A 57,671-nucleotide genomic window follows, 5' to 3' on the forward strand; every position below is an offset into this window, starting at 1 on the left:
AGAAAGGTTTGTCCCCGATAATTACGCATAAATTGCTATATAAGCACCACGGTTAAGCGATACTTTTTTCATTTACTTTTTCATATTCTTTATGAACTCCACAAGGTCATAAACGGGAGTTCCCGACGATTGGTATGCGTAGAATGCAAGTATAAGCGAAGCGTCTACCGCATTCACGTCGCCGTCAAGGTTGACGTCAGCCGCTACAGTCTGCCTGCTGTCGGTAAATGTGGAAAGACCCTTGTCCGAGGACAGCGAAGCATATTCCGCAAGCACCTGTGATGCGTCAACCGAATTGATCTCGCCGTCGTTATTGACGTCGCCCAGAGTATATGGCGGATCCGCTATAACAGTGATAATGCTCTTTGCAAGTCCCTTGGTGAAGATATGCTCCGTCATTGCCGTTCCCTTTGCGTCATACTCAAAGTTGCTGAACAAAGGCTGTATCACTCCGTACTTTGAGGGACCCACCTCTACAGTGAAGCTGTCACCTGCCTTGCAGTCATCGGGAAGCACAAAGGTGAGTATCCACATCTGACCGTCCCTGCCTGCGTTCTCGCTTCCTGCGGTGTCGAGAACTATGAAGTCGCCTGTGTCGCCGGCTGCCTGCGCTGTGGTAAGCTTCTCAACAGCCGAACCGCTGACAGCCTCCTTCAGTTTCAGGCGCTTGTCAAAATAGACATACACCACTGTATCACAGTACAGACCGTCGGCTCCCTCCACAGAGAGAACTACATTCTGCTGTGAGCCGTTAGCCTTGCTGAGATACACCTGACTGCTGTTCATTCGGAACACGGGCTTTCCCTGTACCGCTGGCATTGTAGTTGTGGTAGTTGTTGTTGTTGTTGTTGTCGTTGTTGTAGTGGTGGTTGTTGTGGTCTTCTTTGTTGTGGTAGTGACCTTTTTTGTGGTGGTAGTGGTCTTTTTCGCAGCAGTAGTCGTCGTTGCAGCCGCCTTAGTTGTAGTGGTTGTCACTGCCGGCTCTTCCGATACAGCCTTGAAGCTATATCCGTACTTCGCGGCATATGCCGCAGCCGTCGAACCGTCTGCGCCTGCGATGACGCCCTTGTACTCGCCTGTCTTTCCGTCGGACTTCAGACTGTTGCATATGGTAGTGCTGCTGTCGGCTATGACGCAGCTCTTGTTTTCGATGTAAATGTATGTAAGAGCGCTGCATTTCTCAAAAGCGGAGCTCTCTATGTCAGTGACGCTGGCGGGAACGCTGATCTTTTCCGCCTTCGAGTCCGCAAAGGCTCTGCTGCCGACCTTTGTAACGGGCATAGCCGATATCCTGGGCGGAATGCTGACCTCTCCCTCCGCAGCAGCTGCGTTGCCAACCTCTACATGGTCGCTGTACTTATAATATGTGATATCGCCTGCGATAACCAGTGAATAATCCGCTCTACCGGCATTGCCGCCGAAAGAAGCAGCGGGCAGGGCTGATCCTGCCAGAACTGCTGATATCGCCGCAGAAACAAGACTTTTTAACTTCATATTAGCTCCTTTGAATCATGATCTGTCATTGTAATCGTAAAACATCTCGTCCATGAGCCTGTCGTATTCCTCATGGTCGCCGAAAGCCGCCTTTATAAGGGCTCCTGCATTCCTGAAGGCCAGCCTGAAATACAGCCAGTCCCCCATATCATCATACTTACGCGTGGAATTAATCAAATAATTCCTACGCAGACAGCCGTAAAGCTTCCCCTGCTTCCTGCCGTATGCTCTCAGCGCCTTGGCAGTGGCTATATCCTCCGCTGCCTTTTTCTCCACAAATCCTCCTATGGCGTCAAAGCTGCGCTTCTCCGCCCAGAATATGCCGCAGTAAAGTCCCGTGAGCCTGAAGCTCACACGGCACAGTATATCATTGAGCCACAGCGGAAAAGAGTACCTCTCAAAGCGCAGGGGCGCTCCGCCGCCGATATATCTGCCGCTGTTGAGTTTCCCCAGCACCTCGCGGATCGTGTTCGCTGTCATGCGGTTGTCGCAGTCAATAGTCATTATGACCTTTCCCCGCGCCGCAGCTATGCCCGCATTGCGCACCGTGGCTATACACCGGCTCTCGTTGGTGACTACACGGGCTCCGTTTGCCTCTGCGAGCTCCGCAGTCCTGTCGGTACACCTGTTGCAGACCACTATGATCTCAACTCCGCATTTCACACGGGCTGCCGCCTGTTTCACGGACTCTATACAGCGTACCACATACTTTTCCTCGTTATGAGCAGGTACTATGACCGAAACCTTTATATCCCCCGTCACAGCTCTCGCTCCTTCCCTTTCCTTCTTCAAGTCCTTTAAATTATATCACTTTTCAGCCCACTGGTCAATAGAATCCCGTTCTTTATACTATTATATAAGAAAAATTTGATTTTTTCGCGAAAAACGCTTGACTTTTCCGTTTGGGTATGTTATAATTTTAGTACCTCGTTGGGGGTTTATTTTTTTGTCCCCGTGCGAGGGAGGCAAACAACCTACCTTCGGTAACGAAGGAAGTACTAATTCAGGAGGTGCCGATATGAGAGTAAAGGTTACTTTAGCTTGCACAGAGTGCAAACAGCGCAACTATGTTTCCAAGAAAAACAAGAAGAATGACCCTGACAGAATTGAAATGATGAAGCATTGCAAGTTCTGCAGAAAGCATACTCTTCACAAGGAAACAAAGTAATCGGAAGGGGTATTTTTATGGCTAAGAATAACTCTTCAAAGAAGGAGAAGTCCGAGAAGAAACAGGGCAATAAGATTGTCAAGTGGTTCAAGGATCTCAGAATCGAATTCAAGAAAGTGGTTTGGCCGACCAAAAAGACTGTTATCAACAACACTTCAGTTGTTCTGGGCGTTATAATCGCTTCAGCAGCTCTTGTTGGTCTCTTCGATCAGGGCTGTCTCGCCCTTATGCGTCTCATCTATAACGCAGGCTGATTTTAGGAGGATCATTATGTCAGAAGCAGCAAAGTGGTATGTTATCCACACATATTCGGGCTATGAGAATAAGGTGGCCCAGAATATTGAAAAGGTTGTAGAAAACCGTAAGCTTCATGAACTTATCCAAGAGGTAAGGGTTCCTACCGAAAAAGCCGAGGAGATCACAGACGGCAAAACCAAGGAAGTAGAACGCAAGACCTATCCGGGCTACGTTCTCGTCAAGATGGTCATGAACGATGATTCATGGTACGTCGTTAGAAATACCAGAGGCTGTACAGGCTTCGTCGGCCCCGCTTCAGAGCCTACTCCCCTTTCGGAAGAGGAAGTAAAGAAGCTCTTCGGCGTTGAGGTAACTACCGTTTCGGTAAACTTCAAGGTGGGCGACAGCGTCCGTATCTCAGGTACTGCTATGGACGGATTTATAGGTGTCGTTCAGAACATCAATCTCGACGACCGCTCAGTAGACCTTCTCGTCTCAATGTTCGGTCGTGAAACCCCCACTACGCTCCCTATCAACCAGGTAGTTAAGGTGGAGGATTAGTTCAGGTCAAAAGAAACCCCGAGGTTTGGGTTTCCGTGGGAGAGGTAAAATAATTCTTGCCTCGCCATTTACCACATTTATGGAGGTGCGAATACATGGCACAGAAAGTAGTTGGCTACATTAAGCTTCAGATCGCAGCAGGAAAGGCTACTCCTGCCCCCCCTGTTGGTCCTGCACTGGGTCAGCACGGCGTTAACATCATGGCATTCACAAAGGAATTCAACGAGAGAACAAAGAACGACATCGGTATGATCATCCCTGTTGTTATCACTGTTTACGCAGATCGTTCATTCTCGTTCATCACTAAGACTCCCCCCGCTGCAGTCCTCATCAAGAAGGCTTGCAACATCAACAGCGGTTCAGGAGTTCCCAATAAGACTAAGGTCGCTAACATCACTAAGGAACAGGTTCAGAAGATTGCTGAGACAAAGATGCCTGACCTCAATGCAGGTTCTCTCGAAGCAGCTATGAGCATGATCGCAGGTACAGCTCGTTCAATGGGCGTTGTAGTTGTTGACTAATCAATTTTTTGAATGATGAAGTGGGGAGCTATTCCCCGTTCGGAGTTCTATTGGTGGGAGGAAAATTCCGCTAATCGGGCAAGCTATAAGCTTCCCGGTATTACCACTTAAATAGGAGGAAATATAATGAAACACGGCAAAAAATATGTTGACAGCGCAAAGGCTGTTGATTATGCAAAGCAGTATGATTCCACAGAGGCTCTTGACCTCGTGTGCAAGAATGCAAAGGCTAAGTTCGATGAGACTATCGAAGCTCACATCCGTCTCGGCGTTGACTCAAGACACGCTGACCAGCAGGTAAGAGGCGCTGTTGTACTTCCCAACGGTACAGGTAAGACTGTTCGTGTATGCGTATTCTGCAAGGAAGACAAGTATGAGGCAGCTCAGGCTGCAGGCGCTGAGTACGTTGGCGGTCAGGATCTCGTTGACAAGATCATGAAGGAAAACTGGATGGACTTCGACGTTGTTGTTGCTTCACCCGACATGATGGGTCTCGTTGGTCGTCTCGGTAAGGTCCTCGGTCCCCGTGGACTTATGCCTAACCCCAAGGCAGGTACAGTAACTCCCGATGTTGCTAAGGCTGTTACAGAGGCTAAGGCCGGTAAGATCGAGTATCGTCTCGACAAGACCAACATCATCCACTGCCCTATCGGCAAGGCTTCATTCGGCGCTGCAAAGCTGGAGGAGAACTTCAATACTCTTATGGAAGCAGTTGTTAAGGCTAAGCCTGCTGCTGCCAAGGGTACTTACCTCAAGAGCTGCACAGTTACTTCAACAATGGGCCCCGGCGTTCCCGTTGCTACTGCTAAGTACGGTGTCTGATCACTGAATAGTAAAACGAAAGGCTTCACATAATGTGAAGCCTTTTTTATTATTGTGGTTTGAACAGTGCGCCCGTGCCGTTCTGGGCGATCTTCTTGAAGGCCTCCTTCATTACGGCCTGCTGCTCGGGACGCAGCTTAGATATGGCTTTTATAATGGCAGGATAGGAGCTGAGCTTTGTTAGCTCCTTCAGGGTCTCCTTGTCGGGAGCCTTCAGTATCTCAAACAGGGAATCCGTGAATATCTCACGCTCGGTGTCGCTGAAGTCCGACAGCATACCCGATATGGCCTTGTTTATAACATCGCCCGACCGCTTCAGCCTGTCGGCAATGAGGAAACGGTTGCGGCGTATCTCCCAGTAATAGGCGTAATGCTGCTTTATGCCGTTGACGGAGGTCTTTACTATCCGCGGGTCTGAGCCGCTTCCCAGAAGCATACCGACAATAGAGGCCTCGGGTACGAAGCTCCTTATCCTCGGCAGCATATCCTGGTATATCTCCGAGGTCAGCACCTCGTCCCTGAAGCCGGGGCCGTCGTAGGAATAGATATTGGTTATCCTTCGCCTTATGCCCTCGTCGCAGTACAGCGAGCTGTATATTGCGGAGTTTCCGCCCTTGGAGTGTCCGCCCAGACGAATGGGATAGTCCCCGTCGGAAAAGGCGGCATTCACATACTCTATGGCACGCTGCTGACCTGCGGTCTGCTGCATATAGCTGAGGTTGAAGTCCTCCTTCCAGCCCACAACAGAGCCGTCGGTGCCGCGGAAGGCCGCAAAGCCGCTTCCGTCGCAGAGACGGTAGGTCAGCGCCGAGAATTGCAGATCCTCGGTGTGCTCTGTGTCGCTGACGTAGCCCCGGAGAGTCGTTCCCCTGTATCGCCGTGATTCCGCCAGTCTTCTGAAAAGCAGGTTATCCTGCTCGAATGTCAGTATCCTCCGCTTTGTATCGACCTGTTCGGGATCATATCTGCGGTAGGCGTCGGCAAAGGAGATCTCCTCATCGAATTTATCCGAAACGACTCCGTCAAGGATAACGTAGCAGAACTGTGATAGGATCATTCCGTCAATTTCATTGAACGGATCGGCTGAAAACGGCACATCGCCGCGCCAGTCAAGATAGTCAAGAATATTAGCCAGAGTAATTACCTCCTGTCTGAAAAACAAAGCGACGCCGAAGCGCCGCTTTATTATTTCATGCCATATAATTATGCATTAGGGTTGAGTGTAGAGATCTTGTGGAGGAGGTACTCCTGGATGCGGAGAGCATCGTTAGAAGTAAGACCTGTTACAGATGTATCTACATCACCGTTGAGCTTACCCTGCTCAGTAAGGTGCTTAGCGTCAGAACCGTTAAGACCGTACTTGTTGGGGTTAGCAAGGCTCTGCATGATGAGGATAGCGTCAGCCAGCTCAACAACACCGTCACAGTTTGTATCGCCCCAAACAACGTTTGTAGGAGGAGCAGTTGTGGTTGTGGTTGTTGTTGTAGGAGGTGTAGTTGTAGTTGTGGTTGTTGTACCACCGGAAGGTGTCTTTCCGAAATCAGGAGCCTCATCATCGAAGAATGACATAGCCCATGCGAAAGGAGCGTTCCAGTTGATTGTAACCTCGTTTACAGACCAAGCCTCGATGGAGTCAACGAAGCACTTCTGTGAAGCAACTGTACCACGCTTGTATCCGAGACCACCAACATAGGGATCCTGGAGGCCTGCGCCGCAACCACCTGACATAACTCCTGAAGGAGCCATCGGGAAGTCGTGGTCAAGCTCGTAAGACCAGTATCTGTGGTGAGGATTGTTGGAGTGGTATGTACCGTAGCCGGTAACGAATGAGAAGCCGAGACCGTTACGTCCGAAGATGTAGTCAAGAGCAGCAACCATACCGTTAGCGTACTTCATATCGTGATCAGATACATCGTAAGCATAAGCCATAACGATAGCATTGTTGATTACGAATGAGTTTGAACCCCACTCATAACCCTCAACAACTTCATCACCGATATTGATAGCATCTGTGAACTTGGTTCCCTTATAAGGAATGCCCATACCGTTTGAAGAGCCGTTCTCGAAGTCGATATATGTATCAGCAGCAGTCTTGATGTTCTCCTTGATAGTAGCCTTATCAGCGTCAGATGTCTTGTCGCTGAGGAGGAGGGTCAGAGTACCCAGACCTGCTGTACAGCCCCAGTTGAATGAGCTGAATGAACCGTTGTTCTCACCGCCGCCGAGGCTGCAGGTAAGATCGAATGCCTTATCGTGACCGTCGCCCTCGTGGATGTTCTTGTAATCCTTGAGGAAGCTGTAGTACTCATCATCACCTGTTGTTGAGAAGAGCTCACAAGCTGCCCAGTAAGCATCGTCGTCTACATATGTATCACCGTAGCCGCCGCCGCCGATAGCCTGATCGAGAGGAGCGAACTGAGGATCTGTCTTCCAAGCCTCAGGACCAAGATCCTTGCCGTACCACTTGGACTTCTTAGCCATTACAGCCTTCCATGAGTTTTCAGCGTTCTTGAGGCACTTATCAGCGAATGAATCGTCGATGCCCTTCCACAGACGTGCAGCCTGTGCAGCACAAGCGATCATGTTGAATGTAGCAGCATACGTCGGAGGCTTAACTATACGAGTTGTGCCCCACTCCTTCTGATAGTTTGAAGGATCGGTAGCAAGACCTGTCCACTTGTGGTCGTGCATCTTGTGGTATACAAGACCTTCGCAGTCAGACCATGATGAATCCTTGGAAGAAACGATCATATTGAACATCCACTCGAGCTCAACTCTTGACTCGTCAAGTACGTCAGGCGAACCTGTACCGTCAAACTTAACGCTTCCTACGCTGTAGTTCTGAGGAATTGACATTGTCTTATCATCAGCCCACTTAGCGTCTGTGCCCTGAGCCTTTGATCTCTCATACATATTCTGGAGAGTCCATACAGAGATACCGCCGTTAACAACGTACTTACCGTGGTCACCGGCATCGTACCAACCGCCTACGCAGTCGATCTGATAGTCCTTGTCTCCGTCGAATTCCTGGCCGTATGCTCTTACCCACTTAGACTGAACATAAGCCATATCTGTAGGTGCGTGACCTCCTGTATGAGCAAGACCCTTCTTGCCCTTAGGATCCTTGGGATTGTAAGAAGTGATGTACTTCTCCTCGATAGACATACCTGAACGGTTCTGATAGTAATAGTTCATAGCGTCCTTGAGGATGCCGTTGTATGTATCACCCTTACCGATCTTGAACTCGTGGCTGATGTACTTCTTGTATGTCTCGTTAGTCTTCTTGTTGAGGAATGTATTTGAAGTATCGTCTACTTCGATAGTATATGTGCCGGGTTCGTTAACTTCAGAGAAATCAAGAATCTGGCAGTAGTCGCCTGCGTCCTTATCATAGCCTACAGGCTTACCTGTACCTGTGAATACAGCTGTACCGTTCTTCTTAACTGTGAAGCTTACAGCGCTCTTCTCTGTGCTTGTAGCATAAGTAGCCTTCTTGTCAGCGCCAACGAAGTAACCAACCTGGTTGATTCTTACGTCACTTCTGGGAGTGATAACGCCCAGCTCGTTTGTGGGATCCCAGAGACAAGGTGTGCTTGAAGAGTCCTTATATGTGTCTCCGCAGGTCTCACAGTCAAGCTTCATGTTATCGAACTTGAGAGTTGTACCCTCCTTGAAGCAGTCATTAGGCTGGTATGAACCAGCACCACCGTAGTGGAATGCCCACTCAGCAACTTCCAGAGTCTTTGTAGCTGTGAAAGAGCTGTCGAACTTGTTAGCACCAGCGCTGATCTTAACGTTGCTCCAGCCCTGATCCCAAGCGTCTGCATTATTCTGCCATACGCCGTTTACACCGTCGAGAGGTGCGATATGAGTATGGAGCTCACCAGCGTTTGAAGCATCAACTTCCCAGTGGATAGTGTACTTATGACCTGACTCGATGTGGAGACTTCTGTGTCTGAACTGGCAGTCCCATCTGGAGTCACCGCCGCGCTCTTTTCCGCCGGGGTTAACGATAGTACAGTTATATGTACCATCTGAAATGTCGAACTTCTGCTCTGCGGGGTTTGTTACACAAATATGCCAAGGAAGACCGATACCGTCATCGAAGTCGTTCTGTCCAAGGCAGTTACCTGCTGCTGCGCTCATAGGAACGAGTGCTGCAACACTTGAAGCAACCATTGAAGCTGCCATCAGGCTGCTTGTGACTGCTTTTGCAATTTTCTTATGCATTTTGAATACCCTCCCTGAATGTTTAAAATATAAATTTATAACGCAATGCCAGTGCAAACATTGCGGTTATACCTTGTTTTACGGCGAAAAGTCAGGTGTCCGAACAGAACTTGCACTATTCCTGACTCATCAATCATATTATATTATATCGCGAAAAAAAAGTAAATAGTTTTCTGGAAATTCGTTCATTTTCCTAATGGCGATAAAACATAATTGTGCAGATTGACAAAAAGCTAAAAAAAATAAGAGGAAACGAATTTCCTCTTATTTCTTATTTGTGAATTGATTATTACTTTTTAGGAAGTGTGCTTATTTTGTTAAGAAGGAACTCCTGAATAGTGAGCGCATCATTGGAAGTAATGCCCTTTACATCGGGGTCTACGTCGCCGTTGATACGTCCCTGCTCGGTGATGTGCTTCTCATATGTACCGTTTACACCGTACTTGTTGGGGTTAGCCAGAGACTGCATTATGAGAACAGCATCTGCCAGCTCGACCTTGCCGTCGAGATTAGTGTCTCCCCAAACGATATCGTCAACCGGTCCAGAAGTTGTAGTGGTAACTGTTGTTGTGTCGCTTGTGGTTGTGGTTGTAGTTGTTGTAGTAGTTGTTGAAGTTGTAGTCGTGGTAGTACTCCCTGTCTCCTTGCCGGGAACAGTGTAGGGCTCGGGCTCTGTGCCGTCGGGCTCAGTACCCCATACCAGCTTGCCGTCAACATACATTGTGATATTCTTGTTGAGTGAATCAGCCTTCTTCAGGTCTGTAGCCTTGGCAATACCGCCCTTGTAAGACCAGTCGTTTGAAGCATCCCATGTAACGCCCTTGCTGTCAGGGATCGATATTCTGAACTGTACCTCGTCACGGTGTTCGCTCTGGCCTGTAGGCTGGATAGCTCTGCCGTCCTCGAACTTTATAAGTGCATAGTAGGTGTTGCCTGTAGGATCGCCGTCATACTTGTAGGGGCCTGTTACATCTGCATAGCCCTGCTCACCCTTGCTGTACTGCTGCGACTTGCCCTCGACAGTGATATCGTCGATGGTGAGTCCGCCTTCAATAAGCTCGGAAACATCGAAATAATAACGGTACTCGATATCCTTGGCTACTCTTGCAGGCCATGCTGTGTGGTTCATAGCCCATGCCTTGATCTCAGTGTAGCTTGATGTGCTGCCATTGGCAACCGCTGCGATCTGCCACTCGTCCCATGTAGGAGTCTCTGTGGGCGGGAAATCAGCAAGAGGAGTGCCGCCATACTCGTCGATCATAGCACAGAGACAAGCCGTATAGCCTGCATTATAGTCTATAGCTACCTCTGTGTACTGGAAGTCTGCTACCTTATAGTTGCCGTAACTGCCCTTGCTGTCAGGACCGCCGATAAGAGCGCCGTAGAGAGTATGAGCATACTCTGTCTGCCAGCCCTCGTTGCCGCCTGATTCCTGACCCAGCTCGTTCCAGTGGTCATCGTGGATACCGGAAGCAGTTCTGTGGTGGATAGCCTGAGGCCACTTGCTGCCCATACCGAGCACATAGCTGATCTTTTCCTCATTATCGCCGAAGCAGTAGTTCATCTGCTTGTCAGCCCACTGGTTATACTTTGTCGCTGTAGCAGTATCGTCCTTCAGAACTGTATCACAGGCGATCTTAGCCAGCATAGCTGTTGTTGTTGCGTGACGGAGACAGCCCCAGTTTGTAAGCCATGACAGACCGCTGGGCGTGATGCTGCCCTCAAACTTCTTGCTGTCCTCATTCATCCAGTATTTGAAGTGACGTGAAATGTGGTTGACCCACTCTTCCTTGCCTGTTATCTGAGCATAGAGCAGAGCTGCGCCCTGAGTTGTATCGTCCCAGCACATACCCCATGTGTACTTGCGGTCTGTGGACTGGTTCTCTAGGGGAAAATCCGGAATATAGTCCTTTTCGATCTTGTCGAGATAGCTCTGATCACCTGTTGCCTTATAAAGCCAGCAGGCAGCATACATACAGTCATCGAGCCATGAGGATGTGTTGTACATTCCTGTCATGCCGCCGATATCCTTGTTTGCTCTTATCTTATCAGCACCCTCAAAGAGATCCTTCGCGTGCTCAAGATACTGAGCTGCCTTAGTGGGATCGCTGTCCTTGAATACCAGATAGCCTTCTGCCAGTGCAGCAGCAGACATACCTGCTACGGAAGCGTTGGAAATAACATCATAGGGGCGCTCCCAGTCGCCGTTGTTGAGGTGGTGCTTGCGGAGGTAGACCTCAGCGCTGCACCAGATGTTATGGTCTGTAGAGCCGCCTGTAAAGTCTCCGATGGTACCTACCATCTTACCGCCGCCCTTGTCGCAAGCCATAACGTAATCAAGACCCCACTGGAGGTTGTTGCGGTAATCTTCTCCCAGACCTGCCTTGTCGACAGCGTCCTTGTACTCAAGATAACCCCACGCCATAAGTGAAGCAGAATATGCGTTTGTAAGAGTGAACTTGAAGTGATCTCCTGCGTCGAACCAGCCGCCGGGAACCACATCGGTCTCCTTACCGCTCTCGTCCACCATGGAATCTGCACGCCATGTAACATTGTTCCAGTCAGGCAGCTTTCCTGACTGCTGTACTTCATAGAAGAACATCGACTTCTGGAGAGCCTCAGCGTAGTTATAGCTTGAAGCTGCATTTGCTGTGGAAACAGTGTCCTGAACACCTGCCTTGGGAGCGTATGTAAGTGCGCCCAGTGACATGGCAAGAGCAGAAACTGCTGCCGTTACCTTTTTCATTATCATTTTTAATACCCCTCTCGTATTAAATATTTTTCAGATACAGCCCTATGCCGTACCTATACATCTTAACTATACAATAAAACCTATGATTTGTCAAGCCAAAAACAACAATTTTCACAAAAGGGTTCAAAATCGGTACCGCCTGTTTGCCATGCAGCAAAACGTCGTCCATGCATTTCGACTCCCGCTCCTCAATTGCCTTGCGGCAGGGTACAGCAGGCAAGTATTGACTTTTAACGGGCAAGAGTATATAATAATAATGTATATGCTCCCGCAGAATGCACAGAATAGTGCGGGAGGCGTTTCGATGACAGATGAAAGCAAAAAGGGCGGAAACACCGCCGAAGAACTGCTGGAGGAGGCCGAACTCGCCCGTGAAAACGGACAGTCGGTGACGAAAAACTCAAGACACCTTATCCACTGCCTGTCAGTGATAGGACAGATCGAGGGGCATTACGTCCTCTCCGAGCAGAACAAGACCACCAAATACGAGCACATAATTCCCGCACTTGTGGCTGTAGAGCAGGACAGGAGCGTGGAGGGACTGCTCATTATACTCAACACCGTAGGCGGCGACGTGGAGGCGGGACTTGCCCTTGCAGAAATAATCGCGGGCATGAAGACTCCCACCGTATCGCTGGTAGTGGGCGGCGGACACTCCATAGGCGTCCCCCTTGCCGTCAGCGCAAAGCGTTCCTTCATAGTGCCTACGGCTTCAATGACTATCCACCCCGTCCGCATGAACGGTACAGTGCTGGGAGTCCCCCAGACTCTCTCCTACTTTGACAGGATGCAGGACAGGATAATCAGCTTCGTCACACGGAACAGCCGCATCTCCGAGGAGGAGCTCCGCAGGCTCACCATGAATACGGGGGAGCTGGTACTGGACGTGGGCAGCGTTGTGGAAGGCAAAAAGGCTGTGGAGCTGGGGCTCATAGACAGTCTCGGCAGCCTGGGCGACGCACTGGACAGTCTTTATGATATGATAGAAAATACAGAGAAAAGATATGCGGACTGACCGCAGCTGTGCCCTTTCGGCGGCACAGTACATAACACGGAACAAAATGGAGGCAGAAATGGCAGAAGCAAAGAAAAACACCAAAGGAGCTCCACGGAAAAAGACCGAAGCTCCCAAACGCGAACCCGTCAAAAACAGCTCAAAGACGGCGGCTCCGCAGAACGAGAACAATCAACTCTGGTCGATAATACTGTTCGCACTGGGTATACTCACCGCTCTCATGGTGCTCATAAAGGGCACAAAGGGCTGGCTGGGACTGCATAACCTCATACTTGGAGTATTCGGCATAGCAGCTTTCCTTATACCCGTTATCCTCATATATACCGCGGTAAAGCTGGGCACCGAGCAGACCAGGAAGGACATCAGCGGCAGGACATTCTGGTGTGTGGCCATGATATTCCTTGCCAGCGCCGCCTTCCAGATCTTCGCGGTGGGACGTATCCCCGGCGGCACTATGGGCGGACATTTCAAGATACTCTACGACGAGGGCGCCAGACTGAAGAGCGGCGGCGTGGCCAGTATGCTCATAGCAGGGCCTCTCCTGAAATTCTTCGGCAAGACAGGCGCAAAGCTCATATCCCTCGTGTTCTTCTTCGTGTTCGGTATGCTGCTTTCGGGACGCGGACTTGTGGACTTCCTGAAGCTCCTGGCCACTCCCTTTGTATTCATCGGCAGATGCGTGAACGGCCTCCAGAATATGCTCATAGGCGGCGAATTCGTTGACGCCTTCGAGGACGACGACCTTGACGACGACAAGGAGAAAAAGGACTTCGACGCCGACCTTGAAGCCATAAGCATGACCAATCCCAGAAAGTCCTCCCGCAAGCCCTCTGAAAAGGCCGAGCAGGAGAAAAAGGCGGTGGAGGCTCTCCCCGACGGCTTCTTCCTCGATATCCCACTGCCTACGGATCATCTTATCGTACACGACAGCAGCGAGCCTTCTCCCGAGGAAAAGGCTATAGATATAGAGATAAACGAGCCCGCTCCCGAGCCTGCGAAGCAGTCCGTAAAGCAGCTCCCCGAGGAGCCCGTGACACCTGCGCCCGCAGACGAAAGGCTGGAACAGCTCATAAGCAAGGCCGCCGACGGCAAGCCCGATACTCCCGAGGAGGAGCTCCCCGAGGAGGAGGCAGAGCCCGAGGAGGCAAAGCCCGTATACATACTCCCCCCTATCGACATACTCACACGCCCCGAGGTGCGCTCAAACCGTGCCGAGGCAGTTGAGGAAATGCGCGAAAAGGCGGAGGTCATCAAGAACACACTCTCCAGCTTCGGCGTGGAGGTAAGGATAAAGGACATATTCCGCGGCCCCTCCATCACCCGCTACGAGATACAGCCGGGCCCCGGCATAAAGGTATCCAGAATAAAGAATCTGGAGGACGATATAGCCCTCAGCCTTGCGGCCCAGGGCGTCCGTATCGAGGCTCCCGTTCCCGGCAAGGCGGCCGTGGGAATCGAGATCCCCAACACCACCAAGGATATGGTAACTCTCCGCGAGATGATAGCCTCTCCCGAATTCAGGGACTCCTCGAGCAAGCTGACATTCGCGGTGGGCAAGGACATCACGGGAAATATTATCCTCGGAGATATCGCAAAAATGCCCCATGTCATCATAGCAGGAACTACGGGCTCGGGCAAATCCGTCTGCACCCGTTCCATAATCATGAGCATACTCTATAACGCAACTCCCGATGAGGTCAGGCTCATACTGATAGACCCGAAGATAGTTGAATTCAAGATATTCGACGGTATCCCCCACCTGCTGATACCCATTGTCACCGACTGCAAACGTGCCGCAGGAGCTCTAAGCTGGGCGGTCACCGAGATGATGAGGCGCTACAATCTGTTCGCAGAGGCAGGCGCAAACGACCTGCGCTCCTACAACGAGCTGGCAGAGGTGGACGGCGACCTTGCAAAGATACCACAGGTAGTCATATTCATCGACGAGCTGGCTGATATGATGCTGGTGGCAGGCAAAGAGGTGGAGGACTTCATCTGCCGTCTGGCTCAGATGGGACGTGCCGCAGGTATGCACCTTGTAGTAGCTACCCAGCGTCCTACCACCGACGTCATCACAGGTCTTATCAAGGCCAATATCCCCAGCCGTATCGCTCTTTCCGTAAAATCCCAGATAGACTCCCGAACCATAATAGATATGGGCGGTGCGGACAAGCTCCTGGGCAACGGCGATATGCTGTATATGCCCATAGGCGCAGGAAAGCCCGTCCGCGTACAGGGCTGCTTCTCCTCAAATGAGGATATAGCCGAGACTGTACGCTACATAAGAGCTCAGAAGGAAGTCAACTACGACAAGGGAGTTCTCGACGCAATGGAGAACTATATCCCCCAGTCACAGGGAGGCTCGGGCGGCTCGGACGGCGGCTCCTCCTCGGGAGGCGGCAGCGACGAGGATATCGTGGAGTCCGCTATCAAGGTGGCCGTGGAGGCAGGACAGCTTTCCACATCAATGCTCCAGAGAAAGCTGAAGCTTGGCTACGCAAGGGCGGCAAGGATAATGGACGAGCTGGAGGAGCGCGGAGTCATCGGCCCCAGCGAGGGCGCAAAGCCCCGAAAGGTACTCATGTCGAAGATGCAGTACGACGAGTGGCGTCTCCGCAGAATGGACGAATAAATCAGAATTTGCAATTGCATGAAAACAGTCCCTTTGGAATCCCTTTCATGGGGTCGGCAAAGTCAATGCGATAATTATGATCTACAGGAGGTGATACCATGTACGAAGGCTTTCTGCCTACAACAAAAAAGGAAATGGACGAGCTGGGCATAGAACAGTTCGACTATATCTACATAACAGGCGACGCCTACGTCGATCACCCCAGCTTCGGTGCGGCTATAGTCACACGTCTTATCGAGAGCATGGGCTTCACCATCGGTATCATCTCACAGCCCGACTGGCATACCGACAGGGACTTCCGCCGCTTCGGCGCACCTAAGTACGCCTTTCTCGTCACAGCGGGAAATATCGACTCAATGGTGGCACACTATACAGCCGCAAAGCGCAAGCGCTCCGATGACGCATACACAGCAGGCGGAGTCGCAGGCAAACGTCCCGACCGCGCGGTAATAGTTTATTGTCAGAAGCTCCGCGAATACTTCGGGGATATCCCCATAGCCATCGGCGGTCTGGAGGCTTCCCTCCGCCGTTTTGCCCACTACGACTACTGGGACGACGCAGTGCGCCCCTCTGTCCTGGTTGACAGCGGCGCCGACCTGCTGATGTACGGCATGGGCGAGCACCAGATACAGGAGTTCTGCACACGTCTGGCCAACGGAGAGAATATCCGCGATATCCACGACATACGCGGCACCTGCTACCTGACGGAGCCCGTGAACACTCCTCTGGGAGCCGCACAGTGTCCCTCCTTCGAGCAGGTAAGGGACAGCAAGCCCGAATACGCAAAGGCCGTGAAGATACAGTACGACTGGCAGGACGAGGTCTACGGCAAGACCATAATACAGCGCCACGGAAAGCATATGCTGGTGCAGCTCCCCCCTGCCTACAGCCTCACCACAGAGGAGCTGGATCACATCTACTCTCTGCCCTATATGCGTGCCATACACCCCTCATACGAGGCTCTGGGCGGAGTCCCCGGCATCGAGGAGGTACGCTTTTCCATAACCCACAACCGCGGCTGCTTCGGCTACTGCAACTTCTGCTCCATTGCCCTGCATCAGGGCAGACGTATCACCGTCAGAAGCGTTGAGTCGGTGCTGAAGGAGGCCGAAAGGATAACAAAAATGCCCGATTTCAAGGGCTACATACACGACGTAGGCGGTCCCACCGCGGACTTCCGCCGCCCCTCCTGCGACAAGCAGCTGTCAAAGGGACTGTGCATGGGCAAGAAGTGCCTTGCTCCCACCCCCTGTCCCGCATTGAAGGTAGACCACACCGAATATCTGTCCATGCTGAGGAAGATACGGAAGGTAAAGGGCGTGAAGAAGGTCTTTATCCGCTCGGGCATACGCTACGACTACCTCATCGAGGACAAGGACGACGAGTTCATGAAGGAGCTCATAATGCACCATGTCAGCGGTCAGCTAAAGGTCGCTCCCGAGCACTGCTCGGCAGTTGTCCTCGACAAGATGGGCAAGCCCCATATCGAAGCCTACAAGCGCTTCCAGAAGCGCTTCTACGAAATAACGAAGAGTATGGGCAAGGAGCAGTACCTTGTGCCCTATCTCATGTCCTCACACCCGGGAAGCACACTGAACGAGGCCATAGACCTTGCCATCTTCCTGAAAGAGAACAGGATACGTCCCGAACAGGTACAGGACTTCTATCCAACCCCGGGTACCATATCAACGGCTATGTTCTACACGGAGCTCGACCCGTATACCATGGAAAAGGTGTACGTTCCCAAGACTCCGAAGGAAAAGGCCATGCAGCGCGCTCTGCTGCAATACTTCCGCCCCCAGAACAGGGAGATAGTCCTGGAAGCCCTGAAGGCCGCTGGACGGCGCGACCTCATAGGCTCGTCGCCAAAATGCCTCATCGAGGGCGATAACCGCGGAAAGAACAATACTCCCCGAAAAGGCGGTGACAAGTCGTGGCAAAATACTTCAAAGACACGGAAAGCTTCGTCAAGGCCGCAGGAGAGAAATACAGGCTCGACGCACAGCAGAGGCGGTACCTCAGGGAACTGGCAGAAAAACGGCAGAAAGAACAGCAGCGTCGGAAAAAGAAAGCACTGAGAGCACTTGGCCTGCTCGTTGCAGCGGCGGCTCTGCTGGTATTCATCGGCTGGCGGCATTTCCGCAAGCCCGTCCACACCTTTCCCGTTGAGGACAGGCTGGTGATACACTTCATAGACGTGGGGCAGGGCGACTGCACCTTCATCGCTGCCAACGGAGTTACCATGCTGACGGACTGCGGCGAGGACGAGGTCTCTGCCGATGTGATAAGCTATCTCAGGGAACTGGGCGTGGGCAGACTGGACTATATAGTGGCCACTCATCCGCATTCAGACCACATGGGCGGTATGCACCGCATAATAGATACCTTCGACGTGGGAGAGGTGCTTATCCCTCATATCCCCGATGAACAGCTGCCTGCCACGGTGTTCTACGAGCGCTTCCTTGACAGCTGCGAAAGGGAGAAGGTCCCCGTCACCGAGGTACATACAGGCATGACCATAGATATAGGCAGCGCACAGGCGGAGATAATAGCTCCCGACGGAAGCTTCCATGAGGATATCAACAACTGCTCGGTAAGCTTCATTCTCACCCACGGCAGCAATACCTTCCTGTTCACGGGAGACTCCGAAGCAGAGGCCGAGGCTGCCATGATACAGGGCGGCAGACTCGGAAAGATGACGCTTTACAAGGCAGGCCACCACGGCAGCGCCTACTCCTCCACGGAGAAGCTGCTGGATATCATACGTCCCGACGCGGCAGTCATATCCTGCGGCAAAGAGAACCCCTACGGTCACCCCGCCGACAGCACTCTCAGACGCATAGGCAGGTTCACAGACCATATCTACCGCACTGACATCAACGGAAGCATCGTCGTTTCCTCCGACGGCAGCAAACTGACCATAACAGCGGAAAGAGGCGCATGATATGAACGTCATAGACAGATTTGAGGGAGAGTATGCTGTTATCGAGACCGAAAACGGCATGACCGCCGTTGAAAGGAGCCGCATCCCCGCTGACGCCCGCGAGGGCGACGTACTCAGGTATGAGAACGGTTCCTTCGTCACGGACAGGGAGACATCTGCCGAAAGGCGCAGAGCCATGGGCAGGAAGCTCCGCAGGCTCACCCATAAGGATAAAAGAGGTAAACAATGACCGATACTATTATAATAGGAGGCGGAGCCGCAGGCTGCTTCGCCGCCGTACACGCGGCACGCTTCGGCAAGACCGTGCTGCTGTTTGAAAAGAACGAAAAGCTGGGCAGAAAACTGCGCATAACGGGCAAGGGACGCTGCAACGTCACAAACAACAGCCCCTCCGACGAGCATATGAAGAATATCCCCGTCAATCCCCGTTTCATGTACAGCTCCTTTGCAGGCTTCGACGCGGAATGTACCATGAGCTTCTTCGAGGAGCTGGGAGTGCCCCTCAAGACCGAGCGCGGCAACAGGGTCTTCCCTGTCAGCGACAACGCCAACGATATCGCCGACGCTCTCGGCCGTGAGATGAAGAAGCTGGGAGTTACCGTGATAAATAAGCGCGTCACGAAGATACTCACCGAAAACGGCGCTGTCTGCGGCGTAAGGGCAGGCGGCGAGGAATACCGCTCCGCCTCGGTGCTCATAGCCTGCGGCGGAAAGTCCTACCCTGCAACGGGCTCCACAGGCGACGGGTACACCCTTGCGGAGGCTCTGGGACATACCGTCACGGAGCTGAAGCCAAGCCTTGTGCCCCTGACCTCTCCCGACAGATACTGCGCGGAGATGATGGGACTGTCCCTGCGTAACGTTACACTGAAGCTCATGGACAGGGAAAAGTGTATATACAGCGAAATGGGCGAGATGCTCTTCACTCATTTCGGCGTGTCGGGACCTCTTGTGCTCAGCGCAAGCTCCCATATAAGGGATATGGCTCCCGACAGATACAGGCTCCTCATCGACCTGAAGCCCGCACTGTCGGCAGAGCAGCTCGACGCAAGGATACAGCGTGATTTCGCCGAAAATCTCAACAGGGACTTTCAGAACGGCATACGCAGGCTGCTGCCTGCAAAGCTGATACCCGTAGCGGTAAGACTTTCGGGCATAGCTCCCGAGCAGAAGATAAACGGCATAACCAAGGAGCAGAGGCACCGCTTCGGAGAGCTAATCAAGGCCTTCCCCGTAAGAATATCGGGCTTCCGCCCCATTGACGAGGCCATAATCACCAGCGGCGGTATCTCCACAAAGGAGATAGACCCCAAAACTATGGAGTCTAAGCTGATAAAGGGCCTGTATTTCGCAGGGGAGGTCATAGACGTTGACGCCTACACGGGAGGCTTCAACTTGCAGATCGCATTTTCCACGGCATATACAGCCGCATTAAATATGTAAAAGGGGTAAATGATATGGGATGTTTGGGAAATCTCCTCTGGTTCATATTCGGAGGATTTTTATGCGGCCTCAGCTGGCTGGTCATAGGCCTGCTGTGGTGTATCACAATTGTAGGGATACCTGTGGGAGTACAGTGCTTCAAAATGGCAGGACTGTCCTTCTTCCCCTTCGGCAAGGAGGTAAGGTACGGAGGCGGCCCCGTAAGACTGCTGCTCAATATACTATGGCTCATATTCGGAGGCGTCGAGCTGGCGCTTGAATTTGCCGCCATAGGTTTAGTGCTCTGCGCAACTGTCATCGGCATACCCTTCGGCCTGCAGTGCTTCAAGCTGGCAAAGCTGGCTCTCATGCCCTTCGGTGCAGAGGTAAAGTGACACAGGGAGGAAGACATGATAAAGCTGATATATATTTATGCGATACCCTTCTTTCTCACAGCGTCAGCCATAGTCCATATGAGAAACGAGGACAAAAGAGTAAAGGGCTGCGGTATAGCGCAGCTGATACTGTCGCTGCCGCCCTTTTTACTGACGCTTGCTTCCATCACAGCTGCCATCACCGACAGACTGACCTCCTACGACAATGAGACTGCACGGAAGATCATAGACTTCGGCAACGGAGCAGCCATAATAATATTCACAATAGGAATAGGCTATTACACATTGCTTGCAGTTGCACAGCTGATACTTCTGCTGATCTCATCCCGCCGTCAAAGCGCCAAAGGGAAATTGTTCCTGATCGGTTTTTTCCTGTGCGCCGCAGCGCCCTTCGTGATATACAGCCTCTACCCTCTCTTCGACTGACAAGCCTATGAAAAAAGATCTTTCACGGATATTCTTCCGTTATGTATTTGAATTTGCCGCCGCAGGCTTTGCAGGCTGGCTGTATGAGGTGGCAACGGTGTGGGTTATGTACCGCTATTTCGAGAACCGCGGTATGCTGCACCTGCCCATTGTCCCCATATACTCGGTGGGAGCCTTCATACTTCTGGCTCTCCTGCGCAAAAAGCGGCATCCTGTGTTCATATTCTTCTTCGCCATGGCTGTGACCACGGTGTTTGAGCTGGGGGCTTCCTATCTGCTGGAATTCATCTTCCATGAGCAGTTCTGGACCTACGAGAACTGGTACTTCTCCATACTTGACAGGTCAAGCCTCATATCCAGCGCCATATTCGGCATACTTGCGGTGGGGTACTTCTATCTTCTCCACCCTCTTTCGGGAAAGCTCAGCGAAAAGCTTCCCAAATGGTTCTGCGCAGCCGCAGGCACCGCTGTATCCGCGGTGATACTGGGAGATATGGTCATCTCCTTCGCGGAGCATCTTAAAAAGTAATATCTCGGGCAGCAGCCCGTTAAAAAAGGAGCTATCTCTATGAAAACTATCAATATCGCTATCGACGGCCCTGCAGGCGCAGGCAAGAGCACTATCGCAAAAATGGTGTCAAAGGAGCTGGGATATATCTACGTTGATACAGGCGCCCTCTACCGTACTATCGCCCTGTTCATCACAGAGAACGATATTGCCGATGAGGACATCGAAGCCTCGCTTGAAAAGGCTGACGTATCACTGAAATTCATCGACGGCGCACAGCGCGTATTCCTCGGCGACAGGGACGTTTCCGACATGATAAGGACTCCCGAGATATCCATGGTCGCTTCAAGAACATCGGCTATACCTGCGGTTAGAGCCTATCTCTTTGAGACTCAGAAGAAAATAGCAAGAGAGAACAACGTCATCATGGACGGCAGGGATATCGGTACGGTAGTCCTCCCCGACGCAGATGTGAAGATCTTCCTCACTGCTTCCGCCGAGGAGCGTGCGAACCGCCGCTACAAGGAGCTTCTCGAGAAGCCCGACTGTCCCACATATCAGGAGATACTGGACGACATCATCAAGCGTGACTATCAGGATATGCACCGAGAGACCGCTCCCCTGAAGCAGGCCGAGGACGCTGTCCTTGTGGATACAACGGAGCTGAACTTAGAGGAGTCCGCCGCTGCTATCGTTAAGGTCATAAAGGATAAGATCGGCTGATGGATATAGCTTACAGAAAAGCTGTACGGGAGGATATACCTGCCATTGAGGAGCTTTTCGCGGAAATGCTGAAAAGCGTGAACGGCTGTGAGAACGTCGGGGGCTACAAAGACGGATATCTCGACAAGTTCTTTTCCGAAAGCGGCGACGTGATATACGTGTCTGAGGCAGAGGGCAGGGTTATCGGCTACATCTCCGTGGAGTTCCATGACGGCTTTATCTATCTCGACGACCTGTCCGTAGCTGAAAAATCCCGCGGAAGCGGCATCGGCACAAGGCTCATAGAGCTTGCAGAAAGGTACGGCACAGATAAGTCCGTACGATCAGCTGTGCTCCATGTGGAAAAGTCCAATAAGAAAGCCCACAGGCTTTATACAAAGCTCGGCTATACTGTTTCAGCCGACGAGGGCAGCCGCTATAGAATGGAAAAACAAATTCAGAGGTGAGACATATATGTATTACATAGTAAAATTTCTTGTGCGGGTGTACTTCCGCATAATGTACAAGCTGCGCTATGAGGGCAGGGAAAATATCCCGAAGGATACCACCGTAATATACGCCTGCAACCACCGCTCCAACGCGGACCCGCCACTTCTCGGATCGGGAGCCCGCGGAAAATTCGCCTTCATGGCCAAGGAGGAGCTCTTCGAGAAGAAGCTCTTTGCGTGGCTCATACGCTCTCTGGGAGCCTTCCCCGTTGCCCGCGGAAAGGGCGATATGGGAGTTATCGACACCGCCGTCGAGAGACTCAGCAACGGCAGGAGCCTCATGATATTCCCCGAGGGTACACGCTCCAAGGACGGAAAGGTAGGCAAAAAGGGCCATACGGGAGCCGCTCTCATATCGGCGCGTTCGGGAAAGCTCATTATCCCCGTGGGCATATGCTACGGCGATAAGCTGAAGTTCCGCACTCCCCTTACCGTGAAATACGGCGCCCCCATTGATCCTACGGAGTACTGCGAGATATGCGACGCCCCCAATCCCCGTCAGCTGGTAAAGCTGAAGAACCGCTACATGGCAGACATAAAGCTGCTGGTGGAGGGAGAGCCCGAAAAAACCGAGGCTGCTCCCGCGGAGGAAAACAGCAATGAGTAAGGTAACAGTGGCAAAATCCGCAGGCTTCTGCTTCGGCGTGGACAGAGCCGTGAAAATGGTCTACGGCGAGCTGGAAAAGAATTCAAATGTGGCTACTCTGGGTCCTATCATACACAATCAGGACGTCGTCAACGACATGAAGGCCAGGGGCGCAAGGATAATAGATACTGTTGACGAGCTCCGCCCCGATGAGACCGTGGTGATACGCTCTCACGGCGTGGGGCGCGATATATACAGGCAGATCGAGGCCAGAGGCAACAGGATGCTTGACGCCACCTGCCCCTTTGTGTCCCGTATACATAAGATCGTGGCCGAAAAGACCGCAGAAGGCTATTTTATCCTCATCGCAGGCGACCGCGACCACCCCGAGGTACAGGGTATAGTTGGTCATTGTGACGAAAATTGCCTTGTTTTTAAGGACAACTTTGAGCTAAAAGCCTTTTTTGAAAAAAATTATAAAAATTTGCGAAAAAAGCTTGCAATTGTGGCGCAAACGACGTATAATATAGTAGTATGGGGTGAGTGTTTAAACGTGATCCCGAAGGACGATCCCGATATCGTTATATATGATACCATATGCAACGCTACCGACACGCGTCAGTCTGACGCAGCCGAGCTCGCAAGGAACTCGGATATCATGCTCGTCGTCGGAGGCAGACACAGCTCGAACACCGTCAAGCTCTATGAGGTGTGCAGCCGTTTCTGTAAAACGTATCATATTGAGAATTCGGACGAGCTTCGGTCTTTAAAGCTCCCGAATGCCAATAACATCGGCATTACTGCCGGGGCATCGACCCCCGCCTATATAATCAAGGAGGTACAAACCAAAATGGCAGAAAATGAAATTCTTGCAGCTAATCAGGATGAGGAGATCGATTTCGCTCAGGCAATCGACGAGTCATTCAAAAAAATACATACAGGAGAGAAAGTTAAGGGCATCGTTATCAGCGTAAGCAATGCTGAGATCACCGTAGACCTCGGTACAAAGCACACCGGCTATGTAAAGCTTGAGGATCTTACAGACGATCCTACAAAGAAGCCCGAAGACATCGTTTCAGTAGGCGATGAGATCGATCTCATCGTTATCAAGGTAAACGACGCAGAGGGTACAGCTGCTCTCTCAAAGAGAAAGGTGGACGAGCAGGCCGGCTACGAGAAGATCGTAAAGGCTCAGCAGGAAGGCACAGTTCTCGAGGGCGTTGTTCAGAGCGTTGTTAACAAGGGCGTTACTCTCACAGTTATGGGCGTAAGAGTATTTATCCCCGCTTCACTTACAGGTCTCCCCAGAGGCGCAGAGCTCGACCAGCTCCTCAAGAAGAAGGTAGAGTTCATTGTTATCGAGGTTTCCGAGGGCGGCAGAAAGAGAGCAGTTGGTTCCATCAAGGCTGTTCAGAACGCTAAGAAGGAAGAAGCCAAGGCAAGATTCTGGGAGACAGCTGAGGTAGGCAAGACCTACACAGGCAAGGTTAAGTCTCTCACAAGCTTCGGTGCATTCGTTGATCTCGGCGGCATCGACGGCATGGTACATATCTCAGAGCTCTCATGGAAGAGGATCAAGCACCCCAGCGAGGTCGTTAATGTAGGCGATACTCTCGAGGTTTACATCAAGGATCTCGATCAGGAAGCTAACAGGATCTCTCTCGGCTTCAAGAAGGCTGAGGACAATCCCTGGGAGATCTTCATGTCAAACTACAAGGTAGGCGACGTAGTTAAGGCTACTATCGTTTCTATCACAAGCTTCGGCGCTTTCGCACAGATCATCGACGGCGTTGACGGTCTTATCCACATCTCACAGATCGCTGACCAGAAGGTAGAGAATGTCAAGGACGTTCTTTCCGTAGGCGACGAGGTTGACGTTAAGATCATCGACATCGATCCCGAGTCCAAGAGGATCAGCATTTCAATGCGTGCTCTTCTCGACGACGCTGATGAGGAAGAGGCTCCTGCTGAGGAGGAAGCTCCCGCAGAGGACGCTGAATAATCAGTATAACAAAGGGCTGTACAGTTGTACAGCCCTTATTTTTATGTGAACCGTAAAGGCTGCTCATCTCTGAGCAGCCTTTTTCATCATAGCGTATCTACCTTATGCAGCAGGTACTCCTGTATGCGAAGGGCATCGTTGGAGGTAAGTCCCACTACGGACCTGTCAACGTCGCCGTTGTTCTTGCCCTCCTCCGTCAGGCACTTCTCATATGTTCCGCCGATACCGTACTTGTTGGGATTTGCCAGCGCCTGCATTATCAGCAGAGCGTCGGCAAGCTCCACCTTGCCGTCACAGTTGGTATCTCCTGCCATGCCTGTAGGAACAGGTGCAGTAGTTGTTGTGGTAGTAGTTGTGACAGTTGATGTTGTGGTGGTAATCGGGATAACATGAGGATACTCCTTGACAAAAGCCGTATAGTTCATGCAGGCTCCGCTCATACCATTTGTGCCGAGAGTAACTGTTTGTCCGCAGTATACCACCTTGGCATAAAGCTCAAAGGGCCTCTCTGCCTCGCTGTCGTTTATGGTTATTACATCATACTGTCTGGCGAAGTCGTTGAGCCATGAGGGAGGATTCGTAACTCTCTGATCCAGGGCAACAAATACTATTATATCTGCTCCTGCTGTCAGAACAGCAAGATCGGAGTCGGTATTCTTTGAGTTGCAGGCTGTGATAATGTGCTCGCTGTCCATGATATCCCCGGGAACGGAAGCGATAACGTGCTCACGGTCTCCGAAAGCCTTGTCGCCTATACTGAAGCTTTCAGCTATGGACCATTGTGCGCCGTAGCTTGCGTCCTTTACTTCAAGACGGCTTATGAGCCTGCTCTTCAGGTATTCCTCGATCACGGGAGGCTGATCGCCGCCCTCGGTGACTGTTCCTGCATTGTAGGCCTTGCTCTGCATACGTCCCGCATAGGCCGTAATGTCGGACTTGGCCGCGTCTGCTGAGGTCACGCTGTAGCTGCCGTATATCTTCGAGCTGTCTGTATCGAAGTTGTCATAGCTGTCTCCGCCGCCCTTGAGATTGTTGATATAGGCCTTGTCGTTTCTGGAGTTCACTATCTGATAGGCCAGTCCGCTGCCCATATTGCAGCTCACGAACTTGTCGCCGAAGGACTTGATAGTTCCAGAATATGCGTCGCTGCCCATATTCACAGCGTCAAGAGGCAGATTTGTGTTCTCGTAGTAGTTGTTCTCGGAGAAAACCTTTGAATTGTAGGAAGCTCCGATACCGTACTGCTTGTTATTGTAGAAGTAGTTATTGTAGCTGTGAACGTGAGCGTTTCTTGCACGGGGATTTCTAGACTCCGTATTGTTGAACCAGTTGTGGTGATAGGTTATCCAGTCCTGCTCGTGGCTTGCAGCACCGCCCACCAGCGAGGTCTTGTGGCAGTCCTTGTATATGTTGTAGGACACGGTGACATTTTCCGCCCACTTCAGATCGGTGGAGCCGTCGCCGTCTGCCTTGTCGTCGTCTACGATGCCGTTGCCTGCGTAGGCGTTGTAGCCCTTCTCTATGGTGTTATTGTGTATCCATATGCATGAGGACTTTGAGGAGCTGCCGCCCGAAACGGATATACCGTCATCGGGATACTGTCCCAGCCAGAGGTTCCTTACCTCGCAGCTTGTGCTGTGCTTCATGTCAAAGCCCCATTTATTGAGGTTTGCGTCTGTGCCTATGCCCTCTACGGTGACATTTTTGCCGCCCTTCATGTAGAGCATATTTGAGCCGTCATTCTGCTGGCCGTCGTTGGCCTTTGCACCGCCGGGAACGTCGATGGTGCCGATGAGCCTGAAGTCCACATTGGAGGGCTCGGAGGCGAAGATATTGAACAGACCCGTCTTGCCGCCGTAGGATATGGTGTCCTTGTTGTCATTGGTGACGTATATGACTGTAACGCCCGATTTCAGCGTACCGTCGTTATTATAGGCGCCTACTCCCTCGGAGCTGTTCCAGTGAGCATAGCCGCTGCGGTCAAAGGCCATAGTCTTGATCTTGCAGGAGGCTGAACCGTTGGAGCCCGTAAGGCTGATATTGTATTCTGTATTGCCCTTGAGTCCGGGGATATCCACTCTTGTGCCGCGTATGAGCTGCCCGTCAACAGCAGTATACTCGGAGCTGCCCGACTGTGCATAGCTTACTTTGACATTGTTTCCCAGCTTTGAACTGTCGAACTCCACGAAGGCCTCCTCGAACCAGCCGCCGCAGGTCTTGATCGCTCCCTCGATATTGCCGGAGGGCTGCTCATAGGGCTGCTCGCCGCTGAGGAAGGTGGGAGTCCAGTTGTTCATATAGCTTGTGATACTGATGTTTGCGGCGTCGCTGTCGGAAACAGTATGTCCCTTTCTCTGGGAGAGATCTACTCTCTGTCCGTTGGAGAGCTTGGTGCCGTTCTCCTTGAAGCCGTCAACGCTCTCGGGCTGAACGCCGCTCATGGAAGTCCAGCCTGCCGCTGTTATCATATTGCTGTTCTGGAGGGTGGTATTCACGAAAAGCACCTTTGCGGTCTGTCCCCATGGTCTGCCCAGATAGCCTGCGGATACAGTGAGCTCGGGATTTGCAGTTACCTTGCAGTCCTTGAAGAGATAGCCCGTGTAGGGACTTCCCTGCTCTCTTGCGGCGGTGATATATCCGCCTACAGAGCCGCTGCTGTAGCCCTTCCAGCGAAGCTCGCAGCTGTCAAAAACTGCATTGCTGCCGCCAAAGATGTAGTCTGTCTGTCCCTCTATGAGGCAGTTCTTGTAATACTGGGGCGAGCCGCCTGTGTATAAGGTATCCTGACTTGACAGGAACTTACAGTTCAGGAACTCCGCATAGCCTGTATCCACGGAGAGAGCTGCCGCACGCTCCGTAGCTGCCTTGGACTTTGCGTCTGTCCAGTTGTTTCTCACCTGAGTGATCTTGGTAACGGAGGTATCGCCTACCAGCTCAACACCGTCATTGAGCTCCTCCTGAGTGATGTAGCGGTTGAAGGAATTCTCGAAAACTATATTCCTTGCCTTGAAGTTGGTAGCCTTCGGCCAGAGCTGCACTGTTGCGCCCCAGCGGTGATTGGCCACGTTCTTGCCGCTCTTTGCATTCGCCAGATTTGCGTCATAGTAGCCCTTGGAATTGGCGCTGTAATACTTATAGCCGATACCGTAGTACCATGTGAGAACTGCGTCGCCGTTTTCGGGCTCGTCGTTCACAAAGGTGATGTACGGAGTCTGAACTATTACCTGCTGGCGGTAGGTTCCGGGAGCGATATGAATAGTCACACGGCTCTGTTCTGATGAGGGATTGAGGCTTGCAGCCCTGTCAACAGCCTCCTGGACCGTTGAGAAGTTGTTGCTCCTGCCCGCATAGCCTACATACAGATCCGTGCCGGCCGCAGCCGCTCTCATGGGCGGTACCGTCACCAGTGCCGATAAGAATACCGCAAGAGCCGATACAAGAGCCACCAGCTGCATGATCTGCTTTTTTGTTCTGCTAACCATTGCTTTTACTCCTTTTCGTAACGATGCAGTCCGCTGCCTAAGGCGGAGCTGCCTGAATATGGCGGTGCAGTTCCGGGGTATCACACAGGGAAAGAGAAACCGCAGAATATGCACCTATACACCATAATTATATCATGTTTCTCTGTAAATGTAAATAAAAACCTGCGATTCGCAGTCAGATTTATGTATTTATACAACGACAGTTTCTTCCCTTTGGCTATTTTTCAGAAGTATGGCGATAATTTAATCTGCGGCTTAAAACAGACTGTTGGAGCACCTGTCGCTTTGGTTATTGACAATGTTCCACAAAATGGTATAATTATAATGGAATATTATTTCCGTAATAACAACAAATGGAGGAAGATTCATGAAATTCGACAGCACAGAAGAATGGAAAAGCAAGATCAAACGCGTTATAATCTCTCAGGAGGAGATACGTGAGCAGCTGAAAAAGGCAGGAGCTATGATAAACTCCATCTACGACGGCAAGCCTGTACTGCTGGTGAGCATACTGAAGGGCTCCTTCATATTCATGGCGGACCTCTGCCGCGAGGTGACGGTCCCCTGCGAGATAGCCTTCATGGCCGCAAAAAGCTACTTCGAGGGCACACAGTCCTCGGGACACGTTGAGATCACCATGGATCTGAAACACGATATCAGCGGCTATCATGTAGTTATAGTCGAGGATATCATAGATACCGGACGTACTCTCAATGAGATCATCAAGATACTGAAGGTAAGAGATCCTCTCTCCCTCCATGTCATCACTCTTCTGGACAAGCCCGACCGCCGTGTGGTGGAGTTGAAGGCGGACTATTCCCTCTTCACCATTCCCGATTACTTCGTTATAGGCTATGGTCTGGACTACGGCGAATTCTACAGAAATCTCCCGTATATAGCAGAATTTGAGGAATGAGGTGAGGACAGTGTTTGAGAAGATATTCAAGCTCAGGGAGCGCAACACCAATGTTAAGACCGAGATCGCAGCAGGTATCACCACCTTCATGACTATGGCCTATATCCTTGCCGTAAACCCCAACGTGCTGTCAACTACGGGCATGGACAGCACAGCCGTGCTTCTGGCGACCTGTCTGGCTTCATTCATAGGCACCATGTGCATGGCCTTTATGGCTAATCTGCCCTTTGCCCTGTCCGCAGGCATGGGACTCAACGCATACATGGCATACACAGTCTGCGGGAACCTTGGCTACCCATGGCAGGTTGCTCTCCTTGCGGTATTCATCGAGGGTATAATCTTCATAATACTCTCCCTCACAAAGGTCAGGGAGGCCATATTCGACGCGATCCCCCTTTCGCTGAAACGGGCGGTATCAGTGGGAATAGGCCTGTTCATTGCATTTATCGGTCTCCAGAACGCAGGTCTGGCCGTTGACTCCGCTACCCTCGTTACTCTCGTCAACTTCCGCGAGGACTTCAGCACAACAGGCATATGCGCTCTGCTCGCCCTTGTGGGACTTCTCGTCATGGCCATACTCTACATCAAAAAGGTGAAGGGCTCTATACTCATAGGTATATTCGCCACCTGGGGACTTGGCATAATCTGCGAGCTCACAGGTATATACGTCCCCGATCCCGAGGCGGAATTCTTTACTCTTATCCCCTCCTTCCGCATGACAGACTTCTCAAAGCTGGGCGAGACCTTCGGTCAGTGCTTCAATGTGGATTTTGACGCTGTGGGAGTATTCAACTTCATCGTTATTATATTCTCATTCCTCTTTGTTGACCTTTTCGACACTCTGGGAACTCTTATCGGCGTAAGCACAAAGGCAGGCCTGCTGGACAAGGAAGGCAAGCTCCCCGCAATAAGGCCCGCTCTCATGGCTGACGCCGTAGCTACCACGGCAGGCGCCGTCCTCGGCACATCTACCACCACCACATTCGTTGAGTCCTCCGCAGGTGCTGCGGCAGGCGGCAGAACAGGTCTTACTGCTCTGACAACGGCGGTGCTCTTCCTTTTCTCAATGCTGCTGGCGCCCATATTCATTGCTATACCCGCATTTGCAACAGCTCCCGCCCTGATACTTGTGGGCTTCCTCATGTTCAGCACGGTGTCCGAGATAAAGGTGGACGAAAAGAACTACACCTCGGCTGTCCCCGCATATCTCTGCGTGATAGCAATGCCCCTTTTCTACAGCATATCCGAGGGTATCGCCATCGGCGTTATCTCCTACGTTGTTATAAACCTCGTATGCGGCAAGCGCAAGGAGATCAATCCTATCATGTACATTCTTGCGGTACTTTTCGTGCTGAAATACATATTCCTGTAAATCAAAATTAGCAGCGTGACGCTGCACCCTTGCCACGTTGTCGCTGGTAAACTCGCTTACAGCGCATATCCGTCGCAAATTATCACATTGTAGGGGCGGATATCATCCGCCCGCCTATAAAGACAAAAGGCCGCACGGGACGATGCAGGCATCGCCCCTACAGGTATATTCACGTTGCGGACGGCCATTGGCCGTCCCTGCAAATATATATGCTTTAAAATAAAAAAAGGACAGCTTTTGCTGTCCTTTTGCTTTTAATGATTCTTTCCGCCCTTGAATTCCTTGGCTACTATGAGTATCTCCTCTTTTTCGACACATTCCCTGCCCTCAAAGCCGAGCCTTATTATATAGGGCATGAAGTCTATCAGCCGCAGAAATCCGTCCAGACCAAAGCTGCTGTCATAATAATGGAGTATGGTGCTAAGCGCCGTTCCGTGAGTTCCCACCATTATATTCTCGTCCCTGTGAGCGTCAAGGATATCATTCACGGCAGCAATATTTCTGTCCATTACGGACTTCAGACACTCGCCGTCGCTTTCGGAAAAGCTCAGGTCTGCCCAGCGTTTGCGGAACATCTCCATGTTATTGCTGCTCTTGCCGTTCAGGCGCTCCCGCAGCCTTATATCGGTATCAATTGTAAGACCGTGCTCCGCGGCAGCCTGCTTTATGGTGTCATAGCTGCGCTTATATGGACTGGATATTGCATAGTCAAGGTGTATTTCCTTCATTGCCTCCACAACCTTTGCGGTATCTCTCTGTCCCTCCGCGGTAAGGGGGCGGAGCTCCGCATTAAGGCAGGTATAATCGGGCTGTGCATGGCGCACAAAGTAGATATTTGTCATCACAGTCTCTCCTTAAAATCGCTGTATCCGAAGCTTCGCAGCGTCTCGAAGCTGCCGTCACTTTTCAGAAGCAGTATGGCAGGCAGGGGCATACCGTTGAAGGTGTTGTTCTTCACCATGGAGTATATGGCCATATCGCCGAACACCAGCCTGTCACCGATATGCAGCAGCTCGTCGAAGGAATACTCTCCTATCATGTCCCCTGCAAGGCAGGTCTGGGAGCCCAGACGGTAGCTGAACTTCTTCTCCCCCTTTTCGCCCGAACCAACAAGAGGCGGACGGTAGGGCATTTCCAGCACATCGGGCATATGGCAGGCTGCCGAGGTGTCAAGGATAGCCATGGGCATATCGTTCTCCGTAAGGTCGAGGACCTCCGTCACCAGCCAGCCCGCATTGAGGGCTACAGCCTCGCCGGGCTCCAGAAAGACTTCCAGCCCGTACTTCTCCTGCATACGGCGTATGCAGCGTTCCAGCCGCGGTATATCGTAGTCCTCACGGGTTATGTGATGACCGCCGCCGAAGTTTATCCACTCCATGCGGGGCAGTATATCCCCGAACTTCTCCTCTATGGCATCAAGAGTTTTCTCCAGATCGTCGGAGTTCTGCTCGCAGAGGGTGTGGAAGTGCAGTCCCGTTACGCCGTCAAGATCGTCGGCGCGGAAGTTTTTCCGCGTAATGCCGAGCCTGGACTTCGGCGAGCAGGGGTCGTATATCTCATGCCCCTCCTGAGTGGAGCACTGGGGGTTTATGCGCAGACCTATCTTCTTCCCTGCCGCCAGAACGCGGCTGCGATACCTGTCCAGCTGAGAGAAGGAATTGAATATGATATGTCCGCAGTATGATATTATCTCGTCTATCTCGCTCTCGCGGTAAGCCGCCGAGAAAACATGGTTTTCCTCGCCCATCTCCTCATATCCCAGTCTTGCCTCAAAGAGACCGCTGCAGGCCGTACCTGCAAGGTACTGCCCTATCATGGGATATAGATGATAGCATGAGAAAGCCTTCTGTGCAAGGAGTATCTTCGCGCCCGTCCTTTCGGAAACGCCGCGGAGTATCTCCAGATTACGGATAAGCGCCGGCTCGTCCACTATGTAGCAGGGAGTCGGCACTTTTTTTACATCAAACATTTTGCTTATTTAAGGAAGTCGTCCATTGTGATCTGAACTCTGGGTGAACCGTCTGCATCGGGATCGATCATCTCCACCTTTTTCATCTTTATAGGTGTGTCGGGAGATGAAACAGCTCCGTCGCCGCCCATTGAACGGGGTACCTTCAGGAAGTCATCAACTATCTCCATACCCTGGGTAACGGTACCGAATGCGGCATACTGTCCGTCAAGGAATGAGCAGTCTGTATAGCAGATGAAGAACTGGCTGGAAGCGCTGTCGGGATCCATGCTTCTTGCCATTGATACAACGCCTCTCTGGTGAGAGAGATTGTTCTCAACGCCGTTCTGTGAAAACTCGCCCTTGATGGTCTCATCGCTGCCGCCCATGCCTGTGCCGAGAGGGTCGCCGCCCTGTGCCATGAAGTCGTCAACTACACGGTGGAAGGTAAGGCCGTCATAGAAGCCCTCCTTTACCAGCTTTTCAAAGTTCTCGCAGGTTAAGGGAGCTTCCTTGGTGTTAAGGGTGATAACGATAGTGTTTCCGGCAGCCTTTTCGGCAGGTTTGCTCTCCTTGCTGCCGCCCTCATTGCCTGCGTTCTTGCCGCAGCCTGTGAGTACCAGCATAGTTGTTGCAGCAGCTACTGCCACTATCTTCTTTAAACTCTTGAAAAAATCCATTTTTCTTTCCTCCTGTTTTCTATTCTTCGCCGACATATGCCAGCTTTTTTACTATTGTAAGCCTTGAAAGTGAAAAACCGATGACAGCGCCGAAAAAATTCAGTATAAAATCGTCGATGTCGCAGGCGCCGCGCATTGTTATGAACTGTATGATCTCCACGCTTATTATCACCGCAGCCGCAGTCAGGGCAAAGGAGCCGAACCTGCGCTGCTTCTTCCATATTGCGGGAAAAAACACGCCTATGGGCAGAAATGCGATGATGTTCCCGAAGATATTCTCTGCGGAGATATCGCCGTAGATGTCGTCATTGCTGCGGAGATAGCCTGCGAACTCCGCCACCGTGCGGAAGGGCACGAAGTTGGTGTTCTCACGGAAGTATTCACCGTAGGAGCATACGCCCCACAGGCTTTCTCTCATAAGGAACAGCATAAAGGCTGCCGAAATGACGTAAAACGCAAAAAGCGTAAAGACTATGACCCTTTTTATGCTCAAATCAGTCGACCAGCACCGGATCGAAGTCCTCCTCCCAGGGAAGTCCCCACTTGTTGAGAGCCTCCATAAAGGGATCGGGATCGAATTCCTCGATATTGTAAACGCCTGCCTTCTTCCAGGTGTCTGTCATTATCATCATAGCGCCTATCATAGCGGGAACGCCTGTGGTATAGGAGATGGCCTGGGAGCCCACTTCCCTGTAGCACTCCTGGTGATCGCAGATGTTGTAGAGGTAGTAGTTCTTGTCCTTGCCGTCCTTCTTGCCGCGGAAGATACAGCCGATATTGGTCTTGCCAACTGTTCTCGGACCAAGTGAAGCAGGATCCGGAAGTACAGCCTTCAGGAACTGGAGAGGTACTATCTCCTTGCCCTCATACATGATAGGCTCGATAGAGGTCATGCCCACGTTCTCAAGGCACTTGAGATGTGTGAGATAGCTCTGGCCGAAGGTCATGAAGAAGCGGATACGCTTGATGCCCTTGATATTGAGTGCAAGGGACTCCAGCTCCTCGTGGTGGAGGAGGTACATATCCTTTTCGCCCACGCCCTTGAAGTTGTAAACGCGCTTGATCTCCATGGGCTCTGTCTCAACCCACTTGCCGTCCTCGATGTAGCTGCCCTTGGCGGAAACCTCGCGGATATTGATCTCGGGGTTGAAGTTTGTAGCGAAGGGATAGCCGTGATCGCCGCCGTTGCAGTCGAGAATGTCGATGTAGTTTATCTCGTCGAACTCATGCTTCATGGCGTAAGCGGAGAATACTCCCGTAACACCGGGGTCGAAGCCGCTTCCGAGAAGGGCTGTGATACCTGCCTGCTCGAACCTCTCGCGGTATGCCCACTGCCACTTGTACTCGAATTTAGCGGTATCAAGGGGCTCATAGTTGGCTGTGTCAACGTAATGAGTCTTTGTAGCCAGACAAGCGTCCATGATTGTGAGATCCTGATAAGGCAGCGCCAGATTCAGCACCACATCGGGCTTGTAGCTGTTGATGAGAGCCACCAGCTCGTCAACGTTATCGGCATTCACCTGTGCGGTCTCGATAACTGTCTTTGTGGTGGGCTGGAGCTTTTCCTTCAGCGCGTCGCACTTGGACTTGGTACGGCTGGCTATCATTATGCCCTCAAATACCTCGCTGTTCTGGCAGCACTTGTGGATAGCAACGGAAGCAACTCCTCCGCAGCCGATTATCATACATTTTCCCATTTTTTATTCCTCCGTATCTTTAATATATTATTGTCCTTTTTTATATGACAGATAGAATCCCATCATTATCAATGCGCTTGAAGCAATAAAGCACACAATGGTTATGACCTTGTGTATGGTCTCCCTGGGGAACCATATTCTCCCGGGCTTGTCAGGGTCTATAAAGAGCGTGACCTGCTGTCCCTCGCTCAGTTTTATAAACCAGGAGCTGAAATTGCTTTTTACTCTGTAGTCCACACCTTCATACCTGTATGTGAAGACGGGATAATAAGTGCGCCCTGAGTCAGAGTCGTTATTGGGTATCAGCTCTGCAACCGTCGCCTCTACCTCTTCGCTGCACTTCAGTCTCTTGATTATCATACCGAAAAGGTAAAGCACTCCTATTACAACAAATGCACCCATTATGATAACAGCAAACATCAGATTCACAGCTTTTCGCCCCCTTGTCAGTTAAGCTATATATCCAAAGACTCATTCAGTTTTATGATAAAGTTCTGCATCGCCCCGTGCCCTGCCGCTTATCTCAGCATAAGCTTCATGGGAGTGAAGGGAGAAACGCTCTTTTCAAAGCCAAGCTTCCTGTACAGCGGATAGCCGTCCTTGGTGGCTTTAAGCTCGATGTAGTCAAGCTCCATGGTCTTTGCGTCCGCGATAAGGAGCTCCATGAGAGCTGTGGCGATACCCTGTCTGCGCTTGCTCGCCTCGGTATAGACGTTGAGCACCGTTCCCACCCTGCCGTTGGGAAAGCTTGGATTAGGCGGGAGCTCCCTTACCGCAAGGAAGGCCGAGCCCACTATCCTGCCTTCGTCCTCTGCAATATAGGCAAAGAAGTCAATGTTCAGGTGCTCCGCATAATAGCGCGGCAGACCTGCCTTTATGCGTTCCTCCTCCGCCTCTGTCATATCGGGGAAGTCCTCGCGGAGATATCTGAGACGTATTTCCGCAAGTCCCGAATCGTTACGCGCTCTGAATATATTCATAGTTATCACCCGAGATCCATTATACTATATCAATCCCTTGCGTTTATATGCTATAAAAGACGATATAGGAATAAGCAGTCCTAAAATCAGAAATATCGAACCGCCAAAAAAGATAGCTTTCGGCGATGAAGAACTTTTTTCCTCAAAAACAGGTATATACACATGTTCAGGATCAGCAGGGTCTACATATGTCTCAATAAGGTCGCCGATATTATAATGCCTGGTAGAATAACGCATTCCGTTTTTATGATATTCACGTCCCTGAAACTCATATTTCAAAACGGGTCTGTAATAAGTATTTTCATGACTGTATCCATCCGAATCTTCTTCCTTTATTTTTTCGGTTTTTATCTCCTCAACAATGGAATTGACGCGCTGAGTACACTGCTGTTTTTTGATATTCAGCTCGTCGATACGCCTGAACCCGCTTTTGATTATAAAAATGCCTATGAGGATAATGGGCAGCGAGATAGCAATAGCAACCGACATCAAACACCCCATGGCCTTTTTCCGATCGGGAGCCGACAGCTGCATTAACTGTTCAATTTCGTCCCTTTCATCAAGGTCCGCATTTCTGTAATTACTTTTTCCGAACTCTTTGTGATAGTTAAATCTCATATCATTCAACCTCTGTAATCGTCGTTGGGATCGGTGTACTCCTCCTGAGAGCCGCCGTCGTATACAGGCTCATTCTTCTTCATGCTCTTCAGTATCAAAACCGTCACTGCTATCACTATAATCAGTATCACCGCCGCAGGCACCAGAATCATCAGCAGCATGACCTTTGACATACCGCTCTGCGCCTTTCTGAAAGCTGTGGCGGAGTTGTAGGCAGGATCCCACATATTCCCCGGGAAGCTGGCCGAGATCATTATCTCCACCTTGTCTCCCTGATCATACTTCTTGCGGATAGAGCCGATATCCGACGTCACACGGTATTTCTTCCCTTTGTATTCATACTCGTATACGGGAGTATACACGGTATTGCCGTCTTCGTCCTGACGGGTCAGGTTCTCGGCTATCTCTGCTTTTACAGTGATGTCGTGCGAACTGTTATCAATGACGGACATGGACTTGTCCGCAATATTGTTGAACAGAACGAATGGTATTATAGCCAATGCTGTTCCAATTATTATCAGCACACTTATCACAGAGCATATTACTATTACAGTTTTTCTGCTGCTTTTATTGTTCATTTTCATTCCCCCCTGTAAAATCGTACTGCGCAGGAAATCCCTTTATCCTGCCGCAGCAGCTGCTTCACTTATGAAAGCGCCAGCAGCATTTCCCTTATGATCTTGCAGGCTACCGCTGTGGAAACGCCGCTCTGGTCGTATACGGGACTGAGCTCGTTCACGTCGCAGCCCACTATATCCAGCTTGCTGCACACCAGAGTCACAGCCTTTCTCAGCTCGTCAAATGTGACTCCCCCTGCCTCCGGAGTTCCCGTTCCGGGGAATACGGAGGGATCAAGGACGTCAAGATCAAGGGTGAAGTATACCTTCTTTCCCCTGAGCTTTTCCACGGTCTCCTCAAGGCCCTCAAAGCTGAATTTATGCATTTCCGTATGCTCGTCGGCGAAGCGGAACTCCTCGCGGTCGCCGCTTCTGATACCGAACTGGAATATATGTCCGTCGCCCACAAGCCCGTGGCAGCGTCTCAGTACGCAGGCATGGGACAGCTGCTGACCGAGATAGTCGTCCCTGAGATCGGCGTGAGCGTCGAAGTGTACGATGTACAGCTCCTCATACTTATCCTTTACAGCCATGACAGAGCCGAGGGTCACAAGATGCTCGCCGCCTATCATGAAGGGCAGCTTGCCGTCGGACAGTATCTGAGCGGCGCGGCCCGAGATATCGGCTATGGCTCCCCGGGTGTTTCCGAAGGGCAGCTCAAGGTCGCCGCTGTCGAAATAGCCGTAGTCCGTCATATCCTTGTTCTGATAGGGACTGTAGGTCTCTATGCCGAAGCTCTCGTTCCTGATAGCAGAGGGTGCGAACCTGGTACCCGGACGGAAGCTGGTGGTGCCGTCAAAGCCTGCTCCGAAGAGGACTATCTTCGCGTCCTCATACTCGCTGTCACAGGCGATGAAGGTCTGTATATTCTTATTCAACATCTCTGAGAAGCTCCTCTACATAACACGGCAGGGCAAAAGCTCCCGTATGGAGCCTCGGGTTGTAGTAGCGGGTCTTTATGCCCAGCATACTCCATTTTGTGCCGTTGTAATCGTTGGTGGGGTGGTATTTCTTTGACGCAAAGCCGAAAAGCCAGTGTCCCGACGGATAGGTGGGGATATGCGCCTGATAGACCTTGCTTATGGGGAAGCTCTCAACTATGCGCTTGTGGGAGCGCTGCATTGCAGCGGCGTCCTCGTCATAGAAGGGGCTTTCGTGCTGATTTACCATGATGCCGTCGTCCCGGAGCGCCTTGAAGCAGCTTCCGTAGAACTCCTTGGTGAAGAGTCCCTCGCCGGGGCCGAAGGGGTCGGTGGAATCTACGATGATAACGTCGTACTGATCCTCGCAGCGGCGTATGAACTTGACGCCGTCCTCGTAGTACACATGGACTCTCGGATCGTCGAAGCGGCAGGCAGTAGTGGGCAGGAACTTCCTGCAAACCTCCACCACCAGCTCGTCTATCTCCACAAGGTCTATGCTCTCCACAGAGGGATAGCGTGTGAGCTCGCGGACGACTCCGCCGTCTCCTGCGCCGATAACAAGTATGTTCTTCGGGTTGGGATGTACGGCCATAGGCACATGGGTTATCATCTCGTGATATATGAACTCGTCCTTTTCCGTCAGCATCATATAGCCGTCAAGGGTGAGGAAGCGTCCGAATTCCTTTGAGTCGAACACGTCTATGCGCTGGAATTCGCTGTTTCCGCTGTAGAGCTGATGATCGACCTTTATTGAAAACTTTACATTGGGAGTATGTCTCTCCGTGAACCATAATTCCATAATAGATCTCCTTTCAGGCCTTCAGCCTTCAGAAAACTGATAATTACTTCCTGCCGGCAGGAGGGCCGCCTGCGGGAGGACCTGCTGCGCCGTTCTTCTTCATGACCAGTTTAAGATATACGGGTGTCGCTATGAGTATGATGATATAAGCCACGATAAGGCTTATGATAAGCGATTTCACAAACATTACGCCAAAGGGCGGAAGATCTGCGTGACCGTTGCTCATCTTCATTGCCATCTTCCTTGCGAGAGCTATCATAGCAAGTGTGATAACAGGCGTGTAGATAAGGTCGGAGATAAGTGCGGAAATAAGATTTGCAGGGAGGCTGCGCTCCTTGAGGCCCATGGCCTTTACCGCTCCTGTCTCCAGCTTTCTCATGGGTATCACAAAGCCTATGATAAGGCTGATGATGGTGCTGACTGCAAAGCTTGCAAGAAATGCCACGGGCTTGAAGCCGCCCTCTGCTGTCAGATTGCCCATCAGCGAGAGAAAGAAGCTGAGCGTAACGCCCATAAGTATATTCATAGTGATCCCGATCTTCTTCATGTTCATGTTTTTAAACCTTCCTTAAATAAAAAAATATAGTGTTTGCAGAAATGATCCTGCGTTTTTTCTTAAAAGTCCAGAACGTTGAGCCTTTCGATGTTTATATCCTCGGTTCCCGTCATCTGGCAGCCCTTTTCCTTGGCATACTTTATGTATTCTATTATCTCCGCAGTGATGAGCTCTCCGGGGGCCAGTATGGGTATACCGGGAGGATAGCACATTACGAACTCGCTGCACACCTCTCCTGCCGCCTCATCAAGGGGCAGGGAGCGCTTCTCGGCGTAGAATGCCTTACGCGGAGTCTCCGCTATCACGGGGCTGATGTACTCCTGTGTCAGCATATCCGCACCGCTCTTTCCGAAGCGGCGCTTTATCTCGGCAAGAGCGCTTATAAGCCGCTCGATATCCCGCTTTCTGTCGCCTACGGAGATATAGGCCAGTACGTTGCCGATATCGCCGAACTCTATCTGTATATCGTACTCGTCGCGGAGGAGGTCATAGACCTCTATTCCTGCAAGCCCGATAGGCAGGGTGTATATACTCAGCTTCGACACGTCAAAGTCGTAGATACTGTCGCCGTTGACCAGCTCCTTGGAATAGGCATAATATCCGCCTATCTCGTTTATCTCGGAGCGGGCGTACTCAGCCATCTCCACGGTCTGGGCGAATATCTCCCTGCCGCCCAGGGCAAGACGCTTTCTCGATATATCCAGACTTGACAGCAGCAGATACGAGGCGCTGGTGGTCTGGGTCAGATTTATCACCTGACGCATATAATCAGCGTTGATGGCCTTTCCCAGAAGCAGGAATGAGCTCTGTGTAAGGCTTCCTCCCGACTTGTGCATACTTACCGAGGCGCAGTCCGCCCCTGCCGCCATGGCAGTCACGGGGAAGTTATCGCCGAAGTAGAAGTGTGTGCCGTGAGCCTCGTCCACAAGCACCAGCATACCGTGGGCGTGAGCAAGCTCCGTTATCCTTTTCAGGTCGGAGCATATGCCGTAGTATGTGGGATTGTTGACCATTATGGCCTTGGCGTCGGGATTGTCCAGTATAGCCTGTTCCACCTGAGCCACGGACATACCCAGTGCTATGCCCAGCTTGCGGTTCACGTCGGGATTGACGTATACGGGAACGGCTCCCGTTATGATAAGAGCGTTGATAGCGCTCCTGTGGACGTTTCTGGGCATGATTATCTTGTCGCCCTCCTTGCAGGCGTACATTATCATGCTCTGTACCGCAGAGGTGGTGCCTCCCACCATGAAGAAGGCATTTGCGGCGCCGAAGGCCTCCGCAGCCAGCTCCTCCGCGTCCTTGATGACGGATACGGGGTGGCAGAGGTTGTCCAGGGGCTTCATGGAATTGACGTCAACGTTCATGCAGTCCTCGCCGAGAAACTCGGTGAGCTCCATGTTGCCCCGTCCCCTTTTATGTCCCGGGACGTCAAAGGGAACTACCCTCATGCGGCGGAATCTTCTCAGTGCTTCATATATGGGCGCACTGGTCTGGGAAAGGTCAGCCATTTCCGAACACGTTCCTTCCGCTGAATATTTCTATCATCTCCCGCTGCAGGGCGTTGGTTATCTCAAGCCTGCGCCGCGGCGGGAGCTCGTTCACATCTGTGTTGAACAGGTAATTCTGAAGGTCAAGCTCCTTTATGAGCATCTTTGTATGGAACATATTCGCCTGATAGACGTTTATGTCCACGGCGTCGTACTTATCCAGTATCTTGTCGTCGATGTAGTTCTGTATGGAGGTGATATCGTGGTCGATGAAGAGCTTTTCGCCGCTGAGATTGCGGGTAAAGCCCCTTACCCTGTAATCCATGGTGATGATATCGGAATCGAAGCTTCCGATGAGGTAATCGAGAGCTGTCAGCGGAGTTATCTTTCCGCAGGTGGCAACGTCGATATCCACACGGAAGGTGGCGATGCTGGTATCGGGATGGAACTCGGGGTAGGTGTGTACGGTGACATGGCTCTTGTCAAGGTGAGCCACGGTCTCGCTGCCGCCTGCGGGCACCATAGTATCGTCCGCGATAAGGAAGGTAGCGGAGGCTCCCTGGGGATCGTAGTCCTGACGGGACATACTCAGCACCTGTGCGCCTATCATCTCCGTGACATGGGTCATGATATCGGTTATACGCTCGGAGTTGTACTGCTCGTCGACATAGGCGATGTACTCCTGCTGCGAGCGTGCCGTCTTGGCATAACAGACATCGTATATATTGAAGCTCAGAGACTTCGTAAGGTTATTGAATCCGTAGAGTTTAAGCTTATTCTCCATAAAACCACACCTTCAAACAAAAAATGCACACAAAGGCCTTATCAGCCGTTGTGTGCATGAAATACCTATGCTTTCAGCGCAGAGACTTCACAAATGGTTTCAGAGTCTATACAAGCAAGTACTACCTTTTACTACTCTTATTGACCTTTCACAAGCTGATGAGAACTTATAAAAACTTTATCGACATACAGTCGAATCAATAAGGCAACAGAAGTTGCCAGCCGAATTATCGGCGGTCGGCATTTGACCCGGCTGTCCGTATGGCCTCAACTCCGAAGGGAGTGGTCAATAGTCTTGCTCTGAAACCGAAGCTTCTTTTGCAATTCATTTTATTTTATCATGTTTTGCCTGTTTTGTCAATACTTGACACATATATTATTGAAATATACCGTCATCTCAGTTATCCCTGAGCTTTCTCCTGCGTACCTTGTCGGCGTACATCATCTCGTCGGCGATATCAATGTATTTTTCCAGCTCAGTGCCCTCATCTGGTACGCCCAGATAATATCCGAGACTCAGGCCTGCCTCGTACTTCTTTCCCGAACCGGCGTTATATCTGTCAAAGTAGCTGCGGACATACTCCATATGCTCGGTTATCTGCTCGTCGGAGTAATCTCCGCAGCCTATTATTGCGAACTCGTCTCCGCCTATACGGGCGCAGACTTCATTGAGCTCGCAGCTGCTCTGAAGAGCGTTTGCAGCCACGGTTATGGCGTTATCGCCCTCGATATGGCCGAAATTATCGTTTATCATCTTCAGCTGATCCAGATCGGCCATCATCACGAACAGGGGCCTTCTCTCGTCCCTTGCCCTTACGAAGATGCTCTCGGACAGCCTGTTGAAGCCCTTTCTGTTGTAGATACCCGTCAGGGTGTCACGGATAGAGCTCATGAATATCCTCTGGTTTATGCTGGTGAGCTTGGTACGCACGCGGAGAAATTCCAGTGATATGCTGATATTCCTGTTCCACTGGGCGAATATGCTGCTCACCGCCTTGCGGACATCGCTGAACCTGAACACGGAATATCCGAAGCAGCGGTCCATGAAGTGTACGGGCAGCAGGAAGTACATGGAGGGCTCGCCGCAGATATCCTCTGTGAAATCGGGGAGGATATCCTCCGAGGGGAATTCCCTTATGGGGAACTCCGCGCGACCGTCCGCATATATGAAACGCGCTTCCATGGTTGGCGCATAGCCCTCGCGGATATAGTCATTGTCCTCTTCCTCCACGTTGTCCCAGTTCTTGCACAGGCACAGCATATAGGTATCGAGGCCGTTTATGGTATATATGAAGCCGTTGAGCTTGCGGAGCAGCCCGTCAAGGTTCTTCTCCTCCATAAGCCTTTCGAGCATACCGCTTCTGTTGTAGTAATTGTCATAACGTTCGGTCCTGTTGTGGTAGTCCTCGCGCTTTGCAAGGGCGTAGCTGACATTGCTGCCGCAGCCGCAGCTCTTGGCGAAGACCAGCTCGCCGCTGCCGAGGGCAGGAACTATCTCAGCCTCCTCGCCTGTTATCATGGAGTGGAGTCTGCATACTGCTCTTGCACCCATTCTGCCGTTGGCGGGACTTATAGTTGCCAGCGACGGTATCTCCATGACAGCCTCATGAGCGGCGTCATAGCCCGTTATCTTCAGCTGCTGCGGCACCTTTATGCCGCCCTTTACCGCTGAATCGCAGAGATGTCTTGCCATGACGTCATTTGCACAGACCACTGCGTCCGGAAGCTCTCTGGTGCCGTCTATGAAGGCCTTGGCCAGCTTCTGTGAGTCTATCTTCCAGAAATCGCCGTAGACTATATCATCGTCCCTTACTTCAAGACCGTGTCTCTCCATAGAGGCTCTGTAGCCCTTCAGCCTTGACATGGCGGGAGTATTCCCCTCGGGGCCTGTCAGGCACATGATATGCCTGCACCCGTGCTTCTCGATGAGATGATCTGTCATATCCGCAAAGAGCCTGGTATCCTCGGCATAGATGCTCTCGCAGAAATCAAGGTCGTAATCCACTGCCACCACAGGTATATCCCATTCCGAGAACACCTTGCGGAACTTCTCCACAAGGTTCTGGCTGGCGATATTACCTGCCATGAGGATAACTCCGTCGATGACGTTCTTGCGTATGAGGGTGAAGATATTCTCCTCACCCTGCTGTATAAGGCTTCCGCTGTCCATATTGAAGGCCAGCAGAAAGGTTACGGCGTCATAGCCGAGGGCTCTGCACTGTTCGGAAATGCCCGTGAATATATCGTTCATGTAATCATTGAAAACATCTGCCGCCACAACGGCTATGGTCCTGCGTTTCTTCACTGTGCGCCCCCTTCCGCCGCACTGAGCGGCCTGTTATTTCAGCTCTGCCACTGTAACTCCGTCTTCGCCCTCACCGAAGAGACCGAGACGGAAGCTCTTTACCGATGGGTGAGACTTCAGGCGTCTGTGTACTGCCTGTCTGAGAAGTCCCGTACCCTTGCCGTGTATAATAGTGACTGTTGATATATTGGACATTACCGCCTGATCTATGAATGCGTCAAGCTGGTAAACTCCGTCGTCGCAGGCGCAGCCGCGGATATCCAGCTCCATTTTGCCTCTGCGTTCCGCCTTTACGCCTATCTTGTTCATTTTGCGGTTAGGTCTCAGGGACTTGCTGCCCACTGTGACCTTCTCCGTCTCCTCAAGTCTGAGACGGGATATGTTCATCTTGGTCTTCATGACGCCCATCTGGACGTATACGAAATCGCTGCCGTCGGGTTCGCCCGAAACGATGCCCTTGCGCTGGAGATCCACCACATAGACCGTATCTCCGCGGCGGAGCTTTCTCGGCAGGACGTAGCCCTCGTTGGGATCCCGCTTCTCCACGGGATTTGCGGTATCGTACATCTTGTTGAAGCTCTGCTTTGTCTTTGATTTCATGCCCGACACATTGGCGCTGAAGTCCTTCTTGTCCTTTTCCTTGCGGAGCTTTTCCAGCTCGTCGATGAGCTCGTTGGACTCCGCCTTTGTCTGCTCGATTATGGTCATAGCGCGGAGCCTTGCCTTTTCCAGCTCGTCGGCCTTGGCAGCCTCAATAGCCTCGCGCTCCTTGCGGATAGCCTCCTCGTGCTCTGCGGTCTGAGCTCTCAGGCGGGAGATATCGTCCCTTTTCCTTTCCAGCTCTATGCGGCTTGCCTCAAGCTTGCCGATGACCTCCTCGAGACGGGTATTTGCCTCGCTGACCCTTGACTTTGCGTCCTCGATGATATCCGATGGCATACCGAGGCTCTCGGATATGGCAAAGGCGTTGGACTTTCCGGGAGAGCCCACTATGAGCCTGTATGTGGGACGAAGGGTCTCTATATCGAACTCGCAGGAGGCGTTCTCCACTCCTGCACTGTCTATAGCGAACACCTTCAGCTCCTGATAGTGGGTAGTCACCATTATCTTTGCGCCGTTTTCCATAAGTCTGCGGATTATGGCTATGGCAAGAGCCGCGCCCTCAACGGGGTCTGTGCCCGAGCCCAGCTCGTCAAGGAGCACCAGAGACTTTTCGTCGGCGGTGCTGAGTATCTCGATGACCTTGTTGGTATGTGAGGAGAAGGTGGAAAGATTCTGCTCAATGCTCTGGCTGTCGCCGATATCCGCAAGGATATGGTCGTATACGGAGATACTGCTGCCGTCGGCAACGGGTATGAGCAGGCCGCACATAGTCATGGCTGCAAGAAGTCCCGCGGTTTTCAGGGATACGGTCTTACCGCCGGTATTGGGACCCGTGATTATCAGCGCCTGATAGTCCTCCCCCAGACTGATATCCACGGGAACCGCCTTGTTCCTGTCGATAAGGGGGTGGCGAGCCTTTTTCAGGTGCATTTTTCCGTCGTCGGTTATGGCAGGCAGCGAGCAGCGCAGCTTCGCCGCCAGATTAGACTTGGCAAAGTAGAGGTTCAGCTCAGTGCAGACCTTGTAGTTCTCGGAAAGCACCTCCGCATAGTCTCCGCAGTCGCGGCAGAGCTGGCGTATGATGCGCTCAATCTCCTCCTGCTCCTTGCCCTCCAGAATACGGATATCGTTATTGGCCTCCACTATGGCCATGGGCTCGATGAATATGGTCTGACCCGTGGCGGAGGTGTCGTGTACAAGACCGCTGACCTGACTGCGGTACTCGGATTTGACGGGAAGCACGAAGCGCCCGTCACGAATGGTGACATTGCTCTCCTGAAGGTACTGCTGGGTGGTCTTGTTCTTTATCATCTTGTCGAGAGTTTCGCGGAGCTGCATACCTGCGCGGTTTATCTTGCGGCGTATGGCAGCAAGCTCGGGGCTGGCGGCGTCGGCTATCTCGTTATCGGAGATGATGGAGCGTTCCAGCTTTTCCAGCAGCCAGTCATTGGGCTGGAGCCTTGAAAAGAGGTAGCTGAGCTCCGTCTCCACGTTCTCGCAGTGTGCATACCAGTCCGCAAGAGCCTTTATCTGGCGCAGCATAGCCGCTATGTCCAGCAGGTCGCGGAGGGATATGACGGCTCCCGAGGCCGCTCTTGCGGCAACGGAGCTTATGTCCTTGAAATTGCTGAAAGGCGGAGTTCCGAACTGCACCGAAAGAGACAGCGCCTGAGAGGTCTTGAGACACTCATAGCGCACTCTTTCAAGGTCGTTGTCGGGACGCACCGCCAATGCCATGCGCCGGGTCTCCTCGTTGGAGGTGAGCTCCGCCAGCATTTCAAGTATCTTGTCCAGTTCAAGTGTTTTCAAATATTTATCCATTTTTTCCTCTTTATAACAATTCGCAGGGAACGCCGCCCTGCTGATCACTGAATAGATTTGTAAAAATCCAGAGTGCCGAAGCTCCGCTCCAGATGGGTGAGCATATAGGACTCCGCCAGAGCCGAAAGCCTTTCCTGTGTGTCCTCGGACACGCGGAAGTTGAACAGCCTGCCGAAATCCGTCAGCACTATGTGCCGCACTGCGCTGAGCACAGGCAGCTTTATCTTCATATAGTCGTCTGTGCTGCTGCCGTCGAAGCAGTCCGCACAGTAAAAGCCGCCGTCGGGGATACAGAAGAAAAGCTCCGGGGGCTCAAAAACTCCGCAGCTCCTGCAGGCGACAATATCGGGCATATATCCTATCTCCGACATAAGTCTCAGCTCAAAGAGAGCCTTCAGGAAGCGCTCACCTCGCTCTCCCGTTTCAAGGTAGTGGAGGCAGTTCAGCATCAGCCGCATGATATCGCCGTTCTGAGCCTCGGGCTTTATGCAGAAGCGCATGACCTCCGCAAAATACGAGGCCAGTGAGATCTTGCTGAGAGAATCGCGCAGGCCGTAAAAAATATGTATCGGCTCTGCACTGTTGAGGTACATATAGCTGCCTCTTTTGTCTATGCAGAACCGAGAATAAGCCAGAAGCTGAGTAGAGCTCCCCGATTTTCCGCTGATCTTTCTTGCACCTTTCACGGAAACCTCGAGAACTCCGCTCTCTCCTGTGAGTATATCTATGAATTTGTCCTGTTCTCCCACAGGACGTTCTTTAAGGACGATGCCTTCAACAGTAGTCATTTCAGAAGCTCCCTGTTATTATCGGGAAGGTCATTTCTCCGAGAGCCCGAAGCTCCTGATGAGATTTTCCCTGTTTCTCCAGTCCTCCTTGACCTTCACCCAGCATTTGAGGTTGACCTTTATCTGGAAGAAGTCCTCCAGCTCTATCCTTGCGGCGGTGGAAGCCTTTTTCAGCATAGCTCCGCCCTTGCCGATGACGATGCCCTTGTGGGACTCCTTCTCGCAGTAGATAACAGCCGATATATCGAGGATATCCTTGTCCTCTCTCTCGCTCATCTGCTCAACGCCGACGGCTATGCCGTGGGGCACCTCGTCACTGAGGAGCATGAGGAGCTTCTCGCGTATCATCTCCGCCGCCAGCACCTTTTCGGGCTGATCGGTTATCATATCCTCGGGGAAGAAATGAACCGACTCCTCCGACAGAGCGATTATCTCGTCAATGACTATATCCACGCCGCTGTTTTCCGTAACGCTGACAGGCACCACAGCCTGAAACTGCACCTTTGAGGTGAGTTCGGCGATAACAGGAGCCAGCTCGTCCTTGTTCCTGAGCAGATCTATCTTGTTGAGCACCAGTATTATGGGCATTTTTGAAGCATTCATGGACTTCAGCAGATCCAGCTCCTGCTGGTTTATCTTCTTGGTGCAGTCCATAACGAAAACCACCGCGTCGATGTCGCTGACAGACTCCTTCACCGTATTGAGCATATGCTCGCTGAGCTTGTTCACGGGCTTGTGGAGTCCGGGGGTATCGAAGAATACCAGCTGAACATCGCCGATATTGCGTATACCCGTTATACGGGTGCGGGTAGTCTGGGGCTTGTTGCTGACTGAGGCTATCTTCTCTCCCACGATAGCGTTGAGGAGGGAGGATTTGCCTGCATTGGTGCGTCCTGCGATAGTGACGAAAGCTGTTCTCGGCATCAGTTGTTTTCTCCGTTCACAACGAATGTAGCGTCTCTTGAGATACCGAGCTTCTCAAGCACGGACTCCTCCTTCTCGCGCATGATGCGCTGATCCAGCTGACTTGTCTCGTGGTCGTAGCCCAGAAGGTGGAGCATTGAGTGTACTGTAAGGAAGCCCACCTCTCTCTCCAGCGAGTGGCCGAAGTTCTGAGCCTGCTTTACGGCAGTCTCCAGTGAGATGACAACGTCGCCCAGCTGTACCGCACCTGTCTCGGGATTGAGCTCAACGGTGCCGTCCTCCCCTGTGAGCGGGAATGACAGTACATCTGTGACAGCGTCCTTGTTTCTGTATATCTTATTAAGGTTCTTTATCTCGTTATTGCTGACGAATGAAACGCTTACCTCAGCGTCCTTGCCGAAATTCTCGGTGGTGAGCACTGCCTGACAGCATCTTCTGATGAGCAGTCTGATACCTACGGGCACCTTCACCTCTGTCTGATTATTCTTGACGTAAACCTTTAACTTAGCCATGATTATTCTTTCTCCCTTCACTATATTTTTCATAAGCCTTGATTATATCCTGTACGAGCCTGTGTCTCACCACGTCCTTTTCGGAGAAGCGGTGTATCTCTATATCGTCGATACCCTTCAGCACCTTGATGGCCTCCACCAGTCCGGATCTCTTTGTATCGGGCAGGTCGATCTGGGTGATATCTCCTGTTATGACCATCCTGCTCTCGCTTCCGAGACGGGTGAGGAACATCTTTATCTGCTCCGATGTGGTATTCTGAGCCTCGTCGAGGATAATGAACGCCTCGTCGAGAGTGCGTCCGCGCATATAAGCCAGCGGAGCCACCTCGATAATGCCCTTCTCCATATACCGTGCGAAGCTCTCCGCGCCGAACATATCGAAAAGAGCGTCATACAGCGGACGCAGGTAGGGGTCTACCTTGTCCTGCATATCGCCGGGCAGGAAGCCCAGCTTCTCGCCTGCCTCAACGGCAGGACGGGTCAGTATGATCTTCTTTATCTTATGCTCGCGGAAGGCCTTCACGGCCATGGCGACTGCCAGGTAGGTCTTGCCGGTACCCGCAGGGCCTATGCCGAGGACTATTGTATTGTTCCTTATGGCGTCGGTATAGCGCTTCTGTCCCACAGTACGGGGGCGGAGTATCTTTCCCGAGGCGGTGACGCATATGCCGTCGCCTCCGAGCTCCTGAAGCTGCTCCTCAACGCCGTCCGCCACCATTGAGGTGACGTATCTGACAGTCTGCTCGTTGACCGAGCTGCCGTTTTTTGCGATGTTCATGATAGCGCGGAGAGCCTTTTCGGCTCCCTCGGTATCGCCGTCGCCGATTATTTTAACGCCGCCGTCCCTGCTGACGACCGTCACGTTGAAATCCTTCTGTATCCTGCTGATGTTGCCGTCCAGCTGGCCGAAAAGCGCCGAGAGCTGTTCGGGGCTGTCTGCGGCGAGGAATTTTTCCGACATTAGATCTTTTCTCCAATCTGCTGTTCAGGGAAAGCGCCTGCTGCTGCAAGGGCTGAATTCGAGTATCTCACGTCAGAGGATACCTCCCTGAGCACTCTTACGTTGTCGGGGAAGTCGATCTTCTGCTCGGGCGAGCCGAGCTCCAGCTCCATGATAGCCAGCTTGTCCGAGAAGGGATAGGTATCCAGCTCGAAAAGCTGATCGTGATAATCGAAGCAATAGCGGACCTTCTCCACGGGAGGGCAGTCCCTTCGGTCATGGCTCAGCAGGCTGCGGTACTCGTCGCCGCTGATCTCATACTCGTTCTCCTCGCGGGTAACGGGAGTCAGGAACACCTTTTCCGTGTAGGTGTACTTCACGCTTCCGTTCTCGTCCACCGATCTTACTCTGCGCTGTGTGCCGTTGACGCTGTTGAGGTAGGTCTGGATTATGCCTATCCTGCGCTTGACGTCCAGCTCGGAAACATCGGGGAACTCCACAAGGAATTTGCGTTCGATCTCATATTTTTTGCTCATAAACACTCTCCGAAAGATCAGTGATCTTTTCTGAAATAACATTGAAATTTTTCAACATATCCATTATACAACTTTTTTTGAATAATGTCAACAAAATTTTCAGATTATTCTGTCTAATATGCTAAGTTTTACTATTTCGTCACAATCCTGTCGTTTTTGTGCTCAGATATCCGCCAGCATCAGGCTGAAGGGGTTGAAAAAGCCCCTTTCGGGCTCCGCCGCGGGAGCCTCCAGCAAAGCGGGCGAATTGCCGTCAGGAAGCGGTATTACCACGGACAGAGCCCTCTCGGAAAGCTCCGCAGAAGCCCCTGCTCTCTCCGCCAGTCCCATGCACACCTCACGGTGATACGCACTGAAAAAATCGGGTCTTGCCATATCCGGAAAGTCCACAAATGTCCCTGAAGCCGTTATTTTCAGCTCAACTTTTTTGTCGTTTTCTCCACATTTTATCTCAAAGTCCGCTTCGCCCGTCTCCGAGGCTATGATATGCCTTCTGATGAAGCTCAGCAGCAAGAAGCTCAGCGCCTCGCGGTCGGTGCGCACGAAGGAAGCAGGAAGCTCCCCCGTTCTCACGGTACACCTGCCGCCCGTACTCTCGCCGCAGCTCACAGCAAGATCCCGCAGGAAGCTGTCCAGCCTTACCGTGGTGAACTCTCCCTCCGTCCCGGAGGCTCCCCCTGCAAGGACGCGGCTCAGCTCCACATTCCGCATGAGCTCGCAGCAGGAGGTCATTATGCCGTCTATAAGCTCCTTTTCCGCCTTTCCGCCCTGTCTGTCCGTCATCTCCTTCAGAAGCTCGCAGGACGCGGATATTCCCGTAACGGAACGTCTCACGAGATTATCCGTACAGCTGATGTATTCCCCGGCAAGGGGGTTCTCGAAAAAACCTTTCAGTTCATTGTTGATATCCATAGGCTCTCCGTTCTCTGCATTGCGCAGACAAATAATAATAAGTATATTATACTACAAAAGGAAGAAAAATGAAATACTCTGCCCCCGGGTATTAAAAAAGAAAATAGCCACAAAATCAGTGCCGAGCCCACAGCGGCATTTGTACAATATGCACTTTTCACAAATTTTCTGTTATTTTTTTATCTAACCTCTTGAAAAAATTTCCGAGTTGCGTTATAATAAGACTATACAAATTTTTAGGAGGTATATCCCATGTCAGTTAAAGTTGCTATTAATGGTTTCGGCCGTATCGGCCGTCTTGCATTCAGACAGATGTTTGATGCTCCCGGTTACGAGGTAGTTGCTATCAACGACCTTACAAAGCCCTCAATGCTCGCTCAGCTTCTCAAGTATGATACAGCTCAGGGCGGCTACTGCGGAAAGATCGGTGAGAATCTTCACACAGTTACAGCTGATGACGAGGCTGGTACTATCACAGTTGACGGTAAGACTCTTACAATCTACGCAAAGGCTAACGCTGCAGAGCTTCCCTGGGGCGAGATCGGCGTAGACGTTGTTCTCGAGTGCACAGGTTTCTACTGCTCAAAGGACAAGTCACAGGCTCATATCGACGCAGGCGCTAAGAAGGTTGTTATCTCTGCTCCCGCAGGCAACGATCTTCCTACAATCGTTTACAGCGTTAACGAGAAGACTCTCACAGCTGACGACAAGATCATCTCAGCTGCTTCATGCACAACAAACTGCCTCGCTCCCATGGCTAAGGCTCTCAACGACTATGCTCCTATCCAGAGCGGTATCATGAGCACTATCCACGCTTACACAGGCGATCAGATGATCCTTGACGGTCCTCACAGAAAGGGCGACTTCAGAAGAGCAAGAGCAGGTGCTGCTAACATCGTTCCCAACAGCACAGGTGCTGCTAAGGCTATCGGCCTTGTTATCCCCGAGCTCAACGGCAAGCTCATCGGCAGCGCACAGAGAGTTCCTGTTCCTACAGGTTCAACAACTATCCTTACAGCTGTTGTTAAGGGCGACAACGTAACAAAGGAAGGCATCAATGCTGCTATGAAGGCTGCTGCTTCCGAGTCATTCGGCTACAACGAGGATCAGATCGTTTCTTCTGACGTTATCGGCATGAGATTCGGTTCACTCTTCGATGCTACACAGACAATGGTTGCAGAGATCGGCGACGGCCTCTACGAGGTTCAGGTAGTTTCATGGTACGACAACGAGAATTCTTACACATCACAGATGGTAAGAACTATCAAGTACTTTGCAGAGCTCGGCTGATAACCGTATATAAGCTATATCAAAGGACGTTCTTCGGAACGTCCTTTTCTTTTCCGATTGACATTCTCCGCCCTGAGATGTATAATTATAGTAAATCATAATCAGTACTTGCAGGGACGGCCGGTGGCCGTCCGCAGAATTTATGTTTATTATAAATGACTGTAATCGTCGGGCGGATGATATCCGCCTCTACAATGTGATGATTTGCGACGGATATGCGCTGTAAGCGATGTACGATCAGCGATATCAATGACTGTGAGCGGGTTTACCGGCGACAACGTGGCAAGGGTGCAGCGTCACGCTGCAGATTATGATTTATGAAAGGAGCTAACAATGTACAATAAATGGAAAAATACAGCCTATCTTCTTCACGCTCTCACTGAAAAATATCAGGCAAAAAAACAGCTTCCGCCTTCACAGATACATCAGGAGCTCCTGCTCCGCGCTATGAAGCTCCTTGCAGAGACTGCCCCCGAGGCCGAGGAGCTCATACGCCCTATGCTGGATATCATGCTGCCATACGCAGTGCTCCCCGATGACAAGGACGACCGCGAGAACGGCGCAGGCAGACATTATTACTGCGCCTGCTCCACCGAAGGCAGGGCTTACTCCCCTGTGGGCGGCTACTTCCGCAACGGCAAGGACCTCTTTGCAAGAAGCGCCCGCACCATGTTCGAGGAGGACTTCACCATGGCGCTGACCATGTACCACGCAGGCTTTATGAAACAGGCTGCCGCCTACCTCGGCAGAGCCGTCCACTTCATTTCCGATATGTGCTGCCTGCCCCATGCGGTAAAATGGACCTACTTCTCAAAGAAGCGCCCCATGCATATAGCCTATGAGGAGCTGGCTGCGGCGATGTACCCCGAATTTCTTGCCGAGCAGCACATCGGCTACTCGCAGCTCCGCCGCTTTGCAATGCGCAGCAGCTTCACCACCGCACTGAACAGCAGCGCCGAAAGGATAGCCCTTGAGATCCCCGAGGTCATGAACAATCCCGAGGAGGAGATAAGAAAACGCCTTTACGACAGCGAGCAGGCCGTTGCAGCTCTTCTGTACCGTTTTTACCGTGATACCATGGTGACTCCCCTCCGCGGCCACTATGCCGCAGACGGCATGGTCTGCCACCCCTTTGCGGATATGCCTGCGCTGGATATAAAGATAACCGAGAAGGGCATAACCTTCCAGCTGGCAGGACTGACGGTGAATTCACGGCTTGGCGGCGTTTTCCGCGCGGCACACAGACGCGGCGGCAAGTTCTCGCTGACCCCCGTGGGCTGCAACAGCGGACTGGTGCTATCACGCAGCGGAAGGCTGGTCCCCTTCGATCCCCGCGACCCCAGGCAGCTTTACGGGATAATATGAATATACGCTCCGAAGCTTCACCGCCTCGGAGCTTTTTTGCGCATAAAAAAGGCCGCAGACATAATGCCTGCGGTATCTGTCACAGCTCCTGCATTTCGTGGGAGTTGTTCGCTTTCATTTCTTCCATTTTCTGCGCATAGGGGTCTTTTATACTGCGCTGTGCCCTGTCCATGTCGTATTCCTTGAGACGGGGCTCGAAATTCGGGAAGCCGTCCTGCTGTTCGAGCCATCTGTACTTCTTTATGTTCAGGAAGTTATACACGGCGAAATACGTGAATACGGCGACCTCCACAACTCCCAGAACAGAGAAGCCGTCAGAAAAGAACATGGCGCCTACCTCCGCAATAATGAGCACTCCTCCGGCAATGGCAAGGGCGGAATCCTTTTTGTGTACGCTCAGAATGCCCAGTGCGGAGCCTGCCAGTCCGAGAACGGAAATGATAATACAGAGCAGATCTCCCGAAATAGCTAACAAGAGATAAAATCCTGCAACAGCGATATTTAATGCAAAAACTATGAATATCAAGGTCTCTGTTTTTTTGCACTTTTTCATTGCAGTCCTGTTCTTTTTGTATTCTTCCTCAAAGTCCATGACATTTCCTCCCCGTGATAGTATTTCCCAAACAATGATAGCATATCTTCCCGCAAAAATCAATACACTTCCTGTATGCATTGAAAATATCCTGTCTTAGTTCTTAGCTCTTAGTTCTTGGTTCTTAGCTCTTGATCCTTTTTTCAAAAAAACTGTTGACTATTTCCGCATTTTAGTTTATTATATTATTGTATGACTTTTTGAGCATACAGCTAACTGCTCCCTTATCAGAACAAAACGGGAGCGCGGGGAGTTGTTTCGGTATAATGCGGATAATGAAACGAAAGATAATATGCGCACTGACAGGCGTGACCTTCATGGCAGCTGCTGCGGCAGCGTCGCTGTTCTTCTCGACAGCTAAGGTAAACAGGACGAAGTACCCCGTTTTCGGAGTCGATGTGTCAAACTATCAGGGCGATATAAACTGGAATGAGCTTGAGGCGCAGGACGTTTCCTTTGCCTTCATAAAGGCCACCGAGGGCAGCGGACACACGGACGAGTCAGTCCGCCGCAATCTTGACATGGCAGCGGAAACAGGCATAAGAGTGTCGGCCTACCACTTCTTCAGCTTTGACAGCGCAGGCGAGACCCAGGCGGATAACTTCATAGCCGCCGTGGGAAAGGACGAGATAGATATGCCGCCTGTCATTGATATCGAGTATTACGCCGACAAGCGCAGCAACAAGCCCTCTCAGGAGGAGACCGAGGCTATACTCCGTCCACTCCTTGAAAGGCTGGAGGCCTACTACGGTACAAAGCCCATAATCTACAGCACTCTCCCCGTGTATTTCAGGTATATCAGGGAAAACTTCTCCGACTATCCACTGTGGATAAGAAGCGTAAACTTCGAGCCCGACCTGCTCAGCTGGAAATTCTGGCAGTACAGCGACAAGGGCACTCTCACAGGCTATCACGGCGACGAGGAGCACATAGACCTTAATGTATACAACGGCTCTGCGGAGGACTTCGACAGGGAATTCGCAAAGCTCTCAAAAAAGGCGGACGCTTCACAGTCCGCAGACAAGACAGGAAAGGATATCAAGTGAGACCATTCTATCTTAAAGCACCTATCAAGGACTATATCTGGGGCGGAGAAAGGCTCCGCACACTGTTCGGCAAGGAAAGCGACAAGGAGCGTCTTGCGGAGAGCTGGGAGCTCAGCTGCCACCCCGACGGCGAATCCGTCATAGAGGGCGGCGAATTTGACGGCATGAAGCTCAGCGAGCTCATAAGGCTCCACCCCGAAGCCGTCGGCAATAAATTCCGCAGCACAGACAGCTTCCCCGTGCTGGTGAAGCTCATAGACGCAAAGAACGACCTGTCCGTACAGGTTCACCCCGATGACGAATACGCCCGTAAGTACGAAAATGACAACGGCAAGACCGAGATGTGGTACATCATCGACGCAGCTCCCGATTCGGAGCTCATATACGGCTTCAGGGAAAAGCTCACAAAGGAGGAATTCCGCAGAGCTGTCGAGGATAACACCCTCATGGACAAGGTGAACCGCGTTCCGGTAAAGCAGGGCGATGTATTCTTCATTGAGCCGGGAACTCTCCACGCTATCGGCAAGGGCATACTCATAGCCGAGATACAGCAGAGCTCCAACGTGACCTACCGCGTATACGACTACGGCAGACTTGGTGCTGACGGCAAGCCCAGAGAGCTCCACATAGAAAAGGCTATAGAGGTAACAAATACCGAGTCCTCGGATCCGTCCAGGCCCGTTTACGGCATGGAGCTTGACGGCGTAGTTACCCAGCTCCTTGCGGACTGCAAATACTTCAACGTGAACCGCCACAGGCTCATAAAGGAGCTTGAGCTCTGTGCGGATAAAAGCTCCTTCGCCCATGTCCTCATGATAGGCGGCAGCGGCGGAGAGCTTACAGCCGATAACTACAGGCTGGAACTGAAAATGGGCACAAGCGTGTTCGTTCCCGCGGGAACAGGCGCATTTGCTATAAAAGGAAATTGTGATATCATAGTCACAACTATCCAATAAGGAGGATATATATAATGAAATACTATGTAGGTATCGACCTCGGAGGCACCAACATCGTTGCAGGTGTGGTAGACGAGGATTACAACATCATCGCAAAGGCAAGCACAAAGACCAATTGTCCCCGTCCCGAGAAGGAGATCGCCGACGATATGGCAAGAATGGCTATAGAGGCTGTAAAGAACGCTGACCTTACCATGGATCAGATCCAGTGGATCGGCGTGGGTACTCCCGGTATCGCCAACAGCGAAACAGGCATCATCGAGTACTCAAACAATCTGGGCTTCAAGAACACTCCCATGGTGAAGTACATACAGGAGACCATAGACAAGCCCGTATTCATTGAGAATGACGCCAATGCAGCTGCCTACGGAGAGTTCGTGGCAGGCGCTGCAAAGGGAGCAAGAAATGCAGTTTGCATCACCCTCGGCACAGGCGTCGGCGGCGGTATCATCATCGACGGCAAGATCTATGCAGGCTCCAACTTCGCAGGCGCAGAGATCGGCCACACCGTTATCGAGGTGGACGGCGCACAGTGCTCATGCGGCAGAAAGGGCTGCTTTGAGGCTTATTCCTCGGCTACAGGCCTTATCCGCATGACAAAGGAGGCCATCGCAGAGCACCCCGACAGCATAATGGCTCAGTCAGAGAAGGAAAAGGGCAAGGTGACCGCACGCACCTCCTTCGACTGCATGAGAGCAGGCGACAAGTACGCAAAGGCTGTTGTTGACAAGTACATCAAGTACCTTGCAGCAGGCATCACCAATACCATCAACATCTTCCAGCCCGATATCCTCTGCATCGGCGGCGGCGTATGCAACGAGGGCGATCCCCTCCTCCTGCCCATGAAGGAGCTTGTGGCAAAGGAAGTATACACACGCAACTCTCCCAAGAATACCGAGATCGTTATTGCCAAGCTGGGCAACGACGCAGGTATCATCGGTGCAGCCTTCCTCGGCAGAGCAAACCAGTAACAGAACTAAGAGCTAAGAACTAAGTAGGGGACGGCGTCCTCGACGTCCCGTTCTATAAATATGTAGGACGCCGCCCTTAAAAAGCCACAGCATTTACCGTGCTGCGGCTTTTTTTATCCGTGAAAGACCGTAGGCTCTTTCATTGACACATTATGGATTTTGATGTATAATTTCAGTATGATAGGAGGCGTGATATGAAGAACTTTTTCGGAACAGTCCTTTTTACGCTTGCAGGGACCGATAAAACAGCTCTGATATGGTGCGGCGCTGTACTGCTGACAATGCTGATACTGGCCGTGCTCCACCATAAATGGAAGTATGAC

At 51.6% G+C, this 57,671-nt stretch carries 55 protein-coding genes (1 of these 55 running past the window's edge); 26 read left to right on the forward strand and 29 right to left on the reverse strand.

Annotated features, from left to right (window positions below):
* Window positions 1–72: 72 nt before the first annotated feature.
* Window positions 73–1,494 carry a dockerin type I domain-containing protein gene (locus Q0Y65_RS11510; protein ID WP_297959903.1) on the reverse strand — a complete coding sequence of 474 codons (1,422 nt, stop codon included), beginning with the start codon at window positions 1,492–1,494 and terminating at the stop codon, window positions 73–75.
* A gap of 15 nt (window positions 1,495–1,509) precedes the next feature.
* Window positions 1,510–2,256, reverse strand: coding sequence for a glycosyltransferase (locus Q0Y65_RS11515; RefSeq protein ID WP_297959905.1), 747 nt, complete (start codon window positions 2,254–2,256; stop codon window positions 1,510–1,512).
* Between the two features lie 256 nt (window positions 2,257–2,512).
* On the opposite strand from Q0Y65_RS11515, the gene rpmG reads away from it, so the two are divergent.
* From rpmG to rplA, 5 genes are all read left to right on the forward strand, one after another.
* Window positions 2,513–2,662 (forward strand): 50S ribosomal protein L33, encoded by a 150-nt coding sequence (gene rpmG / locus Q0Y65_RS11520; RefSeq protein WP_009984160.1) that lies wholly within the window; start codon window positions 2,513–2,515, stop codon window positions 2,660–2,662.
* A gap of 17 nt (window positions 2,663–2,679) precedes the next feature.
* Window positions 2,680–2,916 carry a preprotein translocase subunit SecE gene (secE, locus tag Q0Y65_RS11525; RefSeq protein WP_297959907.1) on the forward strand — a complete coding sequence of 79 codons (237 nt, stop codon included), beginning with the start codon at window positions 2,680–2,682 and terminating at the stop codon, window positions 2,914–2,916.
* A 16-nt stretch (window positions 2,917–2,932) separates the two neighbouring features.
* A complete protein-coding gene (gene nusG, locus Q0Y65_RS11530) occupies window positions 2,933–3,460 on the forward strand; it encodes a transcription termination/antitermination protein NusG (RefSeq protein ID WP_297959909.1) in 528 nt (175 codons plus the stop codon).
* 95 nt (window positions 3,461–3,555) lie between these two features.
* A complete protein-coding gene (gene rplK, locus Q0Y65_RS11535; RefSeq protein ID WP_019680811.1) occupies window positions 3,556–3,981 on the forward strand; it encodes a 50S ribosomal protein L11 in 426 nt (141 codons plus the stop codon).
* 126 nt (window positions 3,982–4,107) lie between these two features.
* Window positions 4,108–4,803: a 50S ribosomal protein L1 gene (gene rplA, locus Q0Y65_RS11540; protein WP_297959911.1), complete on the forward strand. Its 696-nt coding sequence runs from the start codon at window positions 4,108–4,110 to the stop codon at window positions 4,801–4,803.
* A 49-nt stretch (window positions 4,804–4,852) separates the two neighbouring features.
* Here rplA and Q0Y65_RS11545 read toward each other — a convergent pair whose 3' ends face one another.
* From Q0Y65_RS11545 to Q0Y65_RS11555, 3 genes are all read right to left on the reverse strand, one after another.
* A complete protein-coding gene (locus Q0Y65_RS11545; RefSeq protein ID WP_297959913.1) occupies window positions 4,853–5,965 on the reverse strand; it encodes an Mbeg1-like protein in 1,113 nt (370 codons plus the stop codon).
* A gap of 41 nt (window positions 5,966–6,006) precedes the next feature.
* The gene (locus tag Q0Y65_RS11550; protein ID WP_297959915.1) at window positions 6,007–9,033 is read right to left on the reverse strand and encodes a glycoside hydrolase family 9 protein; all 3,027 of its coding nucleotides are present in this window, start codon (window positions 9,031–9,033) and stop codon (window positions 6,007–6,009) included.
* Between the two features lie 289 nt (window positions 9,034–9,322).
* Window positions 9,323–11,785 carry a glycoside hydrolase family 9 protein gene (locus Q0Y65_RS11555; protein ID WP_297959917.1) on the reverse strand — a complete coding sequence of 821 codons (2,463 nt, stop codon included), beginning with the start codon at window positions 11,783–11,785 and terminating at the stop codon, window positions 9,323–9,325.
* Window positions 11,786–12,089: 304 nt separating this feature from the next.
* Here Q0Y65_RS11555 and Q0Y65_RS11560 point away from each other — a divergent pair, with 304 nt between their 5' ends.
* From Q0Y65_RS11560 to Q0Y65_RS11620, 13 genes are all read left to right on the forward strand, one after another.
* Window positions 12,090–12,800 carry a ClpP family protease gene (locus Q0Y65_RS11560; protein ID WP_297959919.1) on the forward strand — a complete coding sequence of 237 codons (711 nt, stop codon included), beginning with the start codon at window positions 12,090–12,092 and terminating at the stop codon, window positions 12,798–12,800.
* 58 nt (window positions 12,801–12,858) lie between these two features.
* Window positions 12,859–15,432, forward strand: coding sequence for a DNA translocase FtsK (locus Q0Y65_RS11565; RefSeq protein WP_297959921.1), 2,574 nt, complete (start codon window positions 12,859–12,861; stop codon window positions 15,430–15,432).
* Between the two features lie 98 nt (window positions 15,433–15,530).
* Window positions 15,531–17,510 (forward strand): YgiQ family radical SAM protein, encoded by a 1,980-nt coding sequence (locus tag Q0Y65_RS11570; protein ID WP_297959923.1) that lies wholly within the window; start codon window positions 15,531–15,533, stop codon window positions 17,508–17,510.
* Window positions 17,511–17,629: 119 nt separating this feature from the next.
* Window positions 17,630–18,376: a ComEC/Rec2 family competence protein gene (locus Q0Y65_RS11575; protein WP_297960073.1), complete on the forward strand. Its 747-nt coding sequence runs from the start codon at window positions 17,630–17,632 to the stop codon at window positions 18,374–18,376.
* Between the two features lies 1 nt (window position 18,377).
* Window positions 18,378–18,605 (forward strand): DUF3006 domain-containing protein, encoded by a 228-nt coding sequence (locus Q0Y65_RS11580; RefSeq protein WP_297959925.1) that lies wholly within the window; start codon window positions 18,378–18,380, stop codon window positions 18,603–18,605.
* Entirely contained in the window at window positions 18,602–19,819 is a 1,218-nt protein-coding gene (locus Q0Y65_RS11585) for an NAD(P)/FAD-dependent oxidoreductase (protein WP_297959927.1), read from the forward strand. The genes Q0Y65_RS11580 and Q0Y65_RS11585 overlap by 4 nt, the downstream gene beginning before the upstream one ends.
* A gap of 14 nt (window positions 19,820–19,833) precedes the next feature.
* Window positions 19,834–20,193, forward strand: a complete 360-nt coding sequence (locus tag Q0Y65_RS11590; RefSeq protein ID WP_297959929.1) for a YccF domain-containing protein — start codon at window positions 19,834–19,836, stop codon at window positions 20,191–20,193.
* A gap of 15 nt (window positions 20,194–20,208) precedes the next feature.
* Window positions 20,209–20,619, forward strand: a complete 411-nt coding sequence (locus Q0Y65_RS11595; protein WP_297959931.1) for a hypothetical protein — start codon at window positions 20,209–20,211, stop codon at window positions 20,617–20,619.
* 7 nt (window positions 20,620–20,626) lie between these two features.
* A complete protein-coding gene (locus Q0Y65_RS11600; RefSeq protein ID WP_297959933.1) occupies window positions 20,627–21,148 on the forward strand; it encodes a putative ABC transporter permease in 522 nt (173 codons plus the stop codon).
* 39 nt (window positions 21,149–21,187) lie between these two features.
* Window positions 21,188–21,850, forward strand: coding sequence for a (d)CMP kinase (cmk, locus tag Q0Y65_RS11605; protein ID WP_297959935.1), 663 nt, complete (start codon window positions 21,188–21,190; stop codon window positions 21,848–21,850).
* Window positions 21,850–22,296 carry a GNAT family N-acetyltransferase gene (locus Q0Y65_RS11610; protein WP_297959937.1) on the forward strand — a complete coding sequence of 149 codons (447 nt, stop codon included), beginning with the start codon at window positions 21,850–21,852 and terminating at the stop codon, window positions 22,294–22,296. The genes cmk and Q0Y65_RS11610 overlap by 1 nt, the downstream gene beginning before the upstream one ends.
* A gap of 7 nt (window positions 22,297–22,303) precedes the next feature.
* Window positions 22,304–22,945 carry a 1-acyl-sn-glycerol-3-phosphate acyltransferase gene (locus Q0Y65_RS11615; protein ID WP_297959939.1) on the forward strand — a complete coding sequence of 214 codons (642 nt, stop codon included), beginning with the start codon at window positions 22,304–22,306 and terminating at the stop codon, window positions 22,943–22,945.
* Complete coding sequence (locus Q0Y65_RS11620) at window positions 22,938–24,926, forward strand: bifunctional 4-hydroxy-3-methylbut-2-enyl diphosphate reductase/30S ribosomal protein S1 (protein WP_297959941.1); 1,989 nt, start codon at window positions 22,938–22,940, stop codon at window positions 24,924–24,926. Before Q0Y65_RS11615 ends, Q0Y65_RS11620 begins: the two co-directional genes overlap by 8 nt.
* Before the next feature lie 86 nt (window positions 24,927–25,012).
* Here Q0Y65_RS11620 and Q0Y65_RS11625 read toward each other — a convergent pair whose 3' ends face one another.
* A complete protein-coding gene (locus Q0Y65_RS11625) occupies window positions 25,013–28,408 on the reverse strand; it encodes a pectinesterase family protein (protein WP_297959943.1) in 3,396 nt (1,131 codons plus the stop codon).
* 367 nt (window positions 28,409–28,775) lie between these two features.
* Here Q0Y65_RS11625 and hpt point away from each other — a divergent pair, with 367 nt between their 5' ends.
* A complete protein-coding gene (gene hpt / locus Q0Y65_RS11630; protein ID WP_297959945.1) occupies window positions 28,776–29,324 on the forward strand; it encodes a hypoxanthine phosphoribosyltransferase in 549 nt (182 codons plus the stop codon).
* Between the two features lie 10 nt (window positions 29,325–29,334).
* On the forward strand, window positions 29,335–30,696 hold the full coding sequence (locus Q0Y65_RS11635) for an NCS2 family permease (protein WP_297959947.1): 1,362 nt from the start codon (window positions 29,335–29,337) through the stop codon (window positions 30,694–30,696).
* Window positions 30,697–30,950: 254 nt separating this feature from the next.
* On the opposite strand, the gene Q0Y65_RS11640 is transcribed toward Q0Y65_RS11635, so the two are convergent.
* The 22 genes from Q0Y65_RS11640 to Q0Y65_RS11745 all read right to left on the reverse strand — a co-directional run bounded on the left by Q0Y65_RS11640 (window position 30,951) and on the right by Q0Y65_RS11745 (window position 51,128).
* Window positions 30,951–31,538: a histidine phosphatase family protein gene (locus Q0Y65_RS11640; protein ID WP_297959949.1), complete on the reverse strand. Its 588-nt coding sequence runs from the start codon at window positions 31,536–31,538 to the stop codon at window positions 30,951–30,953.
* Window positions 31,538–32,665, reverse strand: coding sequence for a carboxynorspermidine decarboxylase (gene nspC, locus Q0Y65_RS11645; protein ID WP_297959951.1), 1,128 nt, complete (start codon window positions 32,663–32,665; stop codon window positions 31,538–31,540). Before nspC ends, Q0Y65_RS11640 begins: the two co-directional genes overlap by 1 nt.
* A gap of 5 nt (window positions 32,666–32,670) precedes the next feature.
* Complete coding sequence (locus tag Q0Y65_RS11650; RefSeq protein WP_297959952.1) at window positions 32,671–33,324, reverse strand: peptidylprolyl isomerase; 654 nt, start codon at window positions 33,322–33,324, stop codon at window positions 32,671–32,673.
* Window positions 33,325–33,343: 19 nt separating this feature from the next.
* Window positions 33,344–33,817: a VanZ family protein gene (locus Q0Y65_RS11655; RefSeq protein ID WP_297959954.1), complete on the reverse strand. Its 474-nt coding sequence runs from the start codon at window positions 33,815–33,817 to the stop codon at window positions 33,344–33,346.
* Between the two features lies 1 nt (window position 33,818).
* Entirely contained in the window at window positions 33,819–35,021 is a 1,203-nt protein-coding gene (locus Q0Y65_RS11660; RefSeq protein ID WP_297959956.1) for a saccharopine dehydrogenase family protein, read from the reverse strand.
* A gap of 27 nt (window positions 35,022–35,048) precedes the next feature.
* Entirely contained in the window at window positions 35,049–35,441 is a 393-nt protein-coding gene (locus tag Q0Y65_RS11665; protein WP_297960076.1) for a DUF3592 domain-containing protein, read from the reverse strand.
* A 98-nt stretch (window positions 35,442–35,539) separates the two neighbouring features.
* The gene (locus Q0Y65_RS11670) at window positions 35,540–36,001 is read right to left on the reverse strand and encodes a GNAT family N-acetyltransferase (RefSeq protein ID WP_297959958.1); all 462 of its coding nucleotides are present in this window, start codon (window positions 35,999–36,001) and stop codon (window positions 35,540–35,542) included.
* A gap of 24 nt (window positions 36,002–36,025) precedes the next feature.
* The gene (locus Q0Y65_RS11675; RefSeq protein ID WP_297959960.1) at window positions 36,026–36,619 is read right to left on the reverse strand and encodes a DUF3592 domain-containing protein; all 594 of its coding nucleotides are present in this window, start codon (window positions 36,617–36,619) and stop codon (window positions 36,026–36,028) included.
* Window positions 36,620–36,624: 5 nt separating this feature from the next.
* Window positions 36,625–37,197 (reverse strand): DUF3592 domain-containing protein, encoded by a 573-nt coding sequence (locus tag Q0Y65_RS11680; protein WP_297959962.1) that lies wholly within the window; start codon window positions 37,195–37,197, stop codon window positions 36,625–36,627.
* Between the two features lie 68 nt (window positions 37,198–37,265).
* Window positions 37,266–38,117 (reverse strand): agmatinase, encoded by an 852-nt coding sequence (gene speB, locus Q0Y65_RS11685; RefSeq protein ID WP_297959964.1) that lies wholly within the window; start codon window positions 38,115–38,117, stop codon window positions 37,266–37,268.
* Complete coding sequence (gene speE, locus Q0Y65_RS11690; RefSeq protein ID WP_297959966.1) at window positions 38,107–38,958, reverse strand: polyamine aminopropyltransferase; 852 nt, start codon at window positions 38,956–38,958, stop codon at window positions 38,107–38,109. The genes speB and speE overlap by 11 nt, the downstream gene beginning before the upstream one ends.
* 43 nt (window positions 38,959–39,001) lie before the next feature.
* Window positions 39,002–39,511: a hypothetical protein gene (locus Q0Y65_RS11695; protein ID WP_297959968.1), complete on the reverse strand. Its 510-nt coding sequence runs from the start codon at window positions 39,509–39,511 to the stop codon at window positions 39,002–39,004.
* A gap of 62 nt (window positions 39,512–39,573) precedes the next feature.
* The gene (locus tag Q0Y65_RS11700; protein ID WP_297959970.1) at window positions 39,574–41,025 is read right to left on the reverse strand and encodes an aminotransferase class I/II-fold pyridoxal phosphate-dependent enzyme; all 1,452 of its coding nucleotides are present in this window, start codon (window positions 41,023–41,025) and stop codon (window positions 39,574–39,576) included.
* The gene (speD, locus tag Q0Y65_RS11705; protein ID WP_297959972.1) at window positions 41,018–41,788 is read right to left on the reverse strand and encodes an adenosylmethionine decarboxylase; all 771 of its coding nucleotides are present in this window, start codon (window positions 41,786–41,788) and stop codon (window positions 41,018–41,020) included. Before speD ends, Q0Y65_RS11700 begins: the two co-directional genes overlap by 8 nt.
* Window positions 41,789–42,184: 396 nt before the next feature.
* Window positions 42,185–44,092 carry a GGDEF domain-containing protein gene (locus Q0Y65_RS11710; RefSeq protein ID WP_297959974.1) on the reverse strand — a complete coding sequence of 636 codons (1,908 nt, stop codon included), beginning with the start codon at window positions 44,090–44,092 and terminating at the stop codon, window positions 42,185–42,187.
* Between the two features lie 33 nt (window positions 44,093–44,125).
* On the reverse strand, window positions 44,126–46,516 hold the full coding sequence (locus Q0Y65_RS11715; protein ID WP_297959976.1) for an endonuclease MutS2: 2,391 nt from the start codon (window positions 46,514–46,516) through the stop codon (window positions 44,126–44,128).
* Window positions 46,517–46,560: 44 nt separating this feature from the next.
* Complete coding sequence (recO, locus tag Q0Y65_RS11720) at window positions 46,561–47,304, reverse strand: DNA repair protein RecO (RefSeq protein WP_297959978.1); 744 nt, start codon at window positions 47,302–47,304, stop codon at window positions 46,561–46,563.
* Between the two features lie 30 nt (window positions 47,305–47,334).
* A complete protein-coding gene (gene era / locus Q0Y65_RS11725) occupies window positions 47,335–48,228 on the reverse strand; it encodes a GTPase Era (RefSeq protein WP_297959980.1) in 894 nt (297 codons plus the stop codon).
* Entirely contained in the window at window positions 48,228–48,740 is a 513-nt protein-coding gene (gene ybeY, locus Q0Y65_RS11730; protein WP_297959982.1) for an rRNA maturation RNase YbeY, read from the reverse strand. Before ybeY ends, era begins: the two co-directional genes overlap by 1 nt.
* Window positions 48,733–49,701 (reverse strand): PhoH family protein, encoded by a 969-nt coding sequence (locus Q0Y65_RS11735; protein WP_297959984.1) that lies wholly within the window; start codon window positions 49,699–49,701, stop codon window positions 48,733–48,735. The genes ybeY and Q0Y65_RS11735 overlap by 8 nt, the downstream gene beginning before the upstream one ends.
* Window positions 49,701–50,216 (reverse strand): CYTH domain-containing protein, encoded by a 516-nt coding sequence (locus Q0Y65_RS11740; protein ID WP_297959986.1) that lies wholly within the window; start codon window positions 50,214–50,216, stop codon window positions 49,701–49,703. The genes Q0Y65_RS11735 and Q0Y65_RS11740 overlap by 1 nt, the downstream gene beginning before the upstream one ends.
* A gap of 162 nt (window positions 50,217–50,378) precedes the next feature.
* The gene (locus Q0Y65_RS11745; protein ID WP_297959988.1) at window positions 50,379–51,128 is read right to left on the reverse strand and encodes a hypothetical protein; all 750 of its coding nucleotides are present in this window, start codon (window positions 51,126–51,128) and stop codon (window positions 50,379–50,381) included.
* Window positions 51,129–51,380: 252 nt separating this feature from the next.
* Between Q0Y65_RS11745 and gap the strand changes: the two genes are divergently transcribed.
* On the forward strand, window positions 51,381–52,418 hold the full coding sequence (gap, locus tag Q0Y65_RS11750) for a type I glyceraldehyde-3-phosphate dehydrogenase (RefSeq protein WP_297959989.1): 1,038 nt from the start codon (window positions 51,381–51,383) through the stop codon (window positions 52,416–52,418).
* Window positions 52,419–52,751: 333 nt separating this feature from the next.
* Window positions 52,752–53,783 carry a zinc dependent phospholipase C family protein gene (locus Q0Y65_RS11755; protein WP_297959992.1) on the forward strand — a complete coding sequence of 344 codons (1,032 nt, stop codon included), beginning with the start codon at window positions 52,752–52,754 and terminating at the stop codon, window positions 53,781–53,783.
* A 79-nt stretch (window positions 53,784–53,862) separates the two neighbouring features.
* Here Q0Y65_RS11755 and Q0Y65_RS11760 read toward each other — a convergent pair whose 3' ends face one another.
* On the reverse strand, window positions 53,863–54,375 hold the full coding sequence (locus tag Q0Y65_RS11760; RefSeq protein ID WP_297959994.1) for a hypothetical protein: 513 nt from the start codon (window positions 54,373–54,375) through the stop codon (window positions 53,863–53,865).
* Between the two features lie 275 nt (window positions 54,376–54,650).
* Between Q0Y65_RS11760 and Q0Y65_RS11765 the strand changes: the two genes are divergently transcribed.
* From Q0Y65_RS11765 to Q0Y65_RS11780, 4 genes are all read left to right on the forward strand, one after another.
* Window positions 54,651–55,421, forward strand: coding sequence for a GH25 family lysozyme (locus Q0Y65_RS11765; RefSeq protein WP_297959996.1), 771 nt, complete (start codon window positions 54,651–54,653; stop codon window positions 55,419–55,421).
* A complete protein-coding gene (locus Q0Y65_RS11770) occupies window positions 55,418–56,377 on the forward strand; it encodes a type I phosphomannose isomerase catalytic subunit (protein WP_297959998.1) in 960 nt (319 codons plus the stop codon). Before Q0Y65_RS11765 ends, Q0Y65_RS11770 begins: the two co-directional genes overlap by 4 nt.
* A gap of 14 nt (window positions 56,378–56,391) precedes the next feature.
* A complete protein-coding gene (locus Q0Y65_RS11775; RefSeq protein WP_297960000.1) occupies window positions 56,392–57,348 on the forward strand; it encodes an ROK family protein in 957 nt (318 codons plus the stop codon).
* Between the two features lie 194 nt (window positions 57,349–57,542).
* On the forward strand, window positions 57,543–57,671 hold the 5' portion of the coding sequence (locus Q0Y65_RS11780; protein ID WP_297960002.1) for a S41 family peptidase. Its footprint extends 1,599 nt past the window's final position; the window shows 129 of its 1,728 coding nt (coding positions 1–129); its start codon is at window positions 57,543–57,545; the stop codon falls past the right edge of the window.

The sequence above is a fragment of the uncultured Ruminococcus sp. genome, from assembly GCF_947301925.1.
Lineage (GTDB): Bacteria > Bacillota > Clostridia > Oscillospirales > Ruminococcaceae > Ruminococcus.

What these genes read in the sequence shown, in the direction of transcription:
- Q0Y65_RS11510 (WP_297959903.1), bottom strand. Translation starts at nt 1,494, where the DNA reads ATGAAGTTAAAAAGTCTTGTTTCTGCGGCGATATCAGCAGTTCTGGCA.
- rpmG (WP_009984160.1), top strand. Translation starts at nt 2,513, where the DNA reads ATGAGAGTAAAGGTTACTTTAGCTTGCACAGAGTGCAAACAGCGCAAC.
- secE (WP_297959907.1), top strand. Translation starts at nt 2,680, where the DNA reads ATGGCTAAGAATAACTCTTCAAAGAAGGAGAAGTCCGAGAAGAAACAG.
- nusG (WP_297959909.1), top strand. Translation starts at nt 2,933, where the DNA reads ATGTCAGAAGCAGCAAAGTGGTATGTTATCCACACATATTCGGGCTAT.
- rplK (WP_019680811.1), top strand. Translation starts at nt 3,556, where the DNA reads ATGGCACAGAAAGTAGTTGGCTACATTAAGCTTCAGATCGCAGCAGGA.
- rplA (WP_297959911.1), top strand. Translation starts at nt 4,108, where the DNA reads ATGAAACACGGCAAAAAATATGTTGACAGCGCAAAGGCTGTTGATTAT.
- Q0Y65_RS11550 (WP_297959915.1), bottom strand. Translation starts at nt 9,033, where the DNA reads ATGCATAAGAAAATTGCAAAAGCAGTCACAAGCAGCCTGATGGCAGCT.
- Q0Y65_RS11555 (WP_297959917.1), bottom strand. Translation starts at nt 11,785, where the DNA reads ATGATAATGAAAAAGGTAACGGCAGCAGTTTCTGCTCTTGCCATGTCA.
- Q0Y65_RS11560 (WP_297959919.1), top strand. Translation starts at nt 12,090, where the DNA reads ATGACAGATGAAAGCAAAAAGGGCGGAAACACCGCCGAAGAACTGCTG.
- Q0Y65_RS11565 (WP_297959921.1), top strand. Translation starts at nt 12,859, where the DNA reads ATGGCAGAAGCAAAGAAAAACACCAAAGGAGCTCCACGGAAAAAGACC.
- Q0Y65_RS11570 (WP_297959923.1), top strand. Translation starts at nt 15,531, where the DNA reads ATGTACGAAGGCTTTCTGCCTACAACAAAAAAGGAAATGGACGAGCTG.
- Q0Y65_RS11580 (WP_297959925.1), top strand. Translation starts at nt 18,378, where the DNA reads ATGAACGTCATAGACAGATTTGAGGGAGAGTATGCTGTTATCGAGACC.
- Q0Y65_RS11585 (WP_297959927.1), top strand. Translation starts at nt 18,602, where the DNA reads ATGACCGATACTATTATAATAGGAGGCGGAGCCGCAGGCTGCTTCGCC.
- Q0Y65_RS11590 (WP_297959929.1), top strand. Translation starts at nt 19,834, where the DNA reads ATGGGATGTTTGGGAAATCTCCTCTGGTTCATATTCGGAGGATTTTTA.
- Q0Y65_RS11595 (WP_297959931.1), top strand. Translation starts at nt 20,209, where the DNA reads ATGATAAAGCTGATATATATTTATGCGATACCCTTCTTTCTCACAGCG.
- Q0Y65_RS11600 (WP_297959933.1), top strand. Translation starts at nt 20,627, where the DNA reads ATGAAAAAAGATCTTTCACGGATATTCTTCCGTTATGTATTTGAATTT.
- cmk (WP_297959935.1), top strand. Translation starts at nt 21,188, where the DNA reads ATGAAAACTATCAATATCGCTATCGACGGCCCTGCAGGCGCAGGCAAG.
- Q0Y65_RS11610 (WP_297959937.1), top strand. Translation starts at nt 21,850, where the DNA reads ATGGATATAGCTTACAGAAAAGCTGTACGGGAGGATATACCTGCCATT.
- Q0Y65_RS11615 (WP_297959939.1), top strand. Translation starts at nt 22,304, where the DNA reads ATGTATTACATAGTAAAATTTCTTGTGCGGGTGTACTTCCGCATAATG.
- Q0Y65_RS11620 (WP_297959941.1), top strand. Translation starts at nt 22,938, where the DNA reads ATGAGTAAGGTAACAGTGGCAAAATCCGCAGGCTTCTGCTTCGGCGTG.
- Q0Y65_RS11625 (WP_297959943.1), bottom strand. Translation starts at nt 28,408, where the DNA reads ATGGTTAGCAGAACAAAAAAGCAGATCATGCAGCTGGTGGCTCTTGTA.
- hpt (WP_297959945.1), top strand. Translation starts at nt 28,776, where the DNA reads ATGAAATTCGACAGCACAGAAGAATGGAAAAGCAAGATCAAACGCGTT.
- Q0Y65_RS11640 (WP_297959949.1), bottom strand. Translation starts at nt 31,538, where the DNA reads ATGACAAATATCTACTTTGTGCGCCATGCACAGCCCGATTATACCTGC.
- nspC (WP_297959951.1), bottom strand. Translation starts at nt 32,665, where the DNA reads ATGTTTGATGTAAAAAAAGTGCCGACTCCCTGCTACATAGTGGACGAG.
- Q0Y65_RS11650 (WP_297959952.1), bottom strand. Translation starts at nt 33,324, where the DNA reads ATGGATTTTTTCAAGAGTTTAAAGAAGATAGTGGCAGTAGCTGCTGCA.
- Q0Y65_RS11660 (WP_297959956.1), bottom strand. Translation starts at nt 35,021, where the DNA reads ATGGGAAAATGTATGATAATCGGCTGCGGAGGAGTTGCTTCCGTTGCT.
- Q0Y65_RS11665 (WP_297960076.1), bottom strand. Translation starts at nt 35,441, where the DNA reads ATGTTTGCTGTTATCATAATGGGTGCATTTGTTGTAATAGGAGTGCTT.
- Q0Y65_RS11670 (WP_297959958.1), bottom strand. Translation starts at nt 36,001, where the DNA reads ATGAATATATTCAGAGCGCGTAACGATTCGGGACTTGCGGAAATACGT.
- Q0Y65_RS11675 (WP_297959960.1), bottom strand. Translation starts at nt 36,619, where the DNA reads ATGAGATTTAACTATCACAAAGAGTTCGGAAAAAGTAATTACAGAAAT.
- Q0Y65_RS11680 (WP_297959962.1), bottom strand. Translation starts at nt 37,197, where the DNA reads ATGAACAATAAAAGCAGCAGAAAAACTGTAATAGTAATATGCTCTGTG.
- speB (WP_297959964.1), bottom strand. Translation starts at nt 38,117, where the DNA reads ATGTTGAATAAGAATATACAGACCTTCATCGCCTGTGACAGCGAGTAT.
- speE (WP_297959966.1), bottom strand. Translation starts at nt 38,958, where the DNA reads ATGGAATTATGGTTCACGGAGAGACATACTCCCAATGTAAAGTTTTCA.
- Q0Y65_RS11695 (WP_297959968.1), bottom strand. Translation starts at nt 39,511, where the DNA reads ATGAACATGAAGAAGATCGGGATCACTATGAATATACTTATGGGCGTT.
- Q0Y65_RS11700 (WP_297959970.1), bottom strand. Translation starts at nt 41,025, where the DNA reads ATGGCTGACCTTTCCCAGACCAGTGCGCCCATATATGAAGCACTGAGA.
- speD (WP_297959972.1), bottom strand. Translation starts at nt 41,788, where the DNA reads ATGGAGAATAAGCTTAAACTCTACGGATTCAATAACCTTACGAAGTCT.
- Q0Y65_RS11715 (WP_297959976.1), bottom strand. Translation starts at nt 46,516, where the DNA reads ATGGATAAATATTTGAAAACACTTGAACTGGACAAGATACTTGAAATG.
- recO (WP_297959978.1), bottom strand. Translation starts at nt 47,304, where the DNA reads ATGACTACTGTTGAAGGCATCGTCCTTAAAGAACGTCCTGTGGGAGAA.
- era (WP_297959980.1), bottom strand. Translation starts at nt 48,228, where the DNA reads ATGCCGAGAACAGCTTTCGTCACTATCGCAGGACGCACCAATGCAGGC.
- ybeY (WP_297959982.1), bottom strand. Translation starts at nt 48,740, where the DNA reads ATGGCTAAGTTAAAGGTTTACGTCAAGAATAATCAGACAGAGGTGAAG.
- Q0Y65_RS11735 (WP_297959984.1), bottom strand. Translation starts at nt 49,701, where the DNA reads ATGTCGGAAAAATTCCTCGCCGCAGACAGCCCCGAACAGCTCTCGGCG.
- Q0Y65_RS11740 (WP_297959986.1), bottom strand. Translation starts at nt 50,216, where the DNA reads ATGAGCAAAAAATATGAGATCGAACGCAAATTCCTTGTGGAGTTCCCC.
- Q0Y65_RS11745 (WP_297959988.1), bottom strand. Translation starts at nt 51,128, where the DNA reads ATGGATATCAACAATGAACTGAAAGGTTTTTTCGAGAACCCCCTTGCC.
- gap (WP_297959989.1), top strand. Translation starts at nt 51,381, where the DNA reads ATGTCAGTTAAAGTTGCTATTAATGGTTTCGGCCGTATCGGCCGTCTT.
- Q0Y65_RS11755 (WP_297959992.1), top strand. Translation starts at nt 52,752, where the DNA reads ATGTACAATAAATGGAAAAATACAGCCTATCTTCTTCACGCTCTCACT.
- Q0Y65_RS11760 (WP_297959994.1), bottom strand. Translation starts at nt 54,375, where the DNA reads ATGGACTTTGAGGAAGAATACAAAAAGAACAGGACTGCAATGAAAAAG.
- Q0Y65_RS11765 (WP_297959996.1), top strand. Translation starts at nt 54,651, where the DNA reads ATGAAACGAAAGATAATATGCGCACTGACAGGCGTGACCTTCATGGCA.
- Q0Y65_RS11775 (WP_297960000.1), top strand. Translation starts at nt 56,392, where the DNA reads ATGAAATACTATGTAGGTATCGACCTCGGAGGCACCAACATCGTTGCA.